Raw genomic sequence first — 51,686 nt, 5'->3', positions numbered from 1 at the left:
AAAAATGAAATCCCCTCGGGAGTTTCGATCGCTAAACTTAGCAAGTTAACTGTCCGTTTTTACGGGGGCTAATACAGCTTGATACCATTCACCTGGCTTCGCTTAGCAGGTAGCACCCATTGTTGTTTATTGAAATCAATTTCATCCCAGCGAGCAAATCGTAGTTCAGATGAGCGAATGAAAATATGCAAGCCAAGCTCTATACATAACTTTGTCAATTCATCACCCGAGTCAGCTCTGATGCGCCGTATCAGCTCAGGTAACCTGTGTAGTGGTAATGCAGGTCGATGATTCTTAGGAGCTGAGAGATCAAGACTCTCCATTTCTCTTGCATGGTTTACTTCAATCAATCCGTATTGCACTGCATAGCTAAAGATGAGAATAAGGTCAGCTCTAATTCGTTGAGCATTATCAGCACTCTTTTCATAGATATGGTTTAGCACTTTACGAAAATGCTTAGGACGAAGGTCATTAATTGGATAGTGACCTAACATTGGGAATAGGTGATTTTCTAGTTTACGAATGCGCTTATGCTTTGTGTGCTCTTCTAATGGTTTTCGCTTGGCATATTGTTCAAGCCATTCTCTTGCAACAGATTCAAGAGAGTGCCGTACCTTATCGACCTTGTATTCACCTCTCCCAAGAACCTCATCAACCTCTTTACCTAAAGCAATTGATCGTCTGTATTCAGCACCCTTCTCTCGAGCGAGAGCTAGTGGTAATTCAGGAAATGTGCCTAACTTGATCTTATGTGACTTACCAAAGTCATCTCGAAGACGCAGCATCCATGTTCTTGCACCCGAAGGACGTACTACAAGATAAAGTCCATCTCCATCAAATAGACTGTATTCTTTGTCTGTTGGTTTAGCTCGTTCAACTTGTCTTGCTGTTAAAGGTTTTGTAATTTTAGCCATCTGATTTCACCATGAAAACAAGGGAAAATCAGGTACTCATTTAGGGACTTATTTGCCAGAATGACCACCTGAAATCAGGCTAATGAAGTCATTGAGTTTTGAACGAATGGTTAACGCAGATTATTGATTTTAAACAATAAAAAAAGGCTCTAAGTCTTAATGTGCTTAGAGCCTTTTTAGGTAACTGGTCCCGAGGGTCGGACTCGAACCGACACGTCATCTCTGACAGCGGATTTTGAGTCCGCCGCGTCTACCAATTTCACCACCTCGGGAGAGATGTTGTGAGGGCTATAATAAACTTATTTTACAAACTGTCAACGCTTTATCTTGCTATTTGCTTAAAATTAAAGCAGTTAGCTTTTTTTAGCTGCAAAACCGCCAATTTCTGCCATTTAAAACAAAAAAGCATATACTAAGCGCAGTTTTTTTATTCTCTGTGTTACGCATGCAACTGTCTGACTTTAATTTCGATCTCCCTGATGAATTGATTGCCCGCTATCCACTTCAAAGCCGTAGTGCCTCGCGTTTACTGCACGTAGATGCCAATGGTAAACATCATGATCATCAATTTACCGACATTTTAGATTTGCTAAGTCCGGGTGACTTATTGGTGTTAAATGACACCAAAGTCATGAAAGCGCGTTTAAAAGGTAAACGTGCCTCGGGTGGCGCAGTTGAAGTATTGGTTGAGCGTCTGCAAGATCAATTTGTGGCGCATTGCCATATTAAAGCCAGTAACTCACCCAAAGCAGGCGCTGAGCTGTTTATTGGACCCGATCAAGTGAAAGTCACGGTACAAGGTCGCCATGAAAACTTATTTATTGTTGAATTTTCACAGCCAATTTTAGATGTGTTGGATTTATATGGCGCGCTGCCGATTCCGCCTTATTTTAACCGTGAAGCAGAAGATGTTGATACCGAACGCTATCAAACTGTATTTCATGATCCTACCAAAATTGCCAGTGTAGCAGCCCCGACTGCAAGCTTACACTTTGACGCTGAATTACTGCAAAAACTAGCTGACAAAGGTATTCAAACCACTTTTGTGACGCTGCATGTGGGCGCAGGCACTTTCTTACCTGTACGTACCCATGACATTAAAAATCACATTATGCACAGTGAATGGTGCCAAGTGTCTGAGCAAGCCATGCAGATGATTCGTGATACCAAAGCGCGTGGCAACCAAGTGATTGCGGTGGGTACCACTGCCACTCGTGCTACAGAAAGTGCAGCACAAGCCAATGCTGGTGAGCTAAAAGCATGGACGGGAGATACCCAAATCTTTATCTATCCGGGCTATGAGTTTAAAGTGGTGGATCGTTTAATTACCAATTTCCATTTACCTGAATCTACCCTGCTAATGTTGGTGTCGGCATTATCTAATCGTGACAATATTTTAGCGGCTTATGAATATGCCGTTGCAAATCGTTACCGCTTCTTCAGTTATGGCGATGCTATGCTGATTGATCAAGCCAAAAAGTAAGCTTTTCTTATGCCGATCGAGACCAGTCAACATCTGTTAGCCTTGCGTAGTAAAAAAAATGCACAGGTGGCAAACAATCTCGCTCGGCTTTGGGAGATTGCAAAAAATAGCCCCTCCGATGAACAATTGCTAGCACAATTACATCCTTGGGGTGCCTCACCTTGCTTGCGCTTTGATAATGGCTTAGCAATTTTTATAGCATTTGTGGCGGGTTTATTATTATTGCCCTTGCTGTTACAACCTACCGTAATATGGGCACAGCTGTTAGCTTTGGGCGCTGCTGCTTTGTTGTTTTTAAGCTATTTACTTTATGCCCCCAAACGCCCCATTAACGAGGCAATTGAGGCTTTAGAACACAGCATCATTCAAAAAAGATATGCATTAAATTACCACAGCATTCCATCTGCGTTAGGCCGACCTTTAAGCTCAAACTTATTGCTATCACAGCTTAAACAGCAATTTCCAATTTTTAGCCGTGGCAGTGTGAGTAACGACATTCCTTTTTTTGCCAGTTCTGTGTGGCAAGAAGCGGATGGTAAAACCCATCAGGTACTGATTTTTCAATATCATTATGTCAATGAATTGCGCCTGCCCAGCAAAGATGGTCAAACCCAAAGTAAAGAAATTCATCAAGACTTATGGGGAGTGTTTATTTTTGATTTAGACCATGATTTACCCACCTTTGCGGTGAGTACTGAACACAAAAAATTGGCTTATCCGTATCATTTAGAATGGCAAAGTAGTGACATTCAATTGCGTCAACGTGTGTATATGGGTGGGGAAAATCCACTCGAGATGGCCAAAAAAATCACGCCAAGTTTTACCCTAAAATTAGGTGAGTTTTTTGCGCAGCGCCGTGGCGAGGTGTATATTAATGCTAACCAAAATATGCTGTGCTATTTGGGTCGTGATGACTTGATGCAAATTCAACAACAACGCCATAAAAAAATAGATCATATTTCGGCGCTGCGTGGACATTTAAGAACCTTTAGACTACCCAAACTTGAGCGTTTAAAACAACAACTGTTAATACTCTTAGCATAAGGATGAGGCATGTATTTACTGATTTTTCTTGGACTGATTGTAGTGTTGGTGGTCATCATTGTCATGATTCGCAACAATATTATTCGTCATCATAATGCTAGCATTCGTGCTTGGGCAGATGTGGCAAGCTTTGAGCGCCAAAAGGTTAAAATCTTAGATGGTTTACAACCGTTGGTTGAGCAGTATGCCAACTTTGAGCAAGGTACATTGACCCAAGTCACTGAGCTGCGTCAAAACATTATGAAACTCAATATCAATGACACTGATATTGGACGTTTACAGCAGATTGAAAGTTTAAGCAAACAACTGATGCAAAGCTTAAATGTGGTGGTCGAGAACTATCCTGAGCTTAAAGCCAATGAAATTTACTTAAAAATGATGCATGAAATTGAACAACAAAACCAAAATATCGGTGCAGCCATCACCATTTATAACCGTAATGTTGAAGTATTTAATAACTATATTCAGATTTTCCCCAACAATATTATTAATACGGCTACCACCTCTAAAAAACCAATTCGTGCTTTTCGTGATGCATCTGTTACGCAAAACTTTGATTATCGACCAAATTTTTAAATATAATGAGCCACAGTATCAGGCATTCACTATACCAAGGACATCATGTTACAACATCTCACTGTGTTAAAAGATGCGTTAATCCATGAATTTTATAAACTTTATGATCATTATTATGAAGATGAAATTTATGGCTGTGCCTTGGTATTTAATGAATACATGTTACTTGATCATTTAAGTGTTGCTACTCAACGCAGCTTATTTGCAGAACATGAAGATTATGCGCAGTTTTTAAGTCAAGCTGACAAATGGAATGTAAATAAATGGCGTTTTCGCTCAAGTAGCACCGACAGCCAATTACATGCCTTTAATCTTTTACTTAATGAATACTTACAGCAAAATCATGTTTTTGGTACGCCGTTACAACAACAAAATTTAGACACACTTAATAATCTAGATGTATTACTCAGTGCTTTTAAAGACGCTAAAGAAGCCTTGGTTGATTCTTATGGTTTAGATGTCGATCAGATTTTGTTTTTTATTAGCCTACCCACCCAACCCAATCTAGAAATCAATTCTGCCCAAACCTTAAATGGTTCAAGCCAATTGTTGCAAGAATTTTTACAGGCCAAGCAACATCGTCACATGGCCCATAACCCTGCGCGCTTAAAAAAGCTGTCTCAGGCGGACAAAGATATGTTGGTGGACATTGCTCAATTGGTGACAATTGACCCATTTGATTATCTGCAAATTGCCAATCAGGCTTATATTTTAACCCTTGATTCAACCTTTGCAGATATTAATCCTTACATTCAAAAGTTAATCCATACTATTGCTGCGATGGAAGATGCCACCTTTGCTATGAGCCGCGAAGAAATTTTAGAACGCATTGATCAGTTCTATAGTCATTTAGTACGTCAACGCTAATTACACAAAAATACACTCCCACTCAGCAAATGCTAGCGTTTCGGTTAAGAATCAAGGAAAATAGCCCCCTTTATTTTTAGCCATCAGCGAACTGTTTTTTCGCCTTGAGTTGGAACGTTTATGAAGTTTGAAAAATTAATCCAGTCGGGTCGTGCTCGTCGTGGTCGCTTGACTTTAGAACATGGTGTGGTTGAAACACCTATGTTTATGCCTGTAGGTACCTACGGTACAGTCAAAGGTGTGTTGCCACGCGATATCAAAGAGATTAAATCTCAAGTGATTTTGGGCAACACCTTCCATTTATACCTACGTCCCGGTTTAGACGTGATTCGTGAACACGGCGGCTTACACGAGTTCATGAAATGGAATAACCCAATTTTAACCGACTCAGGTGGCTTCCAAGTCTTTAGCTTAGGCGCTATGCGTCAAATTAAAGAAGAAGGTGTGACCTTCCGCTCACCAATTGACGGTTCAAAAGTATTTTTATCACCTGAAATCTCAATGGACATTCAACATACCTTGAATTCTGACATTGTGATGATTTTTGATGAATGTACGCCGTATCCTGCAACCCATGAAGAAGCGCAAAAATCATTGCAGTTGTCATTACGTTGGGCCAAGCGTTGTAAAACCCAACATCATGAAGTGTTAAAAAACCGTAATGCATTGTTTGGTATTATTCAAGGTGGCATGTACGAAGACCTACGTGAAGAATCATTAAAAGGTTTGCTTGAGATTGACTTTGATGGTTATGCCATTGGTGGTTTATCAGTGGGTGAACCTAAAGAAGAGATGATCAAAGTTTTAGATTATCTGCCTGAGCAAATGCCAGCCGATAAACCACGTTATTTAATGGGTGTGGGCAAACCTGAAGATATCGTTGAAGCGGTACGTCGTGGCGTGGATATGTTTGACTGCGTGATGCCAACCCGTAACGCGCGTAATGGTCATTACTTCGTGACTGATGGTTTGGTGCGTATTCGTAACAGCCAATATCGTCATGACCAAGGCCCACTTGACCCACATTGCGATTGCTACACTTGTACCAACTTCACCCGTTCGTATTTATTCCATTTAGAAAAATGCGGTGAAATGCTCGGCTCAATGTTGGGTACCATTCATAATTTACGTTATTACCTACGTTTAACGGAAATGATGCGTGATGCCTTAGATAACGGCACATTTGATGAGTTTGTGACAGACTTTTACACACGTCGTGGTCTAGAAGTACCACCTTGCCCAGTCGATTAATCTTTTTGCCATTTGCGCTAAAGAAAAAGACAAGGTAAATTGCTGTTCAAGACATTATTGATTTAGTATTTAGGAAATTATAGATGAGCCTTTTTATTTCAACCGCTCATGCAGCCGGTGAAGCCGCACAACAACCAAGCCTGATGGCCAACATTTTAATGATTGCTGTGTTTGTGGCAATTTTCTACTTCTTAATTTGGCGCCCTCAAGCAAAACGTGCCAAAGAACACCGTAGCCTAGTTGAAAGCTTAGGTGTAGGTAGTGAAGTGGTGTTTGCTGGTGGTTTGATGGGTCGCATTCTCAAAATTGAAGGCGATTTTGCGGTGGTTGAGCTCAGCCGTGGCGTAGAAGTTAAAATTCAACGTGCAAGCGTGATTTCGGTTTTACCTGAAGGCACTTTAAATAACCTTTAATCACTGTTTAAGTCGTGCACCTTGCACGACTTTTTTATTTTAAGAAGAAAATAAATGCGTTACCCTGCATGGAAATATCTACTGATCCTCGTGGTTTTGGCGATCAGTACTTTATATGCCCTGCCAAGTTTGTATCCTGATGAACCTGCTGTGCAAATTTCGGGTGCCAAAGCCGGTACTCAAATTGACCAGAGCATCGTACAAAAAGCAGAGCAAATCCTCAAAAGCGAAAATCTTTCAAGTCATGACAACAGCTTTAGCAATAATGCTGCCTTGTTACGTCTAGATTCATCAGAAGCTCAGCTCAAAGCCAAAGAAGCCTTACGTCAAGGTTTAGGCGATGACTATGTCGTTGCGTTAAACTTAGCGCCAACTACCCCAGAGTGGCTACAAAAAATTGGTGCTAAACCAATGAAGCTTGGTTTGGATTTACGTGGTGGTGTACATTTCTTACTTGAAGTAGATATGGACAAAGCGATTAGTCAGCGTATGGAAACATCCGCGACCGATCTACGTCGTCAACTTCGTGATAACAACATCAAATTTAATAGCTTAAGCTTAAACAACAATACACTTACGGTTCAATTTGCCAATAACGATGACCGTAGTGCTGCGATGGACTTTTTACGTCGCAATGGTAATGAGTTTAATCAACAAGCCCTTGCAACCGAAACTGGTGCAACCTTACGTTTAGAATACACAGATGCACGTCGTCAAGAAATTCAAAGCTATGCGGTCAATCAAAACTTAACCACCTTACGTAATCGTATTAACGAATTAGGTGTGGCTGAAGCTTTGGTTCAAACGCAAGGTAGCAACCGTATTGTGGTTGAATTACCCGGCGTTCAAGACACAGCCGAAGCAAAACGTGTTTTGGGTCGTACAGCAAACTTAGAGTTCCGTTTGGTGTCGGACTTAAACGACCAATACATTGACCCATATTTGGGTAAATCAAATGGTCAACCGATTCCACCGGGTACTGAAGTATTTGCTTTTGAATCGCTCGACAGTGGTCGTGAGTTACTGCTGAATCGTAGTCGTATCTTAACGGGTGAGCGCGTACAAAACGCATCTAGCGGTTTTAGCCAAGATACCGGCGGTGCTGAGGTAAATATTACCCTCGACTCTGCGGGTGGTAAATTGATGTCAGATGCTACACGTAATGCCGTAGGCAAGCGTATGGCAGTATTGTTTATTGAAAATAAACAAAAAATTAGTTTTGTGACCGACCCTGAAACCGGTACACAAACAGAAGTGCGTACTCCATACACCGAATCTGTGGTGATTAACGCCGCAACCATTCAAGCGGTATTGGGTTCACAGTTTAGAATCACAGGTCTTGACTCACCACAAGAAGCAGCAGAACTTGCCTTAATGCTACGTGCAGGTGCTTTAGCTGCGCCAATGTACTTTGTTGAAGAACGTGTCATTGGTCCAAGTTTGGGTCAAGAAAACATTGATAAAGGCGTGCTATCGACTCAAATTGGCTTCTTATTGGTGGCAATTTGGATGGTGGTATTCTTCCGTTTATTTGGGGTGATTGCCAACTTTGCCTTAGTGTTTAACTTAGCCATGATCTTAACTGTCATGTCTTGGTTAGGTGCATCATTAACACTACCGGGTATAGCAGGTATTGTGATTACCATTGGTATGGCGGTGGATGCCAACGTACTAATTTGTGAGCGAATACGTGAGGAAATCAAATGGGGAGCTTCGCCAAAACAAGCGATTGTGGCCGGTTATGAGCGTGCTTATAACACCATTTTTGACTCCAACTTAACCACGTTCTTGGTGGCATTTATTCTATTTGCCATTGGTACAGGCCCAATTAAAGGCTTTGCTGTCACGTTAATGATTGGTATTGTCTGCTCGATGTTTACTGCCATTACAGTCACGCGTGCCATTGTACAGCTGATTTATGGCAAAAAACGCGACCTGAAAAAGTTGAGCATTTAAGGAGATCGATGATGACTGAAAATTCTCAACCGCAATATGGTCGCCCTGAAGAAGAACGCGTGATTCCATTTATGAAGATCGCTTTGCCTGCGGCATTGCTGTCTATCTTCTTAATTGTTGCAAGTATTTTCTTTATTGCCACCAAAGGTTTAAACCTAGGTTTAGACTTTACCGGTGGTATTGCTGCAGAGCTCAATTACACCAATCCGGTTAAACCTGAGCAAGTGAGCAGTGCCTTAAGCCAAGCTGGCTTTAATGACGCTGTGGTACAAACTTTAGGTTCAGAACGTGACCTAATGGTACGTATGCCGGTGCAAGAAGACATTGAAGCTGAAGACTTAACCAACACCATTACTCAAGCTGTTCAGTTGCCTAACAATGCTGCTGAAGTGCCAAAAGTTGACGTAGTCGGTGGTCAAGTTGGTAATGAGTTATATGTGCGCTCAGCCGGTGCTGTGGGCTTAGCGTTATTGCTCATGTTGGTGTATGTCACCATTCGCTTTGAATTTAAGCTGGCGATGGGTGCGGTATTGTCTTTGTTCCACGACATTGTGGTGACACTGGGTATCTTTGCATTTATGCAATGGCCATTTGACTTAACTGTACTTGCAGCATTGTTGGCGATTATTGGCTTCTCACTGAACGATAACATTGTGGTATCGGATCGTATTCGTGAAAACTTCCGTAAGATTCGTGGTGCAACGCCATTAGAAGTGGTCAATATTGCCCTCACTGAAACCTTACGTCGTACCATTCACACCTCTATGACGCTGTTATTGGTGGTTGTAGCCATGATGCTGATGGGCGGTGATGGTCTGAAATGGTTCTCGATTGCCATGTTTGTTGGTGTGTTTGTGGGTACTTATTCTTCGATTTATATTGGTACAGGCTTTGCACTATGGCGTGGTCTGAACCGTCAAGACTTTATTGTCACGGTTAAACCTGAATTTGAAGAACAAGGTGATGAGCAATTGCCACCGCGTTAATCTGTAATCTTAAACAGCCTATCTTCGGATGGGCTTTTTTATGCCCATGTGATTTGTGGGCGGATCTGGCTTTTACGCCATGCAATCGTCACAAGTGCAGCGTCTAATACTACATGCTCATATTCAAAGGCTCCTAATGATGAATGCTGCATCTGCCCTTGCATGTGTCCAAATTTCACATTGGTTTCTAACGTGTTGAGACTTAAACGAATCCCAAGTCCTGCAGCTTTAACAATCGCTTCTTTAGCAGTCCAAATCTGAAACCAATAACCTGTATCTTGTCCACTGGCATACCACGCTTGTAATTCATTGTGGGTAAACGCGTGTTCAGCCAATGCCACAAAGCGTACTTTGCGGTCTAAGTCTTCAATATCAACGCCAATATCTGGCTGGGAATGGCTCATAACCAAAGCATAATGCTGCTGACTATGGCTATGATTAAAAGCTAAATCGGGTAAATAAGGTTTGCCATAGCTTGTTTTTAACAACTCAGAAGGCTGAATGTTACGACCTAAATATTGACTCAGCTTGACTAAGCGGTAAGCATGTAAGGCTTGCTTTTGTGCAGCCACATATTGCGGACGGGTAAGATCTGTAGCTAGTGTCACCAAATGATGAATAGGCTGACAGTCAAGAGAGATGTGCATAATGGTATTCCATAAAAAAAACCAGCAAGCGAGCTTGCTGGTCTTGGTCGCAGGTTTAGTTGCCTTGAACTAAACGACGTGCGCTGATAATGCCCGGTTGCTGCTCTAAACGTGCCAACAAACGTGATAATTGTGCCAAACCTTTAACTTCAATTAATAATTTCATATTGGCAATCCCATCAGCTTCTGAGATGGTATTGACCTGACGAATATTAATTTGATCTGAAAAAATCACTTGGGTTAAGTCTTTGAGCAAACCACGGCGATCATAAGCTTCCACCACAATTTGCACACTTTGACCACGCGTAGGTTGCATTTCCCAATCGGCTTCTACGGCACGTTCAGGTTCATTGTGAATCATGCGTAGATAATCGGTACAAGCCACTTTGTGAATGCTCACCCCACGATTTAAAGTAATGTAACCGGCAATGGATTCACCATGTACTGGCTGACAGCACTGCGCAATATGCAACTCTACATTGTCTAAACCATCAATTAAAATGCCATGTGCAGACAAAGTATGACTAGCACGCGGATTTAAAGTTGGTTTAAGCACCAATTCAGGTTCATCCTGATCAAGGTGCATATGACGATTGACTTGGTTAATCAAAGCATGCAGGCTGATGTCGCCATTGACCAAGCCAATTAAAATATCTTCGCCTGATTTGACATTAAAATGATTGCAATAATCCGCCAAATCAATACTTTTAGGATGCAGTGCTAAACGCAACAATTCTTTATGCAGAATATCACGTCCAACTTCTAAGTTTTTACTGCGATCTTGCTGACGGAACCAATGGCGCAGTTTGTCACGCGCACGTCCTGTCTTAATATAACCAAGTGAATTGACCAACCAATCACGATTTGGCTCACGGTCTTTTTTGGTTAAAATTTCAACCTGCTCACCAGTTTTTAAGGTGTAGGTTAACGGCACATAACGCTGATTGACGCGTGCTGCATAACACTTATTGCCCACTTCGGTGTGCACATGATAGGCAAAATCCAGCACCGTCGAACCACGCGGTAATTCTTTAATATCACCATCACGACTAAAGACATAAATTTTTTCAAAATCTTCAAATTCTTGAATTTTATCAAAATTTTCTTCAGCATCTTCGTCTTTGTGGGCGCTGGCATCATTACGTTCTTGATAATGTTCAAGCACGGCACGTAAAGAATGTAAGCGATGATTAAACGAATGATCGGTGTTTTTAGAGCCTTCTTTATAATTAAAGTGCGAACACACCCCAAGTTCAGCTTCGTTATGCATGGCATGGGTACGAATCTGCACTTCTAAAGATTTGTTTTCTGCAATGACTGCGGTATGTAATGAGCGATAACCATTGGCTTTAGGATTGGTAATATAGTCATCAAATTGATGCGGAATATGCCGCCACATCTGATGCACAATCCCTAACGTGTGATAACACTCAGGCACTGCTTTAACCAACACACGCACCGCACGAATATCGTAAAGCTGATCAAAACTTAAGTCTTTACTCTTCATTTTACGATAGATCGAGTAAATATGTTTCACTCGTCCACTAATTTCAGCTTCAATGCCATATTCAAGTAAAGCATTACGCAACTTATCAATCACAAACTGAATATATTGCTCACGCTCTAAACGCTTTTCATTGAGTAAAGAGGCAATTTCTTTATAACGTTCTGGAGCTAAATAACGGAAAGCTAAGTCTTCAAGTTCCCACTTTAACTGCGCAATCCCCAAACGGTGCGCAAGAGGCGAGTAAATGGTTAAAATTTCACGTGCCACACGTTCTTGACGGTCTTTGGATGACTTGGCCAATTCACGTAAGGCATAGGTACGCTCTGCCAATTTAATCAACACTACGCGGACATCTTCAGTCACCGAAATCAGCATTTTATAAATGCCGGTCAGATGTTCACGTTGGTTATTGTTAAAGTGATCTTCTAAGCGTTTATTTTTTTCAATTAACTCCGACAGCTTACCCATGGCCAAAGTGCCTTTGACTAAGCCATGCACATTGGCACCAAAGTCATTGAGCACCTCTTCAAGCGAAATTACCCCTTCACGTACACCACGATACAGCATTGCCGCCGACAAGGTATCTTCATCGACATACAGATGTGCCAAGATATTGGCCATCTCTAAACCGGTGTAAAAGGTATTGGAAGGATGCTTGACCGTACTTTCTAACTCGCGCTGTAAGGCAAGTTGGGCAACTTCTTCGAGTTGTTTAAGTTCTGCGCCATCAAAAATATCACGAACACGATCAAGCCATTCAGCTAAATCGTGCTGAGCTTGTTCAGCATGCTCAACAGTCGTTTCCTCAGACAATTCATTCAATCGTCCCGGAAGTTGTTCACGCACTGTGACCATAGCCGTCTCCTACTTCTCTTCTAAGCTGCATCATATATTATAAATTTATAAGTCGTCTATTTTGTGTTTTTTAAATAAAGCAATCGATTCAACATGCCCGGTATGAGTAAACATATCCATCACACCCGCTTGAATCAATTCATAGCCATGTTCTGCCAAAATTTTAGCATCACGCGCCAAAGTGGCCGGATTACATGACACATACACCAAACGTTTTGCACCAAATTTGGGCACATAATGCATCACTTGTTCTGCACCGCTACGTGGTGGATCAATCAATAATGCATCAAAGCCTTGTTTTGCCCAAGCTTGGTGCGAAAAATCTTGTGTTAAATCTTGTGAATAAAATTGCACCTGTTTGATTTGGTTGAGTTTGGCATTTTCTGTACCACGCTTCACCATTTCATCGCTACCTTCTACCCCAATCACTTGCCCATCTTCACCCACACAACGTGCCAATGGCAAGGAGAAGTTACCTAAACCACAAAATAGATCTAAAACACGTTCGCCGGGCTGCAAGTCTAGCAATTGGCATGCCAACTGTACCATTTTAGGATTTACCGTTGAGTTAACTTGCGTAAAGTCATGTGGATGAAAGGCAAAACGCAATGCAAACTCAGGCAAACTGTAATGTAAGCGTGAAGCGGCATTGGCTTGATCAATACGCACTAAGTTTTTGTCGTCACCTGCCAAATACAACTGCCAACCTTTATGTAACGCAAATTCGCGCAATTGGTTGACATCCTGCTCACTTAAAGGCTGTAAATGACGCAATACCAAGGCAATCTCTTCGTCCCCCATGGCCAATTCCAAATGACCGATGTGGGCTTTACCCTCTAGCCCTTGCAGCAATTGTTTTAAACGCGTCAGTGAACCAAATTGCTCATCTAAAATTAAGCAACGATCAATCGAGGTGAGTTTATTACTTTGCTTTTCACGAAAACCTACCACTAGCTTATCTTGGTGGGCAATATAACGCACACCAATACGCGCTTTACGGCGGTAGTCTTCACGCGCTGATCGCATAGGCTCTAACCAACTTTCTGGGCTTAAACCGGCAAAATGAGTCAAATGAGATTCTAGTACTTGCTGTTTCAGACGAATTTGTTCATCTTTGGCAATGTGCTGCATATTACAACCACCACAATGCTCAATATGCACACACGGCGGTTGCACACGTAGATCAGACGGCTCACCTAATACTTCAAGGCAATCGGCTTCTTCTAAGCGTTTCACCACATTGGTGATTTTGGCAAGCACAGTTTCGCCCGGTAAAGCCCCTTCAATAAAGACTTTTTTACCGTGCTTATCACTTGGATGATCCGGATGGCTGCCATAATGCGCTATCCCTCGTCCTTCATGTGATAGCGATTCAACCTGAAAAATGTACTTGGGTTGGGCCGTAGGACGAGGTTTAGCTCTGTGTTTCATGGATACCTAATTTTTATCTGGGGAGAAATCTAATGCAGTAAATGCAGTGTGTTGTGCGTTGTTGCGCCAAAGCTGCAAAAACTCGCTCTGTTGCGGTTGCGTATGTAAATAGTCAATGCTGCGTTGAATCCACATGTGATGGATGTCTTTGCTGATTAAACCTTTGAGTAATGCCCAACGCAAAAATACCAACCATGTATTTAAGACATCACCTTCACAATAGCTGGTCAGTGCTTGCCAATTTTCATCGGCCACGTATTTGGGTACATGATAACCTGCCAAGCCACGTTTACCCGGAAAACCAAGTAAATGTGCGATATCATCGAGCTTTTGGAAATTACGACCATTAAACATGGCCATCACATCCATTAAATCGACATGACGCTGATGATAACGGTTTTGATAGTTATTATAGCGTTTTTGGTTATCAATTTCGCCTTGATCAAACAAACTTGGCGCAGATAAACCATGATACATGGCACGATATAAAATTACCGGCAAATCAAATTGTGAACCATTCCAACTGACTAAAGTTGGATAACGCTTGTCAAAGATTGACAGAAACTTTTCTAAAATTTCATATTCACTATAGTGCTGTTGGCTAAATGAAAACAGTTTGATCTGTTCTTGTTCATTAATCCACAGCCCAGAAATACACACAATTTCATGTAAAGGCAAACGCTGAAAATCAGTGCCTGCCTCTTGACGGCGTAGTTTTGCCAACGCAGCATCTAAATCATCTGCTGGCAAATCAAGGTCATATAAATGCGCACCTGATTTTTTGTCGGTTAAGGTTTCAATATCAAAAACTAATACCGGTAAACGCATACAATGACCCTTTTTGATTGCTTAGTCTTGAACTGAGAACAAACCTGTCGATAAATAACGATCGCCACGGTCGCATACAATACATACAATAACAGCATCTGGCTGTTGTTCAGCAATTTTTACCGCAGCCCATACCGCACCACCTGATGATACGCCTGCGCTAATTCCTTCACGACGTGCCAATTGACGGGCGGTTTTTTCCGCTTCAATTTGTGGAATATCCATAATCTGATCAACGCGTGAAGCATCAAAAATCGTTGGTAGATATTCTGTTGGCCAACGACGAATACCGGGAATATTCGATCCTTCAGCCGGTTGTAAGCCTACAATTTGAATGTCTGGATTTTGTTCTTTTAAATATTTAGAAATGCCCATGATGGTGCCTGTAGTGCCCATAGAGCTGACAAAATGGGTAATTTTACCCCCTGTTTGACGCCAAATTTCAGGACCTGTGGTCAGGTAATGTGCCTCAACGTTATCAGGATTACCAAACTGATTCAGTACTAAGCCTACACCATCGGCTTGCATTTTGAGTGCTAAATCACGTGCTTCTTCCATGTTATTGGCTTCAATTAACTCAGCCCCATACGCTGCCATAGCATCTTTACGCTCTTGGCTGGAATTGGCCGGCATAATCAGTTTCATCTGGTAGCCGCGCATGGCTGCGACCATCGCTAAAGCAATGCCTGTATTTCCGCTGGTCGCTTCAATTAACGTATCACCCGGCTGAATCTGACCACGCTTTTCGGCTTGCATAATCATATTATAAGCAGGACGATCTTTGACTGAGCCGGCAGGGTTATTGCCTTCTAGTTTCGCCAATACTGTTGCTTGAGTATGATTTGCCAGACGCTGTAAACGCACCAGTGGTGTGTTACCGACATAGTGATCGAGTAAAAATTCGTCTGCTTGAAAATCAGGGGTTGTGTTACGCATGGTCCGTACCTGTATCGAGGTGCGGCTATTGTATGAAAAAATGCTTGATTCTGCACCCATTTAACAGGCTTTTTCTTATCGGTATGTAAAGGCGCATCACAGGAAAAAAGCATGTTAAACTCTTGCCCAAACAAAAGCTGCCCAACTGATCATGTCCAATATCAATAAAAAATTATTTAAGCGCTTACACTTAAATCACGCTTATGGGCAACTCATTGCCTTAATTTTTGTGCCCATTATGGTGTTGGCCTGTGTGGGTGCAGCTTTAGTTTTAACTGAAACCTCAGATGCCGCCAAAGCGCAGCAACGGCAAATGGCAATTGCAATTTTAACCCGTTTTCAAACCCAAGCCGAACAAGCCATCACCCTACTCAATTATTATCCTTTGCATTACGATCATGGTCGCACCTTTATGCAAACCATGATGAACAATAAGCATGTGATTCGGACTGCAATTCTTGATGATAAAGGTGTCAATCGGTTAAGTTTAGGTGATCAAGCCCAAGCACCGTGGCCAAAACCTAGCCCCAATATCAGCTTTTTAGGGCCGATTGCACATCAAAATAGCCATATTTATGGCATGGCGATTCATCAATCTCCTAATAAAACCGCATGGCTGATGGTTGAATTGGACAATCAACCCTTACAAATTGCGCGCTATCGTGTGTTAATTGTGTTGGTCGCCACAGGCTTACTGACCTTATTGTTGTTATTGCTGTGCTTAAACTTTTATTCACGGCGTTGGATTGCCCCGATGTACGAAATTCGGATGCAGTTGCAACGCCTCAATGCCGACACCTTAGATCAGCATATGGTGATTAATAGCACCGGTGAATTACGCCTGTTACAGCGTGATATTGCCAATGTGGTTAAACGCTTACATTACAGCTTTTTAGAACTTAAAGAACATACCGAACAAACCGAAGACGATTTACGCCGTACTTTAGACACTTTAGAAGTGCAAAACATCACCTATCGTCAAGCACGCGATCAGGCTATTCAAGCCAATCAATCTAAATCGGTGTTTTTAGCCAACATTAGCCATGAGTTACGCACACCCTTAAACAGTATTGATGGCTTTATTCACCTGTTACTGCGCCAAGGTCATTTATCTACCGAGCAAAACTTATATTTACAAACCATTCGTAAATCATCCGCGCATTTATTGGCGTTAATTAATGATGTATTGGATTTTTCTAAAATTGATGCCGGCAAACTTGAACTAGAAACCGCGCCTTTTGATTTAGAAGAAGCCATTTTTGATGTAATGGATATGCTCTCACCCTTAGCCGCGCAAAAGCAAATTGCGATGGCCTTTTATTATGCCGACAATATTCCACAGCATGTGATTGGCGATGCGCTGCGCTTTAAACAGATTTTAACCAATCTGATTTCTAATGCGATTAAATTCACCCCTGATGGGGAAATTATTGTACGTGTGCGCATGGAACATGACGATATTGGTCAATGTTTATTACATTTTAGCGTACAAGACAGCGGTATTGGTTTAAGTGGTACCGACCGTAAAAAACTGTTTGAATCTTTCTCGCAAGGTGATGCATCGGTCACGCGTCAGTTTGGTGGTACCGGTTTAGGCTTGGCCATTTCCAAGCAATTGGTGCATTTAATGCAAGGTCATATTGGCTTTGAAGATAACCAAGAACGCGCACCCACAGAAAAAGGCTCAACCTTTTGGTTTACTGCCATGTTGAGCGTTAATGAAGAAGATTACACACCGCATCCGGACTTTAGTCATATTCAAGTTCTTTCGTATTTATCACACCCTGCCACTGCCAATGTGCTGCGTCACTATCTAGAAAACTATAATGTACAGCACCGTGAATCTAGCTCAATTTTGGAATTGTTTAGCGATTTAAATCAGTTAGATGCCAATGAAAATACCTGGCTGATTGTTGACCATAGTGGTGATAGTGCTGCGTTGTTGCGTGAAATTCGTCATCGTTATCGTGGTAATTTAGCAGTGTATGGCTATCAAATGCAGCTTGAACCCAATGTACTCAATGACTATCAAGCGCGGGCTTTGTATCAACCGTTAAGTCGTAGTGCCTTAATTGCCTTACTCAAGCAACAAGAGCCTGTGGTGGTGGAGTTTGAGCAATTTAATGGTCAAGGGCTGCATGTGTTGGCCGTGGATGATCATCTGCCTAATTTAATTGTATTAGAAGCTCTATTGGCTGAGCTGAATGTCAAAATGACCCGTGCTTTAAGTGGGCAAGAAGCGTTAAGTATTTTAGAGCAACAAATGCAACAAGGTCAGCCAGGTTTCGATTTGGTATTTATGGATATTCAAATGCCGGTGATGTCAGGTTTAGATACCACCCGTGCGATTCGTTCACTTGAATCTACTTTTGATCATGCACAACGCTTACCTGTTGTGGCACTCACCGCACATGCGTTAGCCGATGAAAAACAACGCTTATTACAAGGCGGTATGGACGATTATGTGACCAAGCCCATTCAAATCGAGCAAATCATTCAAATTTTAACCCAATGGACCAAACAAAGTTTTGAGCATAATCAGCTTAAAATTGAGAATAAACCTTTGGGGAGTATTGATCCTCAGATTTTAAATTGGCAACAAAGCTTACAATTGGCAGCCAATAAGCCCGACTTAGCGTTAGATTTGCTTAAAATGCTGCTAGAGAGTTTTGATAAAGACTTAAGCGAAATGCAAGAGTTGATTGAAGTGGAAGACTTCCCTCAGCTTGAACATGTATTACATCGTTTATATGGCGCAACGCGTTATGTGGGTACGCCCACCTTGCAACAGGTCAGTGGTGATTTTGAACAATTTGTTTCGATTTTACGTAAACAACAAAGAATTGCCGATCAAGCCTTTATTGATGATGCTTTAGTACATTTTGATGCACTAAAAGCCGCAATAGAAGATGTCCGGCATGCCGCGCAGCAATTGTTAAATCAAGCAGCTCTTGAATGATCTATGCCCACAACATGCTATGCTCAAGCAAAATCTAACAATAAGAGAACAACATGGCAGACATTCAAATTGAATACCAAGATGGCATTGCGATTGTACGTTTAAATCGCCCTGATAAACGCAATGCCATGAGTTTTAGTATGCTTAAAGACTTAGTGCGTAGTGCAGAACAACTTAAAAAGAATCGACAAGTGCGTGCGGTAATTTTAACCGGTGCAGCACAGGTGTTCAGTGCAGGTATTGATTTAAAAGACTTAAACCATCCTAAACATCGCCTGTTTGCAGCATGGCAGTTGGTAAAACCGGGACAAAGCCTGTTTCAAAAAGCCTGTTTGGTGTGGCAACAATTGCCTGTGCCGGTGATTGCAGCAGTTGAAGGTTATTGTTTTGGCGCGGGGCTGCAATTGGCTTTGGCGGCTGATATTCGCATTGCACATCCTGATACCCAAATGTCAATTATGGAAAGTCGTTGGGGCTTAGTGCCTGATATGGGGCTTAGCCGTTCACTTGCCGGCTTAATGCCATTGGATGTTGCCAAAGAGTTGACCTTAAGCGCGCGTATTTTTGACGGCCAATATGCCCAACAGATTGGCTTGGTTACGCATCTGTCTGATGATCCGCTTACATCGGCTCAACAACTGGCAAATGAGTTGATTGAGCGTTCACCCGATGCCTTATATGCAGCCAAACAAGTGCTTGATGCCATGCAGCATCAACCACATCAAGCTTTACGTTTAGAAAAAATATGGCAACTTAAATTGTTGTTGGGCAAAAATAGTCGCCTTGCCCGTCAAAAAGACAAACAACCACAGACTGAATTTTTACCACGACAATATAAATAGAGGGAACGATGCAATTAGATCAAGCCAAGATCGCCTTTTTAGGCATGGGACTCATGGGTAGCCGTATGAGCACACGCCTACTGGATGCCAATTTTGAAGTTGCAGTTTGGAATCGTACAGCCAGTGCTTGTGAGCCTTTAATTGCACACGGCGCTCAAGCTTTAGTGCTTGAACAATTGCATCAATATCAGGTGCTGTTGCTTTGCCTAGCAGATGATATTGCTGCACAACAGGTTTTTGCACAGATCGAGCCGCATTTACAAAGTGGTCAAATCATTGTTGATTTTTCGAGCCTTTCGGTGACTGCAACGCAAAAACTACATCAAGCAGCCCAAGATAAAGGCGTAACTTGGATTGACTCCCCTGTGTCAGGCGGTACAGCAGGTGCTGAACAAGGCAGTTTAGTGATTTTTGCTGGTGGTGATGCCACAACCATTGAGCAATTGGCGCCTGTTTATGCACCTTTAGCACAACGGGTGACGCGTATGGGCGACAGTGGTACCGGTCAAGCCACCAAAATTTGTAACCAACTGATTGTGGCTGCCAATAGCACTTTAATTGCAGAAGCGGTTGCCTTAGCTGCACATGCAGGCGTAGATGCTCAATTACTTGCCCCAGCACTTGCTGGCGGTTTTGCTGACTCGAAACCTTTTCAAATCTTAGCGCCACGAATGGCAAGTCAAGTCTTTGAGCCAGTGCAATGGAAAGTACAAACTTTAGCTAAAGATTTAAACAACGCCATGAGTTTAGCTGCCAATTTAGGTTTAGCCATTCCTGTGGCCAGCCAAGCCCTCGATCAATTAAAGCAGCATCAACATCAAGGCTATAGCCAAGCGGACTTAGCCACGGTGATTCATGCTGTACAAAAAACTGAGGTTAACTAAATGAAATTGGCCGTTAATCTTTCGATGATTTTTACCGAAGTGCCTTTAATTGAGCGCTTTGCATTAGCGCGCTTGCATGGCTTTGATCATGTTGAAATTCAATTTCCGTATGAACTCAGTATTGCGCAAATTCAAGCACAACTCACAGCGCACCAGTTAAGCCTGTGCCTGATTAACCTACCTGCCGGTGATTTAATGCAAGGCGGTGATGGCTTAGCCGGTGTACCAGGACGTGAAATGGCGTTTCGTGATGCTGTCACGCAAGCCATTGACTATGCACGCGCCCTTCATGTTCCAAGTGTAAATATTTTAGCTGGTAAACAACCATTGGATGCTGACTTATTACCTTGCTTACGTACATTAGCAAGTAATCTTAAAATTGCAGCACAGCTTTTAAGCGATGCAGGCATTCAACCTGTATTTGAGATGATTAACGGCACCGACATGCCACGCTTTTTGCTGCAAAATATCGCGCAAGCACAAGAAATGCTAGAAGCCGTACAGCACCCTGCTTTAAAAATGCAATATGACTGCTACCACATGGCCATGATGGGTGAAAATGTCTTGCAGGCTTTAAAAGAAAACATAGATAGGATTGGACATATTCAATTTGCCGACTGTCCGGGTCGACATCAGCCCAATAGCGGAGAAATTGACTATGCTGCAATTTTCGATTATTTAAAATCAAGCCCTTATACAGGCTACGTGGCTGCTGAATATCATCCCACGCCTGACTCTAATGGCTCATTGGCATGGAAATCGGCATTTTTTCCACAGGCATAGTGCAGTTTATCGGGCTGCGGTTTGAAATTTAGCGCTAAATTCGCTATATTAGAAGGTGAGTTATTGTCTGGAAATATTAACCTTTATGAATTTAGAACCATCGCCCAGCGCTTCTAATTCTCACGATCTCGCAATGAATTCTCAAACTAAAGACGTACAAGCATGCTTAAATGTGGTACGCGAAGCTTTAGAAGATGTAAAAGCTAAAGATATCGTGACATTAGATGTCAGCACGATCAGTAACGTTGCAGATGCTATTGTCATTGCTAGCGGCACATCAACCCGTCATTTAAAAGCGCTTGCGCATAACGTGGCTGAAGAAGCACGTAAAGCAGGCTTTCGCCCAATTGGTATTGAAGGCGAACAAGATGCTGAATGGATCTTGATTGATTTAGGTTTTGTAGTGGTGCACGCGATGCTTCCTACAGCACGTAAATTTTATGATCTTGAAAGTTTATGGCGTGCACAGCCAGAAGCACCGTCAGAAACTGTGGCATAAGCCATTTAAAACAGCGACTCTTGTAGTTGCTGTTTTATTTAAAAAAAACCGCTGCTTACAGCGGTTTTTTTATCACCGTGATTTAGTGACCTGTACCATTAATGGCTTTGGTCATCTCTTCCACGACTTTTTTGGCATCACCAAAAATCATCATGGTTTTATCGTTGTAAAATAAATCGTTATCTAGACCTGCATAGCCGGTCGCCATAGAGCGTTTAATGACCATAATGGTACGTGCTTTATGTGCTTCTAAAATTGGCATGCCATAAATCGGTGAGCTTGGGTCATCTTTTGCAGCAGGGTTGACCACATCATTGGCGCCAATCACCAACACCACATCTGTGGCAGGAAAGTCAGCGTTAATTTCATCCATTTCCAGAATATCTTCATAAGGTACATCGGCTTCGGCCAACAAGACGTTCATATGCCCCGGCATACGTCCTGCAACAGGATGAATGGCAAAACGTACCGTTACACCTTGTTCTTTAAGCAAATTGGCCAATTCTTTGACCGCATTTTGCGCACGGCCCTGTGCCATACCATACCCCGGCACAATCACTACGCTGTCAGCATTCGACATTAAGAATCCAGCATCATCGGCAGAACCTGAACGGTAATTACGCTGCACTTGGGCACCTGCTGCTGTAGGTGCTGCTACAGCGCCCATTGCACCACCAAACAACACATTGATGATTGAACGATTCATGGCTTTACACATAATGTAAGACAAAATTGCCCCTGATGAACCGACCAATGAGCCTGCCACAATCAACATATTATTTTCTAAAGTAAAGCCAATACCTGCTGCTGCCCACCCTGAAAATGAGTTAAGCAAAGAGACCACCACCGGCATGTCACCACCACCTACAGGCGCAATCCAAACCCAACCAAAAACGAGAGCCAACCCTGTCATGGCCCAAAATGCAGACATACTGCCTGTGCTAAAGAAACTAAATCCACACATCAGCATGGCAATAAAAATTAAAGCCTGCACAGGTTTGACCCATGTACCTGAAATGGTTTTTGCCCATTTTTTAGCCGCCAATTTACCGTAAGCAAATACAGATGCGGTAAAAGTAATTGCACCAACAAAACAGCCCACAAACAATTCAAACAAATGCACTTTACTCATGGCATAGAAGTTCAGGCCTTGCGCAGCGAGGCGCTCTGCACCAATGCTTTGTAAGCTATTGTTATGAATAATCGCTGCTACCGCAATTAACACCGCCGCTAAGCCCACTAAAGAGTGCATTAAAGCGACTGTTTCTGGCATTTGGGTCATGGGCACAGTCCGCGCCCGTGCAATCCCCACCACAGCTCCTGCAATCATTGCAGCAATAATCATCCACACCACAGGGCCTTGTGCCACAAAAAATGTGGTCAATACTGCAATTGCCATGGCGATCATGCCGTAGCGGTTGCCCACAATGGCAGTTTTTGGCCCAGATAAACCACGTAAGGTTAAAATAAATAAAACTGCCCCAATCAGGTAGAACCAATCTGCATAGGCTCGAATAAATTCCATGTTTCAACCCTCTTTGTTTTTTTGTTTTGGTTTAAACATGTCCAGCATACGTGCCGTGACCGCAAAGCCACCAAAAATATTAATACTGGCTAAGAACACCGCAATTGCACCCAATACGCTGACGATATTAATGCTTTGAAAATCAAGATTGCCCTCAAGCCCCAATACAGGCATGCCAACGGTTTGAATCATGGCGCCTACAATAATGATGGAAGATAAGGCGTTGGTGACCGCCATAAGAGGCGTATGTAATGCTGGGGTCACACCCCAAACCACGTAGTAGCCAACAAAAATGGCAAGGACAAAAATTGTAATTGTTTCAACCATGTGTGCTACTCCTTAGCCACGTTTTAGTAAGACTTGACCTGCATGGGTAATCAAAAGGGCTTTTTGAATTTCATCGTCTTGATTTAAAGTAAATTTCTGCTCTGCATCAAATAAGGTCTCTAAAAAGTTATAGACGTTTCGTGCATACAGCGCTGAGGCTTCAGTCGCCACAGTGGCAGGAATATTGGGTACACCTAAAATATGCACGCCATTGGCTGTGGTGACCGTTGTGCCACACTCAGAGCCTGCCACATTGCCGCCTGTTTCAACAGCCATATCCACAATCACAGAACCCGGTTTCATTTTGGCAACCGTGTCCGCTTGAATTAAACGTGGTGCATCACGTCCCGGTAGCAGCGCTGTGGTAATCACAATATCGGCATTGGCCACTGCTTTATCGACAATGGCAGCTTGGTCTTTGATGTACTGTTCACCCGGCATCCAACCGTAACCATTTTTAGCAGCTTCATCGGCACGGGCTTGTTCTTCAGCAGACATCGGCACATCCAACCATTTACCGCCTAAAGATTCCACTTGGTCTTTGGCCGTGGGTCGTAAATCTGTGGCTTCCACCACTGCACCTAAACGCTTGGCCGTGGCAATCGCTTGTAACCCCGCCACACCAACCCCCATCACTACCACACGTGCAGGTTTTACCGTGCCTGCTGCGGTCATCAACATAGGAAACATACGTTGATACGCATTGGCTGCTAACAACACTGCCTTATAACCGGCAAGATTGGCTTGCGAGGATAAAACATCCATATTTTGGGCACGCGACAAAGTACGTGGTAACAGCTCAAGTGCAAAGGCATTGACTTTTTGGGTCGCAAATTGCTCAAGTTCAGGGTTACGGTATGGGTCAAACAGGGCAATGACACAGCTGCCTTGAGGCAATTTTTGAATTTCTGTACCTTGAGGGGCGCGTACCTTTAAAATGATGTCACTGCCTGAATAAGCATCTTCGGTGATTTTTGCCCCAACCTGTAAATAACTTTCATCTAGGTAAGCGGCTTTGGTGCCTGCCCCATGTTCAAGTACCACTTGATGTCCCGCATGAATTAATTTTTTTACTGTTTCTGGCGTGGCAGCCACACGATGTTCACCGTGTATGCTTTCGGTTGGAATTCCAATTTGCATGAGCGTCCCTCAAGCTAGTTTTTGTCAAGCAAGCACATCTATTCAGATCATGCCGTGTGGTTATTTTTTGTTGGTTTTTTTGATTCTAATTAAAATTTTTTCTATTTCTACCTAGTATTTATTTAATAAATAGTTAAAACATGAACTGATGATTCATTAAAAAACGTGTACCCATGCGTCTATTTCTATAACAATTTGGATGGTTTTTGTTAAATATTATGTGATTTGGAAGCTAAAAATAATGCCTATATCAAAGCTAGAGCCATTACAGCAACAGCCACTCTTGAAATAAAAATTAGTAAGTTTTAGAGACTAAAATTTCAGCAAAATCATTATTTTTAGATGCTTTTTTATTGTAGTATTTAACTATTCTGCAATCAGTTTCAGTGAATACTGATTGCTTATCACACTTGGATATTGATAGAAAGATCAAATGCTTTAAAAAATCAAGCCTGTTGAATTGCAAATCGCTTTTAACTACAGATCAGGGACACTCAAATCAAAGCGTTAATGTCTAAATCTATTACAAAAAATTCTGTAGTCATTTCTGCTTATGATATGTAAAAGGTCATTAAAGCCCTAAAAATTGCAATATTGCACTAAAACAGCGCATATTTTTATGGAACCGATCATGGATATGGCGACAAACAGACACGGCAATTTTCTCAAGCCATGATAAAGTAGCCTCAAATACAGCATCAAGCATCATATCATCTGATATGTTGCATGCTGCAATCTTCTTTTCACTCCCGAATTTTGTTATGAAAACTTACCCAAGCTCGAGCCAAATCGGTGCGCTGTTTGCCATTGGTGCAGCCTTTTTATTTAGCACTAAAGCCATTTTTATTAAGCAGGCTTATGCCTTGTCACCTTTGGTCGATGGTACAGTTTTGGTGGCGCTGCGGATGGCCAGTGCCTTGCCGTTTTTCTTGGTGATTGCATGGTTGAGTCGGCATCAAAAAAAACAATTGCAGCCGCTTGATTGGTTAATTTTGTGGGCAACGGGTTTATTGGGCTACTATTTTTCCAGTTGGCTTGATTTTATGGGACTGATGTTTATTAGTGCCTCACTTGAACGCATCATTTTATTTTTATATCCGACCTTAACGGTGTTGGCATCCAGTGTATTGTTTAAGCAGCGCCTTACCCCCAAAATGCTGATCGCTTTACTTTTAAGCTATGGCGGTACTGTGATTGTGATGCTACAAGAGCAAGCCAATAGCCCACATAATGAAAACTTTTGGTTGGGCGCGAGTTTGGTCTTTGCCAGTGCAGTCTGCTTTGCAGCTTATCTTTTGATGACGCCACGTCTGATTCGGCAATTTGGTTCATGGCATTTTAATGCGTTGGCCTTGACGATTGCCTGCTTAGGGACCTTAGTGCATTTTTTTGTTGCCACCACACAACCGCTACAATTGCTTGCTCAATTGCCAACACAGACCTTTTATTATGGTTTGATACTGGGTTTTTTTGTAACCGTATTGCCCACTATTTTTATGGCTCTTAGTATTCAACGCTTAGGCCCTGCTCAATCTGCCATGATTGCGTCTATTGGTCCCATCCTCACCATTATTTTGGCAACACTTTTTTTAGGTGAATATATGAATGCCATGCAATGGTTGGGTTGTGCTTTAAATATTATGGGCGTGTTGATGATTACCTTGGGTAAAAAGAGTACAACATGACAGCCAGTTTAGATATTAGTCAAGATCGTGCTTTGTTATGGCTTATGGCAATTGCTTGTGGCTTATGTGCCGGCACCAATTATTATGCTCAGCCTTTAATTGGTTCAATCCAACAGTATTTTCAAGTGCCCGAAGCTCAAGTGGCGCTCACGGTTACTTTTGCACAAGTGGCCTATGCACTGGGTTTATTACTGATTGTACCGCTTGGCGATATTGTCAATAAAAGTAAATTTATTCCCTTATTAATGCTGATTGCCGCATTGGGCTTATTTATCTCGGCATTTTCCACCCATATTTATATGCTTTGGGCAGGTACGATGCTTGCCAGTTTGTTTTCAGTGGCCGCACAAGTCCTGATTCCTTTTGCCACAATGGCAGTTAAACCTGAAAAAACCGGACAAGTGATTGGCTTTTTAATGAGTGGTTTATTGGTCGGGATTTTACTCTCGACCAGCTTGGCTGGAATATTGTCTGAGCTTTGGCATTGGAAAGCGATTTATGCCTTAAGTGGTGTACTGATGCTGATCATTGCTGTTTTACTTAAAGCACGCTTGCCTTATGTATTGCGTTTAAAGATTGGTTATTTTGATATTTTCCGTTCTATGGGCAGCTTATTACATCAAGAACCGCGCTTGGTGCTACGCTCACTCATTGGTGGCTGTTGCTTTGCTGCAATGAGTATTTTATTTTCAACCATTGCATTATTACTGACCCGCCCACCATTTTCATTGACCGATCTATGGATTGGTTTAGTGACATTGGTTGGGGTGTTTGGCGCACTATCGAGTAGTTATTTGGGTCGTTTTGCCGACCGCGGACGCACCAAAACCTTAACAATTTTGGGCTTGATCACCTTGCTGTTGAGTTGGGCTTTGCTCTATGGCGGCGCAGCTTCTTTACTCAGTTATATTGCAGGTTATGCGTTGATTTATTTAGGACTTGCAATGGTACACACCGCCAATCAAGGCATTGTGTTTCGCTTACGTCCAGATGCTAAATCCCGTATTAACTCTATTTATATGACCACGTATTTCATTGGCGGTGCCTGTGGTTCGGCGCTTGGTGTAGTGGCGTGGCAATATGGCGGCTGGTCTATGAGCTGTTTGGTGGGTGTGGTGTTAATTGTTTTGGCTGGTGTGTTTGCCACGATGGATACAGGTTATATAAAACACAAACCGGCATAGGGCTGTCGATTTTGAGTCAAAAGCCGTATAATGCCGCGCTCTCGTTGTTTGAAGTCTTAGGTCGTTATGTCTCATCTGCAAGCTTTACAGCCTCGTATTTCGGTCGCACCCATGATGGATTGGACCACAAAAGATTACCGTTATTTTGCACGTTTATTTAATCCCAATGTGATTTTATATACCGAAATGGTCACCACAGGTGCGATTATTCACGGTGATGCCAAACGCCATTTAGACTTTAACCAAGAAGAACAGCCGATTGTGTTACAACTGGGTGGCTCAAATCCAAAAGATTTAGCCCTTTGTACAAAAATGGCCCAAGATTGGGGCTATAACGAAGTCAATCTTAATGTCGGTTGCCCAAGTGACCGCGTACAAAACAATAAAATTGGCGCCTGCCTCATGGCAGAACCTGACCTTGTTGCCCAATGCATCAGCGAGATGCGTCATGCGGTAGATATTCCTGTCAGCGTGAAGCATCGTATTGGTATTGACGATATGCACTCGTATGAAGAGATGCTACATTTTGTCGATACTGTTGCAAAAACAGGCTGTAATAATTTTATTGTGCATGCCCGCATTGCCTTATTACAAGGTTTATCACCTAAAGAAAACCGTGAAGTTCCACCTTTACGTTATGAAGATGTGTATCGTTTAAAACAAGATCGCCCAGATTTAATCATTGAAATTAACGGTGGCATTAAAACTTTTGCTGAAACCCAAGCACATTTAAAACATGTCGATGGGGTGATGATTGGGCGTGAGGCCTATCATAATCCGTACTTATTGGCAGAATTAGGACAGCTTTGGGATTTACCAGCACCAGATCGTTTTGAGATTATGTCGGAGATGATGCCCTATATTGCCAAGCGTTTAGCAGAAGGTGCACCGCTTTCTATTATTACGCGTCATATTTTGGGTCTATTCCAAAATTTACCCGGCGCACGTAAATGGCGTCAGGCTTTAAGTGGTGGCAATGCCAAGACTTTAAAAGACGTTGAAAATGCCATTGTTCATATGCAAGAAGCCATTAAACGCACCGAAGATTATCTGCGTGAGCATCAAGTACAACAATAAAAAAAGCCCCCATATTGGGGGCTTTTTTTATAAATGACCGCAGGCTTTTTCATAATGGCTGAGGTCATTGGCACTCCAATATTTAGACATATCGCGTAGCTGTACCGGACTTAACACTTTATAACGATCATACACGCCAAACATTTTCAGCATGTTCATCACCACTGCAGTATTGCTTTGCCCTTGACAACCACGACGCACTAATTTCCAAGCACGCTCTACATCCATATACAACAAAGCTGAAGTTACGCCGTTATATTCATCTAAAATACGATTCTCACCGACCTTTTTAAAGAACAAACGCTGGTAAAATGAAGCCTTTTTACTGTCTACTTGAATAAAAATATGCTTGGCACGCACTTTAAAAATCGCAAATAACACAGCACTTGAATACAAATCATAAAACAAATTTTGATGCTGATAATCTTCACGAATCGCCAATGAACCTAATTCAATACGCTTGCCTGCTGTAATATTAAGCGCGTCAATATCGGCTTTGTATGCAGCATAAGCTGGCAATTCATCATCTTGAATAATGCCAATCGTGCCCACAATACTGTCGTTTTCTTTGGCCGTGAAGAGAAAGTTAGAACGATGGCAATATTGTGGCAAATATAAAAATGGGCTGCCTTGCTTTAAGTAACCACACTTATGGTAGTTGGTATAAAGTAGTTGGCTGCTTTGTAATAGATCATTTATTTGAGTCACTTGACCAATAACAAGCTGGTCAAAATTACTTTTTATGCGGAACAGGCGATTTTCCACTAAATTGTCTTTCATTTGTAACCCACTAAGGCGTGATTTGGAGAGAGTTTAAAATCAACAATAAAAAAAACACCTGACAATACAGGTATTTTTCACGCGTTATGTTAGACAATTAAGCTTGTATACCAATTGACCATATCTAACAAATTCTATACTTTATGTTGCAGAACACTTACAAAATTTAGGGTTTTTAGGAAAAATGTAGATATGACAAGCTTATGAAAATAAAAAACCAACCAACACACAAAAATATTTTTTTATTAGATATATTTAACATTTTTTATATCGTGATGAGATTTATTTGAACACATGATCCCTCATATTTAACAGTAACATTCAATCAAATTAAAATCCCGAGTATAAAACTCAGGATTTTTTGTATAAATTTCAACCAATATGTTGGCAGAAACTATCCTACACGCGATTTAATCTGATCTAGCTTTTTCAAAACCTCAGCCACAGCCACCATTGCAAAACTGGATGTGACCACCACAGCAGAACCATAGCCACCACAACGCAAACCTGCACTTGGGCAAACATCTGCGCTTGAAAATGGATTATCTATAGAATACACACAGGTAATACCAAATTTATCTTTGGGCTTTTTGCAAATGCCTTTACTGCGTAACTGTGCACGGAGTTTGGCTAAAATTGGGTCTTGTTCGGTTTTGGATAAATCAGCAACGCGAATTTTAAGTGGGTCAATCTTGCCACCTGCACCGCCTGACACAATTAAGGGAATCTTATTAAAACGACAATGTAGCATCAGCGCCAATTTAGCTTTGACATCATCAATACAATCTAAAATGAGATCTGGTGGGTTTTGCAACAAGTCTTTGACATTTTCAGGCGTTAAATAATCATCCACTAAATTGATTTTGATACGTGGATTAATGGCACGGCAACGCTCTGCCATCACTTCGATTTTTTCATGTCCTAAAGTGCTGCTCATGGCAGGCAATTGACGGTTGATATTGGAAGCAGCGACTACGTCCATATCTACCAACGTTAGCTCACCTAAACCTGTACGTGCTAAGGCTTCAACCGCCCATGAGCCGACCCCACCAATACCTATAACCATCACATGACTGTTGGCATAATGGGTAAATTCATCATCGCCATAGATTTTAGCCACACCAGCAAAGCGGCGTTCATATTCATCATCTAATACATCAGTCATGGTGCAATCAACATGGTTACAAGAGGTGCTATTTTACTGTGTTTCACGCTATGGAAGCTAGAGTGGTTTACCCAGTGCCAATGCGCTAAAACTGTTTTGCCATAAAATTGCGGCAAGCTTGGCTTGATCGAATTTTAAAGCTTGTGCCAAAGCCTCCAGTACATAAATTAAATTTCCCGGTGTATTTCGGCTATATTGATGTTCCTGTTGACAACACAACGGTGTCATATCGGGGCAATCGGTTTCTATTACCAAATGCTCAGCGCCAATGGCTTGAATCACCCGATGCAATTTTTTGGCATTGGGTTGACTGACTTGTCCAGTAATCCCAATTTTAAAACCCAAACCAATTAAGGCTTTGGCTTCTTCAACACCACCACTAAAAGCATGTGCAATACCACCTTGTTTAAACTGGTGCTGTTTGAGTATTTTGAGCACATCAGCATGGGCTTTACGAATATGCAATAACACTGGTTTTTGGTAGTCTTTGGCAAGTTCGAGCTGTAGCTGAAAATACTGCTGTTGCTTTGCAAATAGCTCCGGCTGTTTATGCTGCTTTAAAAAAGTATCTAAGCCAATTTCTCCAATCGCCACACAATCTTGGCTACGCAATAGATCTTCAAGTTGGCTTAAATCTTGTGGCTGATGCTGTTCAATATAAAATGGATGCAAGCCCGGTGCTAAATGGCTTTGTGGAATGTCTTTTTCTTGCAATAAATTATAATGACATTGAACTAAATCATGAAAGCGTTCGGCTACAAAACCAATTAACACCAAATGTGCAACGCCATTTTGATAAGCCACGCGTGCTAATTGTAAACGGTCATGTTCAAAATCTGGCACATCAAAATGCGTATGCGTATCAAACAATTGAATGGTCATGTTAGTTCACAACTTGCTTAAGTTTTGGTAAATATTCGGGTTTTAAAATGCCGTCTAAATCTTCATAAGCAATCACTAGTTTCGGTAAACCAACCACATAAGGTCCAATTTCATATTCGGCATATTGTAAAATTAAACCTTGTTGGCTTAAGTAAAAATTATCCGATAAGTAAAATTTCCATGCTTGTTCATAATCACTGACATTCTCTGCCAATTTTGCCTCTATAACCCATTGTTGAAACACCGCATAGGCAGCTGTTTCAAGCGCAGCTTTTTGCTTTGGTAATACAATATCATCAAGCAAAATTTGCTGAGCTGTACTTAAATCAAAATTACCATATTGCTGTGCCGAAGAACCGTGTGCCCCCCCTAAATAGCTGCTGCTATTGAGTACCACCGTGGCAAGCGGTGCTTGATCATTTAAAATGCGTGGCTTAATCATTAAGTTAATTTGATGATTGGCATTTAACTGTTTCAGTTCTTGATCTAAAAATAAAAATGATTGAATAAAAGGATTCACCTGCTCAAGTAAAACTTGTGCTGCATTAAGCGCAACATTGGCCTGTGAACTTGGGATGGCTTCACTGCTAGAGGCTTGTGCCACAAGGCTATTTTTGGGTGCAATAGATAAAATTTGTTGTAGTTGTTTTATGATTTGTTGATCTACCCATGCATCAATATTGGGATGATTACTGCTTAAACGCTCAATACTCATCTCAGCACAGTTATTGCCTTGGCACTCCGGCAGCTTTAAATCAAGGCGTTGATTTTCTGCGATTAAACGAGGTTGCTCCAGCGCAGTTAACACCTCAGAACTTGCTTGGCTTTGGGTAGTTTGCTCAGGTTTAGGCTGACATGCTGTGCATACAGCAATGATGCAGATACTCAACAATGCAATAGGATAGTTCATGTTTTTTCTCTCATGGCTATTATGTCAAAAACAAAAGCAAAGCTATTTAATCTCATCTTATTGCAATTTGGCTTTGAGTAAAACATAGCTTTAAGCGTGCACAAGGCGCTTGACACAAAAATTTTCAAATCCCAACTGGATGCGAGCTAAAAGACTCAGCATAAAAAAAGCCCAATCTATGATTGAGCTTTTTTTTAAAGGCTTAACTTAGTGTTCGCGCGTATTACGGAACACAATGTCTGGATAACGCTCTTGCATCAGCTGTAAATTGACACGACTTGGTGCAAGATAAGTTAAATGACCACCACCATCAACCGACAATTGGTCATGGGCTTTTTTCTTAAATTCGTTGAATTTCTTTTCATCGTCACAGGTCACCCAACGTACCGTGTTAATACTCACAGGCTCGTACACGCAATCAACCTTGTACTCTTCTTTTAGACGATACGCGACCACTTCAAACTGCAGCACACCAACAGCACCCACAATTAAATCGTTATTATGCTGTGGCATAAAGACTTGGGTTGCACCCTCTTCAGAGAGCTCTTTTAAGCCTTTTTGTAGCTGTTTTGATTTTAGTGGATCTTTTAAACGTACACGGCGGAACATTTCTGGGGCAAAGTGCGGAATACCGGTAAATTGTAAATCTTCACCTGAGGTAAAGGTATCGCCAATTTGAATGGTACCGTGGTTATGTAAACCAATAATATCGCCCGGCCATGCTTCTTCTAAATGCTGACGGTCACCCGCTAAGAAGGTTAAAGCATCAGAAATACGCACGTCTTTACCTAAACGTACATGTTTCATTTTCAAGCCTTTTTCATATTTACCTGAGCAAATACGCATAAAGGCAATACGGTCACGGTGCTTTGGATCCATATTGGCTTGAATTTTAAATACAAAGCCGGTGAAACCTGGTTCTTTGGCATCTACAACGCGGTCTTTGGTTGGATGTGCTTTAGGTTCAGGTGCATATTGGCTAAATGCATCTAAGACATGATCCACACCAAAGTTACCTAAAGCTGTACCAAACAACACAGGGGTTTGACGACCGGCTAAGAATTCTTCACGATCTAATGGCTCATTGGCCATTTGTACTAATTCTAAAGATTCTTCAAATGCAGCCCATGCCAAGTCACCGACTTTTTCACGTAAATCTGCATGGTCATAGCCATCACGGATTTCAATGTCAGTAATGACTGAACCAAAGCCGGCTTTATACACATAAAATTTTTCTTCAATTAAGTTATACACACCGGCAAAGTCACGACCTGTGCCTAAAGGCCAAGTCAGTGGTACACACTTAATTTTTAAAACGTTTTCAATTTCATCAAGCAATTCTAATGGTTCACGGATTTCGCGGTCCATTTTGTTGACAAAAGAGATGATGGGTGTGTCACGCATACGACACACATCCATTAGTTTAATAGTACGGTCCTCGACACCTTTTGCACCATCAATCACCATTAACGCAGAATCGACTGCAGTTAAAGTACGATAGGTATCTTCAGAGAAATCTTCATGTCCCGGGGTGTCAAGTAAGTTGATCATCTTGTCTTTGAATGGGAATTGCATCACCGAGGTGGTGATTGAGATCCCACGCTCTTTTTCCATTTCCATCCAATCTGAGGTCGCTGCACGGTCAGATTTACGGCTTTTGACCATCCCTGCCACCTGAATCGCCTGACCCCATAACAACAGTTTTTCTGTCATGGTGGTCTTACCGGCATCGGGGTGGGAAATAATAGCAAAGGTTCTACGAGCCTTTACTTCTCTAGCTAATTGATCTTTAAACATGAGAAAAATCTACAATATGTACACAGTTATGTACACATTTCTAAATATGTACTAAAACTGAAAAAGTGGGAATTCAAAATTGGCGTAATTGTAGCAGATTTGAATAGGATTTTACTGATTGCGGATATGTCTTGATTTATCCGCAATTGAAAGTATTGTTATCTTTTTAATCTATATTTTTGCTTCGGACTTTTCGGCTTATCAGGAATGGTACGTTTAATCAGACCAACTTCTATTGCAGGATTTAAGTAATTCCTTTGGAATGTTGCTCGATGAGTTAATCCAACCAATTGCATCAATTCAGCTAAAGTATAATCTTCTTGCTTCATTGCCGAAAGTAAACGCTGAACTTGGTCGCTCACTTGTACGTTAACTTGAGCGGTAACATGATCGCTATCTTGAGCGGTATCAGTTGAACTAAGAATGGCATCTAAAATCATCTGTAAGATGAATTCTATAAACGGGGCTGAATCAGTACGATCTGTACTTGCTTGCAATGCTTCGTAATAAGCTTTTTGATTTTGGTAAATCAAGCTTTCAACTGGAATATTGGCAAAGATTGGATTCCATCGGCTAAGAATCAATGTTTGCCATAGTCTACCCATTCGACCGTTACCATCAGCAAATGGATGTATAAACTCAAATTCATAGTGGAATACTGAACTCTGGATCAATGGATGCTCTTCACTATCATTCAACCACTCCAGCAAATCAATCATTAAGCGTGGTACTTGATTAGCTGGAGGAGCCATATGCACTACTTGATCACCTGACATTACGCCCACACCACCATGACGATATTGACCGACTTCATCAATCAAGCCTGTCATTAAAATTTGATGTGCTTGTAATAAGTCTGATTCTTGGCTTGGTTGCCACTGCTGAAAGGCTTCATAAGCTTTAATCGCATTACGCACTTCCTGAACTTCTTTCGGAGGTGCAATCACAGTCTTACCATTTAGAATCGCTGTGATTTGTTCTGTACTTAACGTATTCCCTTCAATCGCAAGTGAGCCTTGAATAGTACGGATACGATTCGCTTTACGGAGTTTTAGACTGTCTTGGATTTCCTCTAAAACAGTCAAGCGCCCTATATTCTCACTGATCTGTGCAATCAGATGAATGATTTTTGAGGTGATGGTATAAGGCGGTTGGTATTTCATATTCCCTCTATGATTTGACTTATTTAATTAGACTGCGAATTTTTCAAAACAAACTCTTTTAAAAATGCAGCGACTTTAACGTTCACTCTGAAAGGCGGTATCGTTTTACCCTCCTCCTTCTCAAAATATTGCTTTGCCTTTACCTTATCAACAGAATTCAATAATTGTCCAAAGCGCCCAAACTCATCAATATTGCTTTCGTTTAAATGTGCGTTGATCAACTGTCTAAGTTTGGTTTCATCTAAACCAAAAGAAGTCAAAATAGCATGTATTTCATCTTCTTTGGCTTTAAATTGATACTCTGTAATGTAATCTCTGAACGACTTACCCTCTTGCAATTTCACGTCACCACGTTGAACGTCGTGCAAAAAGATATTCGCAATTCTTTGCTCATCATGCGTTAAAGCTGCAAAACTTTTATGCAGTTCATTTAATGCTTCTTCAACCGAGATTGTCTTTTCACCATCATGTAATGCTTTTAAGTATTTGGTAAAGCGACTGTTCATGTAATCCGCATCAATCTTATCGGTATCAATCTCAGTTAAATACCCATCAATCTCAAATGGAACACTGCCCCCACCGCCACCACTTCCACCTTCAGAAAATAATTCCTTATAACGTAAAGCAAGAATGAGGTATGTTTGCTCATCTATTGCAACCTGAAATGGTAGTTTACTCGCATCATTATCGTCAAAGTGATATGTCAGTGTGTTCCAATTAAAACCTTGGATTTTTGCAGCTTCCAAATGCTCATTAAATTGTTTAAATAGCTTTGCAAACTGCCCACAAGTCTCTTTATCTTCAGGTAACTTTTCAAAGTTTTCGATACCTGTACTTTTAAACAGTTGTTCTATATCCGTAAAAATAGTGTTTAATTTTTTTAGGTTATCTTGCAGTTTATCTACAAATAAAGCCAAAGGTTTATCGCCTGAATACAACTTAACTGCTGCATCAATATTACGTTTCATCGTATGAGGGCGTCTGTAATACCGAATGATGCCGAATGGCTTATCTTTACCAAATAAGCGGTTGGTGCGTGAGAATGCTTGAATCAAGTTTGCATACTCAAGCATTTTATCCAAGTACAAAGTATTGACCCATTTAGAGTCAAAACCTGTCAGCATTTGATCTACAACAATCAATAGCTCAAGCTGTTTTTCAGGGGTGTGTTCTACACGCTTATATAATTCTTTGTGGGCTAAACGGTCTGCAATATCACGCTTCATTTTGGCGTGGGTGGCTAAACTGAACTCCATGCCATAACGATTATTATAGTCGCTTATGATCTCAACCAAGCCATCTTCTTTGAATTTAGCATTTTCATTATTATCAATATTTGGATCAAACAGTGCCGTAATTTTTAGCTCAGGTTTTAGTTTTTTAAATAAACGATAATATTCAATTGCTTCAGCAATACTACTGGTCGCAAACATGCCATGAAATTTATTATTTTGGCTATATTGAATCCAGTTCTCCAAAATATCTTCCACCACTTTCTTCTGATGCGCTGGACGACGATACTGTTCTGTAGGCAAGTAATCCTCAATCCCTTTGACATAGTTATTGGCTTTATCCCAATGCCCTGCCATAGCCACCTGACTTTTATCCATAAAGCGTGAATAAATTTCTTTCTTTTTAGGGTCGGCCATCGCTTCTTGAATGGTATTGGCTTTTGCTTCATCCAAAGCCACGGCTTCACGTAATTTTGAATCTTTATAAGTTGAAATTAAATAAGGATCAAAACCGAGTACGTTTTTATCTCGAATACCATCTGCGATACTGTAACGATGCAACTCATTACCAAATACTGTTGCTGTAGTATTCAGATTTTTTTCGTTTTCGTCTTGAATCGGTGTACCTGTAAAACCAAAGAAGACTGCCTGAGGAAAGGTTTCTTTAATGGTAATCAGCATATCGCCAAAGGTTGAGCGGTGTGCTTCATCCACAATAATCACGATGCGCTTTTTCTGCATCTGCTCAATATCATGAGCTTTGAGCCCACCCTCTTCTTGCTTGATATTACTCATTTTTTGAATTGAGCTGACAATCAGGACTTCATTCGGATTTGTACTTTTAAGTTTACTAATCAGCGCATGAGTATTTTCAGTAGATTGAACAAAATCGTCTGTATCTGCAAAATTGTTATATTGCTCTAATGACTGCGTGCCGAGTTCAATACGATCCATCAAGAAAATGACTTTATCTGCATCTTTTGAGGTTGCAATCAGATAAGCCGACTTAAAACTGGTCATAGTTTTACCCGAGCCAGTGGTATGCCAGATATAGCCACCTAGACGATCTCGTCCATCCCATTCAATACGTGCAACACGGTCTGAAATCGCACGGACTGCAAAGTATTGGTAACTGCGCATGACCTTTAACACGCCATCGGTTTTATCTGCTACAGTGTAAAATCCAATAAGCTGATGTGCCATAGGAATGGACAACAATGTTCCTGCAATGTCTTTCCAATAGTTGATTGGTTCGTTATTAAAATCTGCCCAGTTAAAATAGTAGTCTGAGTTAAATGATCCATCTGGCCCAGGATTGGCAAAATATTTGGTTTCTTCGGGGTTCATCGCCACAAAGATTTGTACCAATGAAAATAGCCCTGAAAAAATGCCTGAACGGGCATAGTTTTCGATTTGATGTGCTGCCTGACTGACAGGGACGCCTGAGCGTTTCAATTCGATATGAAACAATGGCATACCGTTGATTAGCAACATGATGTCGCCACATCGGTCATTTAAAATCGGTGAAGATGTTGGAAACTTGGGTTGTTGTACGATTTGGTAACGGCTTTCGCCTGCTGCAATTTGCTGACGGTCATAAATACTGAGGCTAATTTCTTTACCCAAGTGTGCTACGTCATTTGGATTGTCTCGTTTGATAGACACTGTTTTACCGTTGATAAAACCATTGAGCGCCAACGGTGTGCGCAAGGTTTTAATTTGTTCGAGTATTTGCGCTATTTCGGAGTCGGTGAGTGGCTGACCATTTAGCCGATCTATACCGCTATTATTTTCAAATAAAATTTTTGCCCAGTTGTTGATTAAATCCTGTTCCGTTGGATTTTTTAGAACAGTACTTTCCCAACCCTTGTTAAATAGAGTTTCGATAAATGCCTGTTCAAATGCTGCTTCGTTTTTAAATGTCATGGTCTATTTGCTTTTATCAAGTCAATTTATAAAAATTCTCCCTTTAAAATGGTGAGCCGCGACTAAAGCGGCACAAGGGAGGAAATGATTAAACAAACATTTTTTCTAAAAACGCTTGTTTTAGGTTTTTCAATGTTTGAAGCTGTTGATGTTGTAGGGCAAGTGTTTCATCGAGTTGTTTAAAGAAATGCCCAATTTTTTCCTGTTCCTTGACACAAGGAAAAAGTAGACTAAATTTTTTCATATCTGATGATAAAATATGTTTGATTGTATTGCCTGTCGTAATCTTATCAATTTCATTTTTTGCATTATCAGTTTGAATTTGATAATTAATGAAATGTGGATCCGCATCGACTTTATAGTCTGTAAACATAATCAAAGCATGTGCTGCTGAATTATTTAATTCTTCAGTAATAACAGCAGCATGACCTACATGCCCTGATTGAACCATCACAATGTCATTTGTTTTTAACCACTTATCCTGTTGCTTATAGTAAAAATAATCATTGATAAAAATTTCAGATTTCCGATTAATTTTACCATCCTTTACATTATTAGACTCAAGATAAAATCTTCCACTTTTAACATAGTAAGGTGTAGCTGTTCCCACAAAAGCATTTCTGATTTTTCCAAAAATATTTTCCAATGGTTGTAATGCCCAATCCCCACTAAATCCTTTTAGACGAATTTCAGGCTGTGTACTTCCTGCTTTTGGAAACATTTTTTCCAACATCGCTTTTTTTAGGTTTTGCGTTTGGCTAAGTTTCTTTTCCTGTAAAGCAATGGATTGGTCAAGGTTTTGGAAAAAGTTACCGATTTGGGTTTGTTCTTTAAAAGTTGTGATTAAATAACCTAGTTCTTTTAAATCCTTATTATATACATGCTTAACTGTTGTACCTGTCACACATTTTAAAATTTTTTCTTTGCTGTGGTTAATTTGGTAACTTATAAACACTGAAGAAATTAAAGAGACAGGTCGTAATATATTTATATCACCGCCCAAAAGAACATTATCAACTTTCAAACAAGATGCTTTAGCCAAACCATCAGGTGTGACATCAGAACTGGGCATCAAGATATCCCCAATCCTACCAAAATTTAAACCTTTAAGATTTGTGCTAGATAACACTTCATCAATAACGGAATTATATTTTGTGAATAGCTCACCATAATGGATACATTTGAAATTACCATCTTTGACTATATCACTTTTTGAAAATGATTCACCTCGATAAAAAGTGAACATATTTTCTAATTTAAACTCTTCCCATTCTAAAGTAAAACCTTTAAACCGTACCTCAGGGCATTTTTGCTTTTCCACATTACGCCCCTTTTAACAAAGTCTGAAACTGTGCCAAACCTTGCATATCAAAATCATCACCCGTCAAATCATCTATCAGGTCTGCAAGACTATTTTCCGCTTCAGTCAGCTTTTGCGTCGTTTCGGTATAAGTCACTGCATACTTATCTGCCAAAGCCTGCACCACATCAATCAAATGCTCAATCACTTCATTCGGCAACGCTAAAATCGCAGACACAATCGGTTGTACCCACTTCGCTTCAAGCAACTCCAAAACTTGTGAATCCTGCAAGGCTTCAATCGTGGTTTTGGTTAACAAATGCAAAGCATTAGCATCGGCTTTAATCTCAGCTTTCAACTCTTTTTCCTGTGCAAGCAAATCTTCCACTTGGAACAACTTCGCTTCCAGAGAGTCTTCCGCAAAAGTAAAATTCGCCTGTAACGTTTTTAAATAGGCTTTGACTTTGGCTACAGCAAATGTGCCGTTTTTATTCGCTTCAACCTTCGCCCATTGCACTTCAGGATGTGCCTGTACAAACTGTTCCTGCTCAGGCTTTTTGGCTTTATTTGCAAGCAATACTAACAATTCATTGATCGCACGAATTTCAGGCGTTTCAATATCTTCAAAAGCCTGTTTCAACGCTTTGCTAATCTCTGCTGTGACAAAAGCGTCATTGGCATCATTCAATAAAGTGTCTTTTTCTTCCTCAGACAACGAGTCCATAATCGCTTCAATTTCAGCACTTGCTTCAGTTAAAGCTCGTTCTTTACTTTGCAAAGCGGTGAGTTCGTCAATGAGTAAATGCTGTTGTACCAAATCAAATGGCAACACATAACCCACCCAACCGTCTTGAACTTCCTGTTCTTTACCATCTTTCTTTTTAATGACGATATTCGGATTCACAATCTTGGCAGCGGTTAAACCTTCAGACTGAATAATCTCCAAATCCCCTGCGATGCTTTGCCATTGATCATCTAAAGCTTGATAGGCTTGATATTTGTCAACTAGAGGAATATTTTCCAGACGCTTGAAAATATCCTGACTTAAAACATTTTCCTGTTGTGCAATATGCAAAGTCTGCATTTTGCCAATCAACTCAGCTTTTAAATAATCATGGAAATTAGCAAAAGCAGTATTAAATTGCGTTTTAAATGTTTGAACATTGGCATGCTGATAAATAGCGTTACTGATTTCTGTCGTGGCTAAATCGACATAAGGTGTGTCGCTGTCAGTAAATAAGTCTTGGCGTAACTGAGGGAATGCCTTCCAATACTCGGCATAAGCATCAATTTCTTTTTTCGGAATACCCCCAAACATGGTGGCATAAATATCCCAAGTTTCTGCTGTTGCAGACGAGTCTACATAACGTGGAATATTTAAGTTATAGCCTTGCTCACGAATTTCTTCCAAACTGACCAATTTAGAAAATTGCTCAATATCTTTACGCTGTACAACAGCATCAACAATTTTCTTGATATTCGATGCTTGTAGATGGTTGTTTTTACCAACTTTAATAAAACCTTTGGAGGCATCAACAATAAGAACATCACTTCTTTGGCGACGTTGTTTTAAAATAATGATCACAGTTGGAATACCTGTACCAAAGAAGATATTGGCAGGTAACCCAATGATTGCATCAATATGCTTATTTTCAAGCAAGTTTTTACGGATACGCTCCTCTTCACCACCACGGAACAATACGCCGTGTGGCAGAACAATCGCCATGATGCCATCAGGTTTTAAGTGATATAGATCATGCAGTAGAAACGCATAGTCAGCTTTAGTTTTTGGTGCTAAACCAAAACGTGAATAACGTGGATCAGATTCTTTATTTGCAGGATCCCACGCTTGCGAGTACGGTGGATTAGACACCACGGCATCGACATACAATGGCTCATAGGTATTGATCGGATCATTGTCATCAAAATACGGCCAATCATCCTCTAAGGTGTCGGCATTACGAGCAACAATATTGGCTGGCAGAATGCCACGCATCACCAAATTCATACGGGTTAAGTTATAGGTATTTTCCTTTAACTCTTGTGCGTAATATTTGATTTTATTTTCATCATTGACATGCTTGGCAACTGAACTACCAATGTTAATTAGCAATGACCCCGATCCACTCGTTGGATCGTAAATTTTGATTTCTTCTTGATCTTTTAAATGATGCGCAATGATTTCAGACATTAACACCGACACTTCATGCGGTGTATAAAACTCACCTGCTTTCTTTCCTGCATTGGCAGCAAAAGAACCAATTAAATATTCATAAATAAAACCAAGTACATCATAGTCTTGCTTATTATTCATTGGAATAACTTTGATCAATTGCAATAAATCACTGATGGCTTTGGTTTGACTGTTTGAGTTATCACCCAATTTACTTAGACCTGTTTCCAGCGTTTTAAAAATACCATCGAATACTTTTTTATGTGATGGACTGATTAAACGTGAAAAAGCAGAAAGTGCATCACGGACATTGGCAACGTTAAAATCATTGCCTTTTTTCAACCATGTCGAAAACAGATTGTCATAGGCAATAAAATAACCTATACCATCTTTAATAAATTCAACCGTTTCTAGGTCTTCTTCAGTGAGTGTTTCAATATCTGCCTGACTAAAGTCATTGGCTTCTAAAAAAGCTTGCTCTTTGTCTGATAGAAATTTGTAGAACATGAACCCTAAGATATAGTCTTTATATTCATTTGCCTCAATTTTTGAGCGCATTTTGTTTGCGGAATCCCAAATTTTGGAAGCGAGTTGTTGCTTGTTCATAGGTTGTCTACAGTTCTTAAAAAAGTTAAAGCCTTTATGTCACGAAGGCTTATGTTACTTGTATTCTCGTTGATTTTGGAAGCGTTCTCAACCCATTACTTATCTTCTAAAACGGACTTCAAAAAATAATGAGGGAGTTTAAAATTCAGCACGAATATCCAAACAACAATGTCTTATACGGTATGGATCACCTGAACGATGATGAATGTGATTAGTGTAAAATATTGCGCTCGTTCCTTTCTTAGGTTCAAAAGTCAGCCCTTCTAACCTATTAGTCAGATCTACTGAAAGATTCGTTAAATGTGATTGCCATTCATTCATGATTTCTTTCACCTGTAAACGAGTTTCATTCAGATATAAAAGAACTCCACCGCTTTCATTTTCCGCACCAGTCGAATAATCACTAACTAATTGATATAAACCTTTTTCACTATATCGACTCCCTTTGTATAACTTTGCCTCGCCTAACCATGTATAAACTTTATCATCAGTCTGCACCAAAATATCTACGTGCCCATTATGGTCTGATTCGTGACTTGCATGAAAACCTTGTAAATCAAGGTGCTCTACTATTCGGCAAGTAATATCATCTTCCAATACTTTTTCTAAAAGCTTGATATGACTTTTTAATCCTTTAGAATCACTAAAACCATTTTTTGCAGATTCACATAGCTTAGTAAAATTTTTTGCGAGAGTATTTTTTTTTCGACTAGTACAAATTCGTCTCGAAGAATCGACCAATGCATTTTCTAACAACAATAGAAAATCATCTTGAGATTCAATGTTTTTGACCTGATATAACTTTGACACTTGATCATTATTTAAGTTAAATTTTGTCATTTTTGTGATCCAAGAAAAACTGGGTAACAACAAAATATGGTATTACTGCATCATAAAACTCTTTTTCTGTTAATTGCTCGCCTGAAAATGGATGAGAAAATTCTTTACTTTTTATCATTTTATTTACTAATTCTTTTTTCACCTTTTTTCTAAATCCACTTAAAGAATGCCATGCAGAAAATGACTGTTCTAGCACTTGTACATCAGAACGAGTTAAATAAAAAACGCTTAAAATAAAGTCATTATCACTTACTCGTTCATCTACTTTTTCGCGTAGCTCATCAAAATAAAAAGTTACTTCTTGATCTCTACCTGCAATCATTAAATAATCTAAAATCGAAAGACAACCGCTTTTAACATCGGGAAATTCAGAAAAACTCCGACACTCAATAATCTTATAAAAATAATTTCCTTTTTGAATATTATTCATAATTTTTATCTATTTGCTAAAATTTTTTCTATAATAAAATCATAATCTTCACGTGATTTGATATCAAAAATATGAGCTTGGTATAGACTTTTAAAGCCAGATTTATCATTAGCAAAATATCTATGATGAACACCAACATAAACTTGAGGCCAAGTATTTAAAATACGCTCAAATCGTTTACTGATACGATAAGGTCTTATTTTTCCTCCAAACCTTTCCTCAGCTAATTTCCCATTGCTATGATAGTCTGCTTTTCTGATATCTCTAGCCTCTTCTTTAATATACTCACGATGGTTGTTTTTAGAAGTCGAAAACGATGCATCAGTCACTTCTCCCTCAGGATTATCATAATAGTTCTGAATACTGCCATAAAGATTTACAAATTCTGTTTTCTCAGGAATACGACAGTTCTTGACGCCTACTTTTACAAATGCATCATTAAGTGCTGTTCGAAAGTCATGAAAAAATTTATCAACAGCATTAGCTAAAACAATACTTCCAAGATCTAATTGCAAGATTAATCTTTTATTTAGACCATCTATTATTACAGCATCAAAACAGTCAACTGATATTGGACTATAACCAACAATTCTATTATATTTATCAAGAACCTCTAACGCCTTCTCTCCTAGGTCTTTTGCAGTAAGCTCTTTTCTTTCCTGAATTTCTCTATATATCTTAAAGTTATAAAGTACGATTGAATCAGAAACCTCATAACAACCATTGGCGATATATGAGGAATCATCAAAAGCGGTATTATTACCAAAAAGCTCAATCATACCCTCAGTGAATAATTCAACATCATCTGTAGTTAGTTGGTCATAAACCATAACTAGTTTATTATCAAAAAAAATATGATTTTTCAGTAAAATATCTATTTTTTTATCAAGCTTTTTAGCTAATTTATCACTACAAACTTTTGCTTCGGCTTGTAATGATAACCATCGATGTGCAGCATAAATCCCTACTTCAGAATAAATTTCATCTAAAACATCTAAATCAATTCTTCTACTCTCACATAGCTTAATTTTACTAACTAAGTCCTCACGAGAGAATTCATGTGTTTCATCTATTTCCAAATCTGCTTGCTTGACCATTTTCCAATTTCAATTATTTAACCCCTTAGTGAAATTCTAATATTTTTCACACAGAAAAACAAAAAAATAAGGAACGTTTGTTCCTTAAAAAATTATATTTTTTAAATATTTAATTCACCGCCCTCACACTCCCCTGTAAGCCTTTATGAATATCCTGTACAAACCCATCCCCTTGATTGAATTTAGGCTTAGCTTTGGCTTTTGAACTAGGCTGAGCTTGCTCAACTTCAGAATTTCCACCCTCATCGAAATAAAACTCCTCTACCACATCCAATCCTTCCTCTACATTCACCTCGAACTTCGCATTGGCAAAGCCTTGCCGTGCCATCTGATCAAGCGCACTTTGATTAAACCCCGCTGCTTTACTTTGCTGATCAATCTCCTTGGCTGTTTGAATCGCATCCTGTAAATGAATCCCCTCACGTAAAGTCAGATCCACGTAATACACGGGGGTACGATAGCTTTGTGTGGTTGATTTTCCTCGTAGTGTTAATTGCAGTGGCAAGCATGACAGCAAACTATTCGATGCAGCATGGTAGTAGCTGAGCCGTGCAGCCAAGGTACGGATACTGTTAAAGCCAGTGGTTCTAAAGATAAATGTTCCCAGTTCATCCGACTCATCTAAATTAACATGCAGTCGACCATAGGGCTTGCAATTGCCTCCTTGAGCTAAAGGACATAAATCAGGTGAGGGACAGAAATGTTGTTCTACGCCTTGATTAGTGAGGCGCTGGCATGTTTCTCCATTGCCTACACAAACAGGTCGTCCTGTTTGTCGATCAAATAAGGTGTACTCTGCCCTTAGATTCAGTTCTGGATCATTAAAAATCATCCGTACTGGAATGGTACGGAGTTTTTGATTCGGTGCTTTACTGCGTAACTGCTCATCGAGTGGATGTTTGATCCACCCATCCTTGCTTTGAATTTGACTGGTAATGGTAAATTGGTCGTCCTTTTCAGGCAGTCGTTTACCGTTCTTTTCAACAACTTTACCAATACTGATACGTCCAAGGATCGGTGGTGTAATCGCTAAACCTTTAATCATGCTGTTTGTTCTCTAAATAAAATTTTACTGTTGACCCTTTGTTATGTAAACAAATACAAAACTGTTTAAAGATCAGATGAAATGCAAAGACCGCCATTATTAGTCCACCGCTCCTTCGGGAGTCGGTGGATCGGGGTGGTTTTTTGCGCTTTTTGGAAGATTAGAAATATCGATGTGATGGATTCAGTCATCGGTATAAATCTGAAAACGTCGCGTCCCAGCTTTACTTTGTGGAAACTGCTCAAGCATTTCAGGATGAAGTTTGAGTAAGGCTTTGCTGTCTAAACTGATTGAATCTTTGGATTTCTTCCACGTCACTGAACCATTGGCAAAGGTTGCTCGTTCAGCATCCCTCATCAACATCTGGATTTGATGCTTAGTTTCATCAAAGTTGTTTTGATGTTTTTCAATCTGAAGTTTTTCCTGGATCAGTTGAGCAAACAATTGATTGGCTTGTTCGTTATGACTCAAGTCTTCAACAGTCAACGGAATATGTTGTGGATAGAGCTGCTGTATGGCTTTAGCTGCCGATTCACTGGCATCTACATCAGGTGGTGTATCTTTTTCCACACACTCCCAGAAGTAACGTTCGGCATTGATGATATGTTTGATCACGGATTCGGAGCGCGTCACTTTGAAAATTTTGGTTTCATGCCCACAGATCAGCACACAAACATGTGCTGCTCGTTTGCCTGTCACTGCAAGTTGATGCTGCACCTGACACAGTACGTATAAAGGTACTCCATCTCGCCAAAGTTTTGCGCCGTACTCACCTGCTGTTTTGCATTCCAGAATTTGGACTTCATTGCTACCCACAACGGAGTAGTCCAGATTGGCAAGCATAAAATGTTTATCAGGATCTGGATGCTGAAGCACTGCATTGATTCTGCGTACCTTGTTATTGGTATGCATGCTGTAGTACTCAGCGACCAATGGCTCTAGCTGCTTACCCCAATATAGTGGAGCGACACCTGAACTTTCATCTTCAATCGATTTTTTGACTCGCCCTGTCTTGATCATCCAAAGTTCGAGCATCGACATATAGGGATTCAATCCACAGGCTGCTGCACAATCACTACTGCCAACACCTTGTCGTCTGACCTCAAGCCAGTCAGATTGAGTCATATTTTTGGTATTGACCAAGCGTTTTGCTGTAAACAATTTTGGAGCATTAAAGGGTTTACTTGCTTGTTGAATGGATGGGTTTAATATTGCTGTATTCATATTGGATTCCTCATTTTTATATGGGTGATGGCAAATAAAGGGCATAAAAAAACCACACCCGAAGATGTGGTTTAATTATTTTTAAAATGTAAATTTATCTTTAGAATCGAAAGGATAGGTCTAACTTTCCATTGCAAAAACTTAACCTTCTACGCTATGACACCATGCGTAAAGCCTGTTCTAGTCCACGTTGCTTGATCGCTGCTCCTGCACCAAACCAAGCTGAATCGAGTCGATGATCTGTACTCATGGCACGACGCTCGTGATCGATAAACTCCGTAATCGAACAGAGTAATCCGTAAGCGGTATCCTTAGACGATGAAAGTGTTGCACCACGCCCCTGACCATTAAACATGTCCATTGCTTTAGTCATCGCCTTGGCATTTGGCTCAGCTTTTTCCTTGGCATTTGCCTGTGCTGCCTGAGTTGCAACATCACGGTAGAACTGAATAATATTTTCTTCCTGATCTGCAATGCTCATTGTGGTGTTATTAAATACCGCATCAAAGTAGGCTGCGGCTTCAGACTGGGTGACTTTACGCTGACTGAGCTGCTTCATTTCATACATGTGTTCATCCCATGCACGAACTGAAATACCCAATTGCTGTTTGACCTTATCTGCATCAAACTTGGTGCTATGCGGAACTTTCACTACACCTGCGCTACTGTTCTGACCACGTAAAGCAATCGCCAAGGTGTTGTTGCAGACAACACGAATGGAAGTGAATTGTGCCGTAGTTGCCAAGGTGCCATCACAAGCGGTTGCCAACAGAATGTAGCCATTACTGACATCCTTGCCTTTAAGTGCAGTAGATTGACCTGTACGTGCCAGCGCCCAGAACTTCTTACCACCTTTAAGCACGCCTGCGGTTTCCAATTCAAAGCCTGATTGTTCAGTTAGATCACGATAGAACTCTAAGATCTCGCGAGGTTGGACTTCCTGAAAGCGTTGGCTGACTACAGATAACGGTGCATGGGTATCAGAACGGTAAAGTACACGCTGTTCTTCATACGGCATGATGATGCTTTGCCCACGTTCATTCTGTGCCATATAACTGACATTGGATGACTCGATACGCCAGTCCATGCCTGCCTGCTGTGCCCAGACCTCAATTGGTTGGTTTTGACTCAGTTGATTCCCTAGCCCATGCCAAGGGGTTTCACCGACATAAGCCATTTGTTCAAGTAAATGTGCCATAGATATATTCCTTATAAGTTAAAATTTGAATGTGTACTGATGTGATTAATGCAAAAGATGAGTGGGGAATTTTTGGTAGCAGTTTTGGCAAAAGCATAAGTTCTGCTTTGTTGGAGCACTTTGTTCTGTGAGCGAATTCAACACCCCACCGATTAGAGTTCCTGCAATTCCACCAACAATCGGCGGCAAATTGAAAGACTTCGCTACCGTGGTTCCTAATGCCGCTAATGTGGCTGGCGTGCCAAGACTGGATAAGGCTGTATTCGATTGTGATGTACGTGCTTCAACCAATATGACATTTGTTGAATGACAAAAGGGACAGTTCAAGCTCATGACTCGACTCCTCAATTTCAGAGCATAAAAAAGCCTGCTCGAAGGCAGGCTCTGATTCCATATTTTCATGTGATCTCAAAAGAGCTTCATGATTCTCATTAGGATGTTATGTATCTGAAATTATTTGGAATCATTCAAAATTTTAAACATTACTATCCTTTTTTATTAAAAAACCTAATTCTGATTGCTCAACATCACACTGCTCAAATATTTTTTTAAGAATATTTATTTTGGTTCTCGTTGAACAATTTGTGTATAAGAAAACCGACCTACTGATTTCAGTAAAATTATTTGTCGTTTCAAGCAAGGAAAGATCATAAAACTTTTGATCAGCACATAAACTCATAATTTTCGTTGTGTGTTGTTCTAATAAATATTTTACGACATCTATCTGCATTTCTTTCCATGATTGTACTTTAGATTCAACATCATACAAGGTATAAGATACTAAAGTGTATCCTGTAAAATCAAAGTCATCTTCCAGTAAATATTCATTCGTTTCCTCTACAGGTGGAGCATAACTTGTTGTTGGGTAATACCATAATTTAAGTGATTTCTTTGATAGGCGGCTTTGTCTTTCAACCAGCTCTTCTTCCGTCCATTTTAGACATTCTCTTACATATTGATTTAAACGCAAATTACTGTCTTTAAATCCATTTTCAACGTCTAATTTATCTTTAAAAGGTCGATTACTATATTTGCTGTTATAACCAGTTAATGTCAAATTTGGCAGAGTATGCAACCATTGCTCGTGAATCTGTTGTGATTTTTCACCCAGTTCTTTTTGCCAAACAGGAGAAAGCGTTTGGGGCATGATATGCTCTATGGTGTATGTTCCATCTTTAATTCTTTCAATTACATTAATTTGTTCTTTGCTTTCCTCATTTTCTAGAAAACTAAATAAATATGCTTTATTTTTCGAACTCATGGCATAAATGTTACGGCTAAAAAGAGCTTGCTCAAATTCATCATCATTAGGAAAACGACTTGATTCCTCTTTATTTAACAGCACATATTTATAAATTTCAGCATAGGATGCCAATTGGCTAGATTGTGCTTTCTTAGTCACATCTTTATCTAAAGTTGCAAAAATTTTAGACAAAGCATTCGTGGCTAGACCAACAATCAAACGTCTAAATAAAAATATTTCCGTCACTCTTAGAAGTTCAGTGACCTCTTGATCGGTAAGATTTTTTTCACTCCAACGTTTTAGAATCGCCAATACGACTGGAAATATCACGGTAAATTCTAACTGACTCAGCCGTACCAACACAGCGGTAAAACTGTTCTGATATTGCATCGGATTCAAAATTATTGCATAAAGATTTGAATACTCTAGCAAATCTTTTAATAGTACCTCAACATCATCATTATTCTTTTTCACATAATCTTTGAAAGTAAAATAGATATCTTTAATAACGACTGTACGATTTAGTTTTAAGGTTAAGTAATCTTTGAAAAAATCACTAACCTTAAAATGGGTATTCTTCTCAATTTTGTTCCAAAAAGCTTCATAATATTTTTCTTGTAATTCAGAAGAAAGCCCCATCAAAATGAAATTTCGGATTTTATCCCCTTCCTCAAGTTCAAGTCCCGTTGAGTTCAAGCTTTCAAATATAAGCTGAGGGTCATCATCCTTTTCTAGGAAAATATCAATTGTTTGTAGTCGTGAAATTGCATCATACAAATCATCAATGTCGATATTTTCATTCAGTATTCTGTCTCTAAAATATCTAAAATTTGACGTTACATTAGAATCATCAACAAAATCAGATTCATCACCAAACAATGCATCGAAAGCTTTACAGTCATCCTTGATTGGCTTTAATCTTATTTTCCGCTGATCTTCTTGATACTCATCGACTAGATGTTTTTTGGTGATTTTCTCAATTAAACGATCATCTTTAGGAATAACTTTTTTATGCTTCAGTAAATCCACAATAGCAATCAACAAAATTGATATGGTCGTTAACCGTTGTTGCCCATCAATAATTAAAAAATCTTCTCTTTTGCCGCCTTGCATATGGCTTGAAACAATACTACCAAAAAAATGAGGGGCATCAGGCTTTTTAATTAACCCTTTTAAATCATTAAGTAACTGAGCACAATGTTTGTTCTGCCAACTATAGTTACGCTGGTAAACAGGAATGATAAATCTTTTATCCGAGCCATCAATAAATTTCAGAAATTGTTTTGCTTCACCCTTCATTTTTTCCCCGTTACGTAAATATATACATTTTAATGATCATAAAGTATGAGTACCAATTCTATAGCAATTAAAATGATTTAATATAGATCCATACCCATCTTAGAATTTTACCAAAAACTTTTTTTCATACGCTTCAATCTTTGATTTTACTTGTTTTTCCAATATTGCTTGATTGACTAAACCCACCCTTAAATTTATCATTCGACTGCTGACCTACATCGTCAGTCGGTTTTGACAGACCGTTTCCTAAGTGCACTAAAAGATCCCTTCTTTTGGTGTGAGTACTCGTGCTCCCTCTGCGGTAGAACGGGAGGGGGACACCTTCGGGTGTGCTGATTCTTAGGTTCAGTCTGTCAACCCTCTTTCGTTCTGCCACCATTATTTGACAGTAATTGGTAGAACTTCTTAAACCTAAGGAGTAGTCGCCATGACTCAGCACTTTCTATCTTTATTATTTTCCCTAAAACGATTTTCTATTCCTTTGTTGCATTAGCAGCATTCATAAATTTTTGCTTATTTGAATGATCTGAACGCTGTCTAGCCTTAGACGGTTTTGTTGCATCTACACGTTAGTCCATTCAGCAAAATTTATTACACATCAAATAACACAATAAAAAATTAGGGGAAATGATGAAAATTCAAACTTCACTTGTACTCATCTCTGTTGCATTAATGTCTTCAGGTTGCGCCAGTAAGACCGAACGTCAGTTTATTAGTGGTTGTAAAACAGGCGGCATTGATGGCAATACCTGTTCATGTATCTACGACAAACTTGAA

At 40.3% G+C, this 51,686-nt stretch carries 43 protein-coding genes and 1 tRNA gene (1 of these 44 only partly in view); 17 read left to right on the top strand and 27 right to left on the bottom strand.

The window, feature by feature from the left end:
* Window positions 1–68: 68 nt before the first annotated feature.
* Window positions 69–914 (bottom strand): integrase arm-type DNA-binding domain-containing protein, encoded by an 846-nt coding sequence (locus Q0017_RS01410; protein WP_298141896.1) that lies wholly within the window; start codon window positions 912–914, stop codon window positions 69–71.
* Window positions 915–1,099: 185 nt separating this feature from the next.
* A tRNA-Leu gene (locus tag Q0017_RS01405) sits at window positions 1,100–1,186 on the bottom strand.
* Between the two features lie 173 nt (window positions 1,187–1,359).
* Between Q0017_RS01405 and queA the strand changes: the two genes are divergently transcribed.
* From queA to secF, 8 genes are all read left to right on the top strand, one after another.
* Complete coding sequence (queA, locus tag Q0017_RS01400) at window positions 1,360–2,397, top strand: tRNA preQ1(34) S-adenosylmethionine ribosyltransferase-isomerase QueA (RefSeq protein ID WP_298141894.1); 1,038 nt, start codon at window positions 1,360–1,362, stop codon at window positions 2,395–2,397.
* Between the two features lie 9 nt (window positions 2,398–2,406).
* The gene (locus Q0017_RS01395) at window positions 2,407–3,441 is read left to right on the top strand and encodes a hypothetical protein (protein ID WP_298141892.1); all 1,035 of its coding nucleotides are present in this window, start codon (window positions 2,407–2,409) and stop codon (window positions 3,439–3,441) included.
* 9 nt (window positions 3,442–3,450) lie between these two features.
* On the top strand, window positions 3,451–4,017 hold the full coding sequence (locus Q0017_RS01390; protein WP_298141890.1) for a LemA family protein: 567 nt from the start codon (window positions 3,451–3,453) through the stop codon (window positions 4,015–4,017).
* Between the two features lie 45 nt (window positions 4,018–4,062).
* Complete coding sequence (locus Q0017_RS01385) at window positions 4,063–4,884, top strand: DUF4303 domain-containing protein (RefSeq protein WP_298141888.1); 822 nt, start codon at window positions 4,063–4,065, stop codon at window positions 4,882–4,884.
* A gap of 120 nt (window positions 4,885–5,004) precedes the next feature.
* Window positions 5,005–6,135: a tRNA guanosine(34) transglycosylase Tgt gene (gene tgt, locus Q0017_RS01380; RefSeq protein WP_298141886.1), complete on the top strand. Its 1,131-nt coding sequence runs from the start codon at window positions 5,005–5,007 to the stop codon at window positions 6,133–6,135.
* An 83-nt stretch (window positions 6,136–6,218) separates the two neighbouring features.
* Window positions 6,219–6,548, top strand: a complete 330-nt coding sequence (yajC, locus tag Q0017_RS01375; RefSeq protein WP_298141884.1) for a preprotein translocase subunit YajC — start codon at window positions 6,219–6,221, stop codon at window positions 6,546–6,548.
* Window positions 6,549–6,602: 54 nt separating this feature from the next.
* Window positions 6,603–8,504, top strand: a complete 1,902-nt coding sequence (secD, locus tag Q0017_RS01370) for a protein translocase subunit SecD (RefSeq protein ID WP_298141881.1) — start codon at window positions 6,603–6,605, stop codon at window positions 8,502–8,504.
* A gap of 11 nt (window positions 8,505–8,515) precedes the next feature.
* Window positions 8,516–9,490, top strand: coding sequence for a protein translocase subunit SecF (gene secF, locus Q0017_RS01365; protein WP_298141879.1), 975 nt, complete (start codon window positions 8,516–8,518; stop codon window positions 9,488–9,490).
* 38 nt (window positions 9,491–9,528) lie between these two features.
* On the opposite strand, the gene Q0017_RS01360 is transcribed toward secF, so the two are convergent.
* The 5 genes from Q0017_RS01360 to cysM are packed head-to-tail and all read right to left on the bottom strand — an operon-like array spanning window position 9,529 to window position 15,694.
* Window positions 9,529–10,137: a 4'-phosphopantetheinyl transferase superfamily protein gene (locus Q0017_RS01360; protein ID WP_298141876.1), complete on the bottom strand. Its 609-nt coding sequence runs from the start codon at window positions 10,135–10,137 to the stop codon at window positions 9,529–9,531.
* A gap of 55 nt (window positions 10,138–10,192) precedes the next feature.
* Window positions 10,193–12,499 (bottom strand): bifunctional (p)ppGpp synthetase/guanosine-3',5'-bis(diphosphate) 3'-pyrophosphohydrolase, encoded by a 2,307-nt coding sequence (locus Q0017_RS01355; RefSeq protein WP_298141874.1) that lies wholly within the window; start codon window positions 12,497–12,499, stop codon window positions 10,193–10,195.
* Window positions 12,500–12,544: 45 nt separating this feature from the next.
* A complete protein-coding gene (rlmD, locus tag Q0017_RS01350) occupies window positions 12,545–13,930 on the bottom strand; it encodes a 23S rRNA (uracil(1939)-C(5))-methyltransferase RlmD (RefSeq protein WP_298141872.1) in 1,386 nt (461 codons plus the stop codon).
* A gap of 6 nt (window positions 13,931–13,936) precedes the next feature.
* The gene (locus tag Q0017_RS01345; protein WP_298141870.1) at window positions 13,937–14,758 is read right to left on the bottom strand and encodes a 3'-5' exonuclease; all 822 of its coding nucleotides are present in this window, start codon (window positions 14,756–14,758) and stop codon (window positions 13,937–13,939) included.
* 21 nt (window positions 14,759–14,779) lie between these two features.
* Window positions 14,780–15,694 (bottom strand): cysteine synthase CysM, encoded by a 915-nt coding sequence (gene cysM, locus Q0017_RS01340; RefSeq protein WP_298141868.1) that lies wholly within the window; start codon window positions 15,692–15,694, stop codon window positions 14,780–14,782.
* A 151-nt stretch (window positions 15,695–15,845) separates the two neighbouring features.
* Between cysM and Q0017_RS01335 the strand changes: the two genes are divergently transcribed.
* From Q0017_RS01335 to rsfS, 5 genes are all read left to right on the top strand, one after another.
* Entirely contained in the window at window positions 15,846–18,653 is a 2,808-nt protein-coding gene (locus Q0017_RS01335; protein WP_298141866.1) for an ATP-binding protein, read from the top strand.
* Window positions 18,654–18,706: 53 nt separating this feature from the next.
* Window positions 18,707–19,495, top strand: a complete 789-nt coding sequence (locus Q0017_RS01330; RefSeq protein ID WP_298141865.1) for a crotonase/enoyl-CoA hydratase family protein — start codon at window positions 18,707–18,709, stop codon at window positions 19,493–19,495.
* Between the two features lie 8 nt (window positions 19,496–19,503).
* Window positions 19,504–20,379: an NAD(P)-dependent oxidoreductase gene (locus Q0017_RS01325; RefSeq protein ID WP_298141863.1), complete on the top strand. Its 876-nt coding sequence runs from the start codon at window positions 19,504–19,506 to the stop codon at window positions 20,377–20,379.
* A complete protein-coding gene (locus tag Q0017_RS01320; RefSeq protein ID WP_298141861.1) occupies window positions 20,380–21,162 on the top strand; it encodes a TIM barrel protein in 783 nt (260 codons plus the stop codon).
* Between the two features lie 85 nt (window positions 21,163–21,247).
* On the top strand, window positions 21,248–21,661 hold the full coding sequence (gene rsfS, locus Q0017_RS01315; RefSeq protein ID WP_297424002.1) for a ribosome silencing factor: 414 nt from the start codon (window positions 21,248–21,250) through the stop codon (window positions 21,659–21,661).
* Window positions 21,662–21,743: 82 nt separating this feature from the next.
* On the opposite strand, the gene Q0017_RS01310 is transcribed toward rsfS, so the two are convergent.
* The 3 genes from Q0017_RS01310 to Q0017_RS01300 are packed head-to-tail and all read right to left on the bottom strand — an operon-like array spanning window position 21,744 to window position 24,653.
* A complete protein-coding gene (locus Q0017_RS01310; RefSeq protein WP_298141858.1) occupies window positions 21,744–23,186 on the bottom strand; it encodes an NAD(P)(+) transhydrogenase (Re/Si-specific) subunit beta in 1,443 nt (480 codons plus the stop codon).
* Between the two features lie 3 nt (window positions 23,187–23,189).
* On the bottom strand, window positions 23,190–23,513 hold the full coding sequence (locus tag Q0017_RS01305; protein WP_298141856.1) for a proton-translocating transhydrogenase family protein: 324 nt from the start codon (window positions 23,511–23,513) through the stop codon (window positions 23,190–23,192).
* A 12-nt stretch (window positions 23,514–23,525) separates the two neighbouring features.
* Window positions 23,526–24,653 carry a Re/Si-specific NAD(P)(+) transhydrogenase subunit alpha gene (locus Q0017_RS01300; protein WP_298141854.1) on the bottom strand — a complete coding sequence of 376 codons (1,128 nt, stop codon included), beginning with the start codon at window positions 24,651–24,653 and terminating at the stop codon, window positions 23,526–23,528.
* A gap of 761 nt (window positions 24,654–25,414) precedes the next feature.
* Between Q0017_RS01300 and Q0017_RS01295 the strand changes: the two genes are divergently transcribed.
* The 3 genes from Q0017_RS01295 (at window position 25,415) to dusA (ending at window position 28,599) form a co-directional block, all read left to right on the top strand.
* Window positions 25,415–26,338 (top strand): DMT family transporter, encoded by a 924-nt coding sequence (locus tag Q0017_RS01295; protein ID WP_298141852.1) that lies wholly within the window; start codon window positions 25,415–25,417, stop codon window positions 26,336–26,338.
* On the top strand, window positions 26,335–27,522 hold the full coding sequence (locus tag Q0017_RS01290) for an MFS transporter (RefSeq protein ID WP_298141850.1): 1,188 nt from the start codon (window positions 26,335–26,337) through the stop codon (window positions 27,520–27,522). The genes Q0017_RS01295 and Q0017_RS01290 overlap by 4 nt, the downstream gene beginning before the upstream one ends.
* Window positions 27,523–27,588: 66 nt before the next feature.
* A complete protein-coding gene (gene dusA / locus Q0017_RS01285; protein WP_298141848.1) occupies window positions 27,589–28,599 on the top strand; it encodes a tRNA dihydrouridine(20/20a) synthase DusA in 1,011 nt (336 codons plus the stop codon).
* Window positions 28,600–28,626: 27 nt separating this feature from the next.
* On the opposite strand, the gene Q0017_RS01280 is transcribed toward dusA, so the two are convergent.
* From Q0017_RS01280 to Q0017_RS01200, 17 genes are all read right to left on the bottom strand, one after another.
* Window positions 28,627–29,379 carry a GNAT family N-acetyltransferase gene (locus Q0017_RS01280; RefSeq protein ID WP_298141846.1) on the bottom strand — a complete coding sequence of 251 codons (753 nt, stop codon included), beginning with the start codon at window positions 29,377–29,379 and terminating at the stop codon, window positions 28,627–28,629.
* A 394-nt stretch (window positions 29,380–29,773) separates the two neighbouring features.
* Window positions 29,774–30,544 carry a tRNA threonylcarbamoyladenosine dehydratase gene (locus tag Q0017_RS01275; protein WP_298141844.1) on the bottom strand — a complete coding sequence of 257 codons (771 nt, stop codon included), beginning with the start codon at window positions 30,542–30,544 and terminating at the stop codon, window positions 29,774–29,776.
* A 57-nt stretch (window positions 30,545–30,601) separates the two neighbouring features.
* The gene (locus tag Q0017_RS01270) at window positions 30,602–31,426 is read right to left on the bottom strand and encodes a TatD family hydrolase (protein WP_298141842.1); all 825 of its coding nucleotides are present in this window, start codon (window positions 31,424–31,426) and stop codon (window positions 30,602–30,604) included.
* Between the two features lies 1 nt (window position 31,427).
* Window positions 31,428–32,336 carry an RsiV family protein gene (locus Q0017_RS01265; protein WP_298141840.1) on the bottom strand — a complete coding sequence of 303 codons (909 nt, stop codon included), beginning with the start codon at window positions 32,334–32,336 and terminating at the stop codon, window positions 31,428–31,430.
* Between the two features lie 207 nt (window positions 32,337–32,543).
* Window positions 32,544–34,133 carry a peptide chain release factor 3 gene (locus Q0017_RS01260; RefSeq protein WP_298141838.1) on the bottom strand — a complete coding sequence of 530 codons (1,590 nt, stop codon included), beginning with the start codon at window positions 34,131–34,133 and terminating at the stop codon, window positions 32,544–32,546.
* Between the two features lie 158 nt (window positions 34,134–34,291).
* The gene (locus Q0017_RS01255; protein WP_298141836.1) at window positions 34,292–35,296 is read right to left on the bottom strand and encodes a Fic family protein; all 1,005 of its coding nucleotides are present in this window, start codon (window positions 35,294–35,296) and stop codon (window positions 34,292–34,294) included.
* A 23-nt stretch (window positions 35,297–35,319) separates the two neighbouring features.
* Window positions 35,320–38,454, bottom strand: coding sequence for a type I restriction endonuclease subunit R (locus Q0017_RS01250; protein ID WP_298141835.1), 3,135 nt, complete (start codon window positions 38,452–38,454; stop codon window positions 35,320–35,322).
* 88 nt (window positions 38,455–38,542) lie between these two features.
* Window positions 38,543–39,775 (bottom strand): restriction endonuclease subunit S, encoded by a 1,233-nt coding sequence (locus Q0017_RS01245; protein ID WP_298141834.1) that lies wholly within the window; start codon window positions 39,773–39,775, stop codon window positions 38,543–38,545.
* A gap of 1 nt (window position 39,776) precedes the next feature.
* Window positions 39,777–42,533 (bottom strand): type I restriction-modification system subunit M, encoded by a 2,757-nt coding sequence (locus Q0017_RS01240; protein WP_298141833.1) that lies wholly within the window; start codon window positions 42,531–42,533, stop codon window positions 39,777–39,779.
* A 138-nt stretch (window positions 42,534–42,671) separates the two neighbouring features.
* Complete coding sequence (locus tag Q0017_RS01235) at window positions 42,672–43,373, bottom strand: hypothetical protein (protein ID WP_298141832.1); 702 nt, start codon at window positions 43,371–43,373, stop codon at window positions 42,672–42,674.
* Window positions 43,360–43,803: a hypothetical protein gene (locus Q0017_RS01230; RefSeq protein ID WP_298141831.1), complete on the bottom strand. Its 444-nt coding sequence runs from the start codon at window positions 43,801–43,803 to the stop codon at window positions 43,360–43,362. Before Q0017_RS01230 ends, Q0017_RS01235 begins: the two co-directional genes overlap by 14 nt.
* Before the next feature lie 5 nt (window positions 43,804–43,808).
* The gene (locus tag Q0017_RS01225) at window positions 43,809–44,900 is read right to left on the bottom strand and encodes a hypothetical protein (protein ID WP_168408812.1); all 1,092 of its coding nucleotides are present in this window, start codon (window positions 44,898–44,900) and stop codon (window positions 43,809–43,811) included.
* Between the two features lie 109 nt (window positions 44,901–45,009).
* Window positions 45,010–45,945, bottom strand: a complete 936-nt coding sequence (locus tag Q0017_RS01220; RefSeq protein ID WP_298141830.1) for a hydrolase or metal-binding protein — start codon at window positions 45,943–45,945, stop codon at window positions 45,010–45,012.
* A 183-nt stretch (window positions 45,946–46,128) separates the two neighbouring features.
* Window positions 46,129–47,169: a lambda-exonuclease family protein gene (locus Q0017_RS01215; RefSeq protein WP_298141829.1), complete on the bottom strand. Its 1,041-nt coding sequence runs from the start codon at window positions 47,167–47,169 to the stop codon at window positions 46,129–46,131.
* Between the two features lie 154 nt (window positions 47,170–47,323).
* Window positions 47,324–48,367 (bottom strand): DUF932 domain-containing protein, encoded by a 1,044-nt coding sequence (locus Q0017_RS01210; RefSeq protein WP_298141828.1) that lies wholly within the window; start codon window positions 48,365–48,367, stop codon window positions 47,324–47,326.
* 45 nt (window positions 48,368–48,412) lie between these two features.
* Window positions 48,413–48,700, bottom strand: coding sequence for a hypothetical protein (locus Q0017_RS01205; protein ID WP_298141827.1), 288 nt, complete (start codon window positions 48,698–48,700; stop codon window positions 48,413–48,415).
* Between the two features lie 142 nt (window positions 48,701–48,842).
* Window positions 48,843–50,909 (bottom strand): DUF262 domain-containing protein, encoded by a 2,067-nt coding sequence (locus Q0017_RS01200; RefSeq protein WP_298141826.1) that lies wholly within the window; start codon window positions 50,907–50,909, stop codon window positions 48,843–48,845.
* Window positions 50,910–51,539: 630 nt separating this feature from the next.
* On the opposite strand from Q0017_RS01200, the gene Q0017_RS01190 reads away from it, so the two are divergent.
* On the top strand, window positions 51,540–51,686 hold the 5' portion of the coding sequence (locus Q0017_RS01190; protein WP_050041754.1) for a hypothetical protein. It continues 108 nt past the right edge of the window; the window shows 147 of its 255 coding nt (coding positions 1–147); it begins with the start codon at window positions 51,540–51,542; its stop codon lies off the right edge, out of view.

The organism is uncultured Acinetobacter sp., assembly GCF_947624825.1.
Lineage (GTDB): Bacteria > Pseudomonadota > Gammaproteobacteria > Pseudomonadales > Moraxellaceae > Acinetobacter.
The sequence above is the reverse complement of the archived record's forward strand: the minus strand, read 5'-3'. Positions and strand labels throughout refer to the sequence as shown.

What these genes read in the sequence shown, in the direction of transcription:
- Q0017_RS01410 (WP_298141896.1), bottom strand. Translation starts at nt 914, where the DNA reads ATGGCTAAAATTACAAAACCTTTAACAGCAAGACAAGTTGAACGAGCT.
- queA (WP_298141894.1), top strand. Translation starts at nt 1,360, where the DNA reads ATGCAACTGTCTGACTTTAATTTCGATCTCCCTGATGAATTGATTGCC.
- Q0017_RS01395 (WP_298141892.1), top strand. Translation starts at nt 2,407, where the DNA reads ATGCCGATCGAGACCAGTCAACATCTGTTAGCCTTGCGTAGTAAAAAA.
- Q0017_RS01390 (WP_298141890.1), top strand. Translation starts at nt 3,451, where the DNA reads ATGTATTTACTGATTTTTCTTGGACTGATTGTAGTGTTGGTGGTCATC.
- Q0017_RS01385 (WP_298141888.1), top strand. Translation starts at nt 4,063, where the DNA reads ATGTTACAACATCTCACTGTGTTAAAAGATGCGTTAATCCATGAATTT.
- tgt (WP_298141886.1), top strand. Translation starts at nt 5,005, where the DNA reads ATGAAGTTTGAAAAATTAATCCAGTCGGGTCGTGCTCGTCGTGGTCGC.
- yajC (WP_298141884.1), top strand. Translation starts at nt 6,219, where the DNA reads ATGAGCCTTTTTATTTCAACCGCTCATGCAGCCGGTGAAGCCGCACAA.
- secD (WP_298141881.1), top strand. Translation starts at nt 6,603, where the DNA reads ATGCGTTACCCTGCATGGAAATATCTACTGATCCTCGTGGTTTTGGCG.
- secF (WP_298141879.1), top strand. Translation starts at nt 8,516, where the DNA reads ATGACTGAAAATTCTCAACCGCAATATGGTCGCCCTGAAGAAGAACGC.
- Q0017_RS01360 (WP_298141876.1), bottom strand. Translation starts at nt 10,137, where the DNA reads ATGCACATCTCTCTTGACTGTCAGCCTATTCATCATTTGGTGACACTA.
- Q0017_RS01355 (WP_298141874.1), bottom strand. Translation starts at nt 12,499, where the DNA reads ATGGTCACAGTGCGTGAACAACTTCCGGGACGATTGAATGAATTGTCT.
- rlmD (WP_298141872.1), bottom strand. Translation starts at nt 13,930, where the DNA reads ATGAAACACAGAGCTAAACCTCGTCCTACGGCCCAACCCAAGTACATT.
- Q0017_RS01345 (WP_298141870.1), bottom strand. Translation starts at nt 14,758, where the DNA reads ATGCGTTTACCGGTATTAGTTTTTGATATTGAAACCTTAACCGACAAA.
- cysM (WP_298141868.1), bottom strand. Translation starts at nt 15,694, where the DNA reads ATGCGTAACACAACCCCTGATTTTCAAGCAGACGAATTTTTACTCGAT.
- Q0017_RS01335 (WP_298141866.1), top strand. Translation starts at nt 15,846, where the DNA reads ATGTCCAATATCAATAAAAAATTATTTAAGCGCTTACACTTAAATCAC.
- Q0017_RS01330 (WP_298141865.1), top strand. Translation starts at nt 18,707, where the DNA reads ATGGCAGACATTCAAATTGAATACCAAGATGGCATTGCGATTGTACGT.
- Q0017_RS01325 (WP_298141863.1), top strand. Translation starts at nt 19,504, where the DNA reads ATGCAATTAGATCAAGCCAAGATCGCCTTTTTAGGCATGGGACTCATG.
- Q0017_RS01320 (WP_298141861.1), top strand. Translation starts at nt 20,380, where the DNA reads ATGAAATTGGCCGTTAATCTTTCGATGATTTTTACCGAAGTGCCTTTA.
- rsfS (WP_297424002.1), top strand. Translation starts at nt 21,248, where the DNA reads ATGAATTTAGAACCATCGCCCAGCGCTTCTAATTCTCACGATCTCGCA.
- Q0017_RS01310 (WP_298141858.1), bottom strand. Translation starts at nt 23,186, where the DNA reads ATGGAATTTATTCGAGCCTATGCAGATTGGTTCTACCTGATTGGGGCA.
- Q0017_RS01305 (WP_298141856.1), bottom strand. Translation starts at nt 23,513, where the DNA reads ATGGTTGAAACAATTACAATTTTTGTCCTTGCCATTTTTGTTGGCTAC.
- Q0017_RS01300 (WP_298141854.1), bottom strand. Translation starts at nt 24,653, where the DNA reads ATGCAAATTGGAATTCCAACCGAAAGCATACACGGTGAACATCGTGTG.
- Q0017_RS01295 (WP_298141852.1), top strand. Translation starts at nt 25,415, where the DNA reads ATGAAAACTTACCCAAGCTCGAGCCAAATCGGTGCGCTGTTTGCCATT.
- Q0017_RS01290 (WP_298141850.1), top strand. Translation starts at nt 26,335, where the DNA reads ATGACAGCCAGTTTAGATATTAGTCAAGATCGTGCTTTGTTATGGCTT.
- dusA (WP_298141848.1), top strand. Translation starts at nt 27,589, where the DNA reads ATGTCTCATCTGCAAGCTTTACAGCCTCGTATTTCGGTCGCACCCATG.
- Q0017_RS01280 (WP_298141846.1), bottom strand. Translation starts at nt 29,379, where the DNA reads ATGAAAGACAATTTAGTGGAAAATCGCCTGTTCCGCATAAAAAGTAAT.
- Q0017_RS01275 (WP_298141844.1), bottom strand. Translation starts at nt 30,544, where the DNA reads ATGACTGATGTATTAGATGATGAATATGAACGCCGCTTTGCTGGTGTG.
- Q0017_RS01270 (WP_298141842.1), bottom strand. Translation starts at nt 31,426, where the DNA reads ATGACCATTCAATTGTTTGATACGCATACGCATTTTGATGTGCCAGAT.
- Q0017_RS01265 (WP_298141840.1), bottom strand. Translation starts at nt 32,336, where the DNA reads ATGAACTATCCTATTGCATTGTTGAGTATCTGCATCATTGCTGTATGC.
- Q0017_RS01260 (WP_298141838.1), bottom strand. Translation starts at nt 34,133, where the DNA reads ATGTTTAAAGATCAATTAGCTAGAGAAGTAAAGGCTCGTAGAACCTTT.
- Q0017_RS01255 (WP_298141836.1), bottom strand. Translation starts at nt 35,296, where the DNA reads ATGAAATACCAACCGCCTTATACCATCACCTCAAAAATCATTCATCTG.
- Q0017_RS01250 (WP_298141835.1), bottom strand. Translation starts at nt 38,454, where the DNA reads ATGACATTTAAAAACGAAGCAGCATTTGAACAGGCATTTATCGAAACT.
- Q0017_RS01240 (WP_298141833.1), bottom strand. Translation starts at nt 42,533, where the DNA reads ATGAACAAGCAACAACTCGCTTCCAAAATTTGGGATTCCGCAAACAAA.
- Q0017_RS01235 (WP_298141832.1), bottom strand. Translation starts at nt 43,373, where the DNA reads ATGACAAAATTTAACTTAAATAATGATCAAGTGTCAAAGTTATATCAG.
- Q0017_RS01230 (WP_298141831.1), bottom strand. Translation starts at nt 43,803, where the DNA reads ATGAATAATATTCAAAAAGGAAATTATTTTTATAAGATTATTGAGTGT.
- Q0017_RS01225 (WP_168408812.1), bottom strand. Translation starts at nt 44,900, where the DNA reads ATGGTCAAGCAAGCAGATTTGGAAATAGATGAAACACATGAATTCTCT.
- Q0017_RS01220 (WP_298141830.1), bottom strand. Translation starts at nt 45,945, where the DNA reads ATGATTAAAGGTTTAGCGATTACACCACCGATCCTTGGACGTATCAGT.
- Q0017_RS01215 (WP_298141829.1), bottom strand. Translation starts at nt 47,169, where the DNA reads ATGAATACAGCAATATTAAACCCATCCATTCAACAAGCAAGTAAACCC.
- Q0017_RS01210 (WP_298141828.1), bottom strand. Translation starts at nt 48,367, where the DNA reads ATGGCACATTTACTTGAACAAATGGCTTATGTCGGTGAAACCCCTTGG.
- Q0017_RS01205 (WP_298141827.1), bottom strand. Translation starts at nt 48,700, where the DNA reads ATGAGCTTGAACTGTCCCTTTTGTCATTCAACAAATGTCATATTGGTT.
- Q0017_RS01200 (WP_298141826.1), bottom strand. Translation starts at nt 50,909, where the DNA reads ATGAAGGGTGAAGCAAAACAATTTCTGAAATTTATTGATGGCTCGGAT.